45 protein-coding genes and 1 tRNA gene (2 of these 46 cut by a window edge) are annotated in these 57,671 nt (G+C 61.6%); 22 read left to right on the top strand and 24 right to left on the bottom strand.

Features of this window, described 5'->3' with window-relative positions:
- The 6 genes from LJY25_RS09305 to LJY25_RS09280 form a co-directional block, all read right to left on the bottom strand.
- Nucleotides 1-28 carry the beginning of a hypothetical protein gene (locus LJY25_RS09305; protein WP_227608046.1) on the bottom strand. Its footprint begins 566 nt before the window's first position, so only the first 28 of its 594 coding nucleotides appear in the window; its start codon is at nt 26-28; its stop codon lies beyond the left edge, outside the window.
- A gap of 32 nt (nt 29-60) precedes the next feature.
- Nucleotides 61-564, bottom strand: coding sequence for a 1,2-phenylacetyl-CoA epoxidase subunit PaaD (gene paaD / locus LJY25_RS09300; protein ID WP_227608045.1), 504 nt, complete (start codon nt 562-564; stop codon nt 61-63).
- A 57-nt stretch (nt 565-621) separates the two neighbouring features.
- Nucleotides 622-1,386 carry a 1,2-phenylacetyl-CoA epoxidase subunit PaaC gene (gene paaC, locus LJY25_RS09295; RefSeq protein WP_227608044.1) on the bottom strand — a complete coding sequence of 255 codons (765 nt, stop codon included), beginning with the start codon at nt 1,384-1,386 and terminating at the stop codon, nt 622-624.
- Nucleotides 1,383-2,048 carry a phenylacetic acid degradation b gene (locus tag LJY25_RS09290; protein WP_227608043.1) on the bottom strand — a complete coding sequence of 222 codons (666 nt, stop codon included), beginning with the start codon at nt 2,046-2,048 and terminating at the stop codon, nt 1,383-1,385. Before LJY25_RS09290 ends, paaC begins: the two co-directional genes overlap by 4 nt.
- Before the next feature lie 127 nt (nt 2,049-2,175).
- Complete coding sequence (gene paaA / locus LJY25_RS09285; RefSeq protein ID WP_227608042.1) at nt 2,176-3,168, bottom strand: 1,2-phenylacetyl-CoA epoxidase subunit PaaA; 993 nt, start codon at nt 3,166-3,168, stop codon at nt 2,176-2,178.
- Between the two features lie 71 nt (nt 3,169-3,239).
- Nucleotides 3,240-3,845, bottom strand: a complete 606-nt coding sequence (locus tag LJY25_RS09280) for a TetR/AcrR family transcriptional regulator (protein ID WP_227608041.1) — start codon at nt 3,843-3,845, stop codon at nt 3,240-3,242.
- A gap of 272 nt (nt 3,846-4,117) precedes the next feature.
- Here LJY25_RS09280 and LJY25_RS09275 point away from each other — a divergent pair, with 272 nt between their 5' ends.
- Nucleotides 4,118-5,191 (top strand): T9SS type A sorting domain-containing protein, encoded by a 1,074-nt coding sequence (locus LJY25_RS09275; protein ID WP_227608040.1) that lies wholly within the window; start codon nt 4,118-4,120, stop codon nt 5,189-5,191.
- 157 nt (nt 5,192-5,348) lie between these two features.
- On the top strand, nt 5,349-6,377 hold the full coding sequence (gene thiL, locus LJY25_RS09270; protein WP_227608039.1) for a thiamine-phosphate kinase: 1,029 nt from the start codon (nt 5,349-5,351) through the stop codon (nt 6,375-6,377).
- 258 nt (nt 6,378-6,635) lie between these two features.
- Here thiL and LJY25_RS09265 read toward each other — a convergent pair whose 3' ends face one another.
- From LJY25_RS09265 to LJY25_RS21360, 6 genes are all read right to left on the bottom strand, one after another.
- Complete coding sequence (locus tag LJY25_RS09265; protein ID WP_227608038.1) at nt 6,636-7,580, bottom strand: hypothetical protein; 945 nt, start codon at nt 7,578-7,580, stop codon at nt 6,636-6,638.
- A gap of 68 nt (nt 7,581-7,648) precedes the next feature.
- Entirely contained in the window at nt 7,649-8,023 is a 375-nt protein-coding gene (locus LJY25_RS09260; protein ID WP_227608037.1) for a hypothetical protein, read from the bottom strand.
- Nucleotides 8,023-8,418 carry a hypothetical protein gene (locus LJY25_RS09255; protein WP_227608036.1) on the bottom strand — a complete coding sequence of 132 codons (396 nt, stop codon included), beginning with the start codon at nt 8,416-8,418 and terminating at the stop codon, nt 8,023-8,025. The genes LJY25_RS09260 and LJY25_RS09255 overlap by 1 nt, the downstream gene beginning before the upstream one ends.
- Before the next feature lie 164 nt (nt 8,419-8,582).
- On the bottom strand, nt 8,583-9,992 hold the full coding sequence (rlmD, locus tag LJY25_RS09250; protein WP_394799958.1) for a 23S rRNA (uracil(1939)-C(5))-methyltransferase RlmD: 1,410 nt from the start codon (nt 9,990-9,992) through the stop codon (nt 8,583-8,585).
- Between the two features lie 229 nt (nt 9,993-10,221).
- On the bottom strand, nt 10,222-15,900 hold the full coding sequence (locus LJY25_RS09245) for a T9SS type B sorting domain-containing protein (protein ID WP_227608035.1): 5,679 nt from the start codon (nt 15,898-15,900) through the stop codon (nt 10,222-10,224).
- A gap of 67 nt (nt 15,901-15,967) precedes the next feature.
- Nucleotides 15,968-18,211: a GEVED domain-containing protein gene (locus LJY25_RS21360; protein WP_317206587.1), complete on the bottom strand. Its 2,244-nt coding sequence runs from the start codon at nt 18,209-18,211 to the stop codon at nt 15,968-15,970.
- A 574-nt stretch (nt 18,212-18,785) separates the two neighbouring features.
- On the opposite strand from LJY25_RS21360, the gene LJY25_RS09225 reads away from it, so the two are divergent.
- Nucleotides 18,786-19,592 carry an SDR family oxidoreductase gene (locus LJY25_RS09225; protein WP_227608034.1) on the top strand — a complete coding sequence of 269 codons (807 nt, stop codon included), beginning with the start codon at nt 18,786-18,788 and terminating at the stop codon, nt 19,590-19,592.
- Nucleotides 19,593-19,620: 28 nt separating this feature from the next.
- Here LJY25_RS09225 and LJY25_RS09220 read toward each other — a convergent pair whose 3' ends face one another.
- The gene (locus LJY25_RS09220) at nt 19,621-20,145 is read right to left on the bottom strand and encodes a hypothetical protein (protein WP_227608033.1); all 525 of its coding nucleotides are present in this window, start codon (nt 20,143-20,145) and stop codon (nt 19,621-19,623) included.
- Nucleotides 20,146-20,414: 269 nt separating this feature from the next.
- On the opposite strand from LJY25_RS09220, the gene LJY25_RS09215 reads away from it, so the two are divergent.
- Nucleotides 20,415-20,487 (top strand) — tRNA-Lys (locus LJY25_RS09215).
- 122 nt (nt 20,488-20,609) lie between these two features.
- Entirely contained in the window at nt 20,610-21,314 is a 705-nt protein-coding gene (locus LJY25_RS09210; RefSeq protein WP_227608032.1) for a hypothetical protein, read from the top strand.
- 368 nt (nt 21,315-21,682) lie between these two features.
- Here the strand turns inward: LJY25_RS09210 and LJY25_RS09205 are convergent, their stop codons facing one another.
- The gene (locus tag LJY25_RS09205; protein ID WP_227608031.1) at nt 21,683-22,105 is read right to left on the bottom strand and encodes a response regulator; all 423 of its coding nucleotides are present in this window, start codon (nt 22,103-22,105) and stop codon (nt 21,683-21,685) included.
- Nucleotides 22,106-22,165: 60 nt separating this feature from the next.
- Nucleotides 22,166-23,368 (bottom strand): PAS domain-containing sensor histidine kinase, encoded by a 1,203-nt coding sequence (locus LJY25_RS09200; RefSeq protein ID WP_227608030.1) that lies wholly within the window; start codon nt 23,366-23,368, stop codon nt 22,166-22,168.
- Between the two features lie 284 nt (nt 23,369-23,652).
- On the opposite strand from LJY25_RS09200, the gene LJY25_RS09195 reads away from it, so the two are divergent.
- From LJY25_RS09195 to LJY25_RS09185, 3 genes are all read left to right on the top strand, one after another.
- Nucleotides 23,653-23,862, top strand: a complete 210-nt coding sequence (locus LJY25_RS09195) for a hypothetical protein (RefSeq protein ID WP_227608029.1) — start codon at nt 23,653-23,655, stop codon at nt 23,860-23,862.
- A gap of 58 nt (nt 23,863-23,920) precedes the next feature.
- Nucleotides 23,921-24,760, top strand: a complete 840-nt coding sequence (locus LJY25_RS09190) for a metallophosphoesterase (protein WP_227608028.1) — start codon at nt 23,921-23,923, stop codon at nt 24,758-24,760.
- A 462-nt stretch (nt 24,761-25,222) separates the two neighbouring features.
- Nucleotides 25,223-26,329, top strand: a complete 1,107-nt coding sequence (locus LJY25_RS09185) for a pectate lyase family protein (protein WP_227608027.1) — start codon at nt 25,223-25,225, stop codon at nt 26,327-26,329.
- A gap of 188 nt (nt 26,330-26,517) precedes the next feature.
- Here LJY25_RS09185 and LJY25_RS09180 read toward each other — a convergent pair whose 3' ends face one another.
- From LJY25_RS09180 to LJY25_RS09165, 4 genes are all read right to left on the bottom strand, one after another.
- The gene (locus LJY25_RS09180) at nt 26,518-29,598 is read right to left on the bottom strand and encodes a PAS domain S-box protein (RefSeq protein ID WP_227608026.1); all 3,081 of its coding nucleotides are present in this window, start codon (nt 29,596-29,598) and stop codon (nt 26,518-26,520) included.
- A gap of 267 nt (nt 29,599-29,865) precedes the next feature.
- Nucleotides 29,866-30,597: a trypsin-like serine protease gene (locus LJY25_RS09175; RefSeq protein WP_227608025.1), complete on the bottom strand. Its 732-nt coding sequence runs from the start codon at nt 30,595-30,597 to the stop codon at nt 29,866-29,868.
- Nucleotides 30,598-30,827: 230 nt separating this feature from the next.
- The gene (locus LJY25_RS09170; protein WP_227608024.1) at nt 30,828-32,786 is read right to left on the bottom strand and encodes an OmpA family protein; all 1,959 of its coding nucleotides are present in this window, start codon (nt 32,784-32,786) and stop codon (nt 30,828-30,830) included.
- 174 nt (nt 32,787-32,960) lie between these two features.
- Nucleotides 32,961-33,389, bottom strand: a complete 429-nt coding sequence (locus LJY25_RS09165; protein ID WP_227608023.1) for a winged helix-turn-helix transcriptional regulator — start codon at nt 33,387-33,389, stop codon at nt 32,961-32,963.
- A 159-nt stretch (nt 33,390-33,548) separates the two neighbouring features.
- Here LJY25_RS09165 and LJY25_RS09160 point away from each other — a divergent pair, with 159 nt between their 5' ends.
- Complete coding sequence (locus LJY25_RS09160; protein WP_227608022.1) at nt 33,549-33,935, top strand: DoxX family protein; 387 nt, start codon at nt 33,549-33,551, stop codon at nt 33,933-33,935.
- 187 nt (nt 33,936-34,122) lie between these two features.
- Here LJY25_RS09160 and LJY25_RS09155 read toward each other — a convergent pair whose 3' ends face one another.
- Complete coding sequence (locus LJY25_RS09155) at nt 34,123-36,378, bottom strand: N-acetylmuramoyl-L-alanine amidase (RefSeq protein ID WP_227608021.1); 2,256 nt, start codon at nt 36,376-36,378, stop codon at nt 34,123-34,125.
- Nucleotides 36,379-37,231: 853 nt separating this feature from the next.
- Between LJY25_RS09155 and LJY25_RS09150 the strand changes: the two genes are divergently transcribed.
- Complete coding sequence (locus LJY25_RS09150) at nt 37,232-38,314, top strand: hypothetical protein (RefSeq protein WP_227608020.1); 1,083 nt, start codon at nt 37,232-37,234, stop codon at nt 38,312-38,314.
- A gap of 2 nt (nt 38,315-38,316) precedes the next feature.
- Here the strand turns inward: LJY25_RS09150 and LJY25_RS09145 are convergent, their stop codons facing one another.
- Nucleotides 38,317-39,357: a LacI family DNA-binding transcriptional regulator gene (locus LJY25_RS09145; RefSeq protein ID WP_227608019.1), complete on the bottom strand. Its 1,041-nt coding sequence runs from the start codon at nt 39,355-39,357 to the stop codon at nt 38,317-38,319.
- A gap of 454 nt (nt 39,358-39,811) precedes the next feature.
- On the opposite strand from LJY25_RS09145, the gene LJY25_RS09140 reads away from it, so the two are divergent.
- The 8 genes from LJY25_RS09140 (at nt 39,812) to LJY25_RS09105 (ending at nt 49,797) form a co-directional block, all read left to right on the top strand.
- Complete coding sequence (locus LJY25_RS09140; protein WP_227608018.1) at nt 39,812-41,287, top strand: CoA-acylating methylmalonate-semialdehyde dehydrogenase; 1,476 nt, start codon at nt 39,812-39,814, stop codon at nt 41,285-41,287.
- Between the two features lie 117 nt (nt 41,288-41,404).
- Nucleotides 41,405-42,757 carry an aminotransferase class III-fold pyridoxal phosphate-dependent enzyme gene (locus LJY25_RS09135; RefSeq protein ID WP_227608017.1) on the top strand — a complete coding sequence of 451 codons (1,353 nt, stop codon included), beginning with the start codon at nt 41,405-41,407 and terminating at the stop codon, nt 42,755-42,757.
- Nucleotides 42,758-42,799: 42 nt separating this feature from the next.
- Nucleotides 42,800-43,264, top strand: a complete 465-nt coding sequence (locus LJY25_RS09130; protein WP_227608016.1) for a hypothetical protein — start codon at nt 42,800-42,802, stop codon at nt 43,262-43,264.
- Between the two features lie 55 nt (nt 43,265-43,319).
- Complete coding sequence (hydA, locus tag LJY25_RS09125; RefSeq protein WP_227608015.1) at nt 43,320-44,693, top strand: dihydropyrimidinase; 1,374 nt, start codon at nt 43,320-43,322, stop codon at nt 44,691-44,693.
- Between the two features lie 217 nt (nt 44,694-44,910).
- The gene (locus tag LJY25_RS09120) at nt 44,911-45,777 is read left to right on the top strand and encodes a nitrilase-related carbon-nitrogen hydrolase (RefSeq protein ID WP_227608014.1); all 867 of its coding nucleotides are present in this window, start codon (nt 44,911-44,913) and stop codon (nt 45,775-45,777) included.
- 169 nt (nt 45,778-45,946) lie between these two features.
- Nucleotides 45,947-47,272: an FAD-dependent oxidoreductase gene (locus tag LJY25_RS09115; protein WP_227608013.1), complete on the top strand. Its 1,326-nt coding sequence runs from the start codon at nt 45,947-45,949 to the stop codon at nt 47,270-47,272.
- 135 nt (nt 47,273-47,407) lie between these two features.
- A complete protein-coding gene (preA, locus tag LJY25_RS09110) occupies nt 47,408-48,796 on the top strand; it encodes an NAD-dependent dihydropyrimidine dehydrogenase subunit PreA (protein WP_227608012.1) in 1,389 nt (462 codons plus the stop codon).
- A 278-nt stretch (nt 48,797-49,074) separates the two neighbouring features.
- A complete protein-coding gene (locus LJY25_RS09105) occupies nt 49,075-49,797 on the top strand; it encodes a DUF4386 domain-containing protein (protein WP_227608011.1) in 723 nt (240 codons plus the stop codon).
- A gap of 74 nt (nt 49,798-49,871) precedes the next feature.
- Here LJY25_RS09105 and LJY25_RS09100 read toward each other — a convergent pair whose 3' ends face one another.
- Nucleotides 49,872-51,368 (bottom strand): M28 family peptidase, encoded by a 1,497-nt coding sequence (locus tag LJY25_RS09100; protein WP_227608010.1) that lies wholly within the window; start codon nt 51,366-51,368, stop codon nt 49,872-49,874.
- Nucleotides 51,369-51,669: 301 nt separating this feature from the next.
- On the bottom strand, nt 51,670-53,478 hold the full coding sequence (locus LJY25_RS09095; protein ID WP_227608009.1) for a DUF885 domain-containing protein: 1,809 nt from the start codon (nt 53,476-53,478) through the stop codon (nt 51,670-51,672).
- A gap of 200 nt (nt 53,479-53,678) precedes the next feature.
- On the opposite strand from LJY25_RS09095, the gene LJY25_RS09090 reads away from it, so the two are divergent.
- On the top strand, nt 53,679-54,401 hold the full coding sequence (locus LJY25_RS09090) for a PD-(D/E)XK nuclease-like domain-containing protein (RefSeq protein WP_227608008.1): 723 nt from the start codon (nt 53,679-53,681) through the stop codon (nt 54,399-54,401).
- Between the two features lie 216 nt (nt 54,402-54,617).
- Nucleotides 54,618-55,430, top strand: coding sequence for a tetratricopeptide repeat protein (locus LJY25_RS09085; protein ID WP_227608007.1), 813 nt, complete (start codon nt 54,618-54,620; stop codon nt 55,428-55,430).
- A 68-nt stretch (nt 55,431-55,498) separates the two neighbouring features.
- On the opposite strand, the gene LJY25_RS09080 is transcribed toward LJY25_RS09085, so the two are convergent.
- Nucleotides 55,499-56,017: a GreA/GreB family elongation factor gene (locus LJY25_RS09080; protein WP_227608006.1), complete on the bottom strand. Its 519-nt coding sequence runs from the start codon at nt 56,015-56,017 to the stop codon at nt 55,499-55,501.
- 163 nt (nt 56,018-56,180) lie between these two features.
- Between LJY25_RS09080 and LJY25_RS09075 the strand changes: the two genes are divergently transcribed.
- Together LJY25_RS09075 and LJY25_RS09070 are read left to right on the top strand one after the other, a co-directional pair.
- Nucleotides 56,181-56,915 (top strand): DUF6252 family protein, encoded by a 735-nt coding sequence (locus LJY25_RS09075; RefSeq protein WP_227608005.1) that lies wholly within the window; start codon nt 56,181-56,183, stop codon nt 56,913-56,915.
- 131 nt (nt 56,916-57,046) lie between these two features.
- On the top strand, nt 57,047-57,671 hold the 5' portion of the coding sequence (locus LJY25_RS09070; RefSeq protein WP_227608004.1) for a hypothetical protein. The gene runs 119 nt beyond the window's last position; only the first 625 of its 744 coding nucleotides appear in the window; it begins with the start codon at nt 57,047-57,049; its stop codon lies off the right edge, out of view.

The raw sequence follows: 57,671 nt of genomic DNA, 5'->3' as shown, positions 1-57,671 counted from the left end.
GCAAAACCAGGGAAAAAATCTTCTTCATCAAAAGGCTAACGCCAAACGGCGGCGAAATATTCACAGCGGCTTGAATTGTTCAAACATCTGCCGGCAGTCGTTGCAGTAGTGCATGGAGCGGCAGAGCGTGGCCCCGAACGGACTGCGCATGGTGGTATTGGTACCGTTGCAGCGCGGGCACTGGGCGTATTCCAGAATGTCGAGGTCGAGCACCTGCTGGTAAGCCGGCGGCGGTGCCAGGCCAAACTCTTTGAGCGCCAGGCGCCCCGCCTCGGTCATCAGGTTGGTGCTCCAGGGCTCGTCAAAGCTCATCCGCACCACCACGTCGGCCACGCCGTGCGCGTGCAGGGTTTGCTCTACGTCGCGCTGCATGTAGTCCATGGCCGGGCAGCCCGAGAAAGTAGGCGTCATCGTCACGGTAACCTGCCCGGTTTCGGCAATGCTGACGCCGCGAATCACGCCCAGGTCAATCAGGGAAAGCACCGGGATTTCCGGGTCCTTCACTACTTCGAGCCAGGTCAGAATCTGACTTTCGGTTATCGGGGCGGAGGGGTTGGGTTCCATAGCGGTGCGTTTTAGAAGCTAATAGCTAGTAGCTGACAGCCAATAGCACAGGAGAGGCTACCACTCCGCGGTAGGGTCGACACGGAATACCTCAGCCATTTCGTCGAGCAGCGGCTGCAGGTGCTCGGTGTGCTGACCGGCGCGGCCGCCGTACACGGGCGTGAGGGTCGTCAGGTCGGGCAACTCCAGGCTGGTCTGGGCCAGGATGACGGTTATTTTCTCAATCCAGCCGGCCTTGAGCTCGTCCTCGCCCACAAAGATGCCTTCAGCAATCAGCGCCTCCTCATAGCCGGTCTTCTCGAACAGACCCAGGGCGTAGGGCATTGCGAAATTAAGGGAGCCCTGCAGCCGGTCGATGGCCTCTTCGGTGGAGGAGCCGAGCTGTTTGATCCAGGTATTGGCGTGCAGCACGTGGTACTTCAGCTCGCCTTTGAGCTTGCGGGCTACCTGAGCCAGGGGCTCGTAGGAGCTCTGGCTTAGCAACTCAAAGCGCAGCAGCTCGGCCGTATCGAACAGAAAGTGGCGGATCAGGCTGAAGTCGTACTCACCGATGGGCAGCTCCACCAGCTGGGCGCAATGAAACTGGGGCGCGTTGCGGGTGAATGCTACCGTGTCGGGCTCGGCCTCGCCCAAACCCTGGAGCAGCAGGTAGAGCTGGAGGCTGTGGCCGAGCTTGTCCTGGGCCATCGACGAAAAGGCAATGTCTTCCTCCAGAATCGGACCCAGGCCGTTCCACTCAGAGTTGCGGTGACCCAGAATCAGCTGGTCGTCGGCGAGGCGGTAGAGAAGATCTTTCAGCGCGTCGGAGTTGGCAGCACTCATACCTGGGGGGCGTTTTTTTGTTCCTGTTTAAACCGCTCGATCTTGTCCTGAACCCGGTAGGCCATGGCGTCGCGGTACTTCTTTTCGGGCGTGGTAAGCCAGATGTCACGGTCCTCGTCGTCGGAGCGCAGCACGTCGGCGGAGCGCACTACCCACACGTTTACCACCGGGCGCTGGTCCCCGAACACGGCTTTGGCCACCTGCAGGGCCGCGGCCGGGCTGGTTGCCCGCACCCTGCCGACGTGTACGTGCGCCTTGCCCCGCTTCTTCAGGTGAAAGATGTCATAGTCCTCATCACCAGCTGTATACAGTGCTTCCTCCTGCTGCTCGGCTGTAGAGGCATTGCCCGTCTGCTCCGCGGCCGGCAGTTCATCGTACACCGAAGCGTTGTCGTCGGCGTAGGGCGAGAGGTGGACCGAGGTGGTCGGGACTACCCACATGCCGGTGCAGGCAAAGCGGCGGCTGTACTGCTCTTTGGCAAACAGGAATGCCACGTCGGCCGAAGGGGCGTGCACGGGGCCCACGTAGGCGTAGGCGGTGCCTTCCTTTTTCTGGTGAAAGGCCTCGTAGGTTTCAAACTGGTCCAGGGCCAACTTGTCCGGCGGGGGTGGGGGCGCATCGGGCAGGCCCAGGCGGGTAATGCGCGGATCTAAGGAGTTCATCCGGGAAGGTGAATGAGAAGAAGGGGGAAGAAGTGAAAAAGGCGCCTGCGGGAAAAGGAAACGTACTGACCGGGCAATACCGCGGCAGCTGGCTTTTCCTCACTTTCCCGGAGGCGCTACCTCACCATTAAGCCAGGGGGCGTACGTACTGAGCTTTGGGGGAGAGCAGGGCGCGGCGCACCCAGGCACCGTTTTCCTCGGCGGCCCGGCGCACGGCCAGGCGCTCCGCGTTGCAGGGCCCGTCGCCGTTGATGACGCGCTTGAAGTCTTCCCAGTCGGGCTCGGTGAATTCCCACTGTCCGGTTTCCTCGTTTTTGCGCAGGTTCGGGTCGGGCAGGGTCAGGCCCACTTCCCAGATCTTGGGCACGTACATGTCGAGGAACTGCTGGCGGCAATGGTCGTTCGAGGCCATTTTCACTTTCCAGCGCATCAGAATCTCGGTGTGCACGCTCATCTTGTCGGACGGGCCGAAGAACGTCATGATGGGCGCCCACCACCGGTTCAGTGCTTCCTGAATCATGCGGCGCTGGGTGGGCGTACCGGTTGCCAGATGCACCACGGCGTCGTGCCCGTACTTCAGGTGGAAGGCCTCTTCGGCGCAGATCCGGTCCAGGGCCCGGCAGTAAGGGCCGTAGGAGCCCTTGGCGTTGGCCATCTGGTTGACAATGGCACCGGCGTCGATCAGCCAGGAAATAACGTTGGAGTCGGCCCAGGTATAGGCCGGGTAGTTGAACACGTTGGAGTACTTGCTCTTGCCGTTGATCAGGTCGGACAGCATCTGCTCCCGGGTTTTGCCCAGGGTTTCGGCGGCCGAGTACAGCAGCTGGGCGTGGCCTACCTCGTCCTGCACCTTGGCCATCTGAGCCATCTTGCGACGGAAGCCGGGAGCCCGGGTGATCCAAGTGCCCTCGGGCAGGGAGCCGATGATTTCGGAGTGGGCGTGCTGCTCGATCATGCGGATGAGCTGCTTGCGGTAAAGCGCCGGCATCCAGTCGTTGGGCTCGATCTTCTCACCGCGGGCAATGCGGGCCTCAAACTCGGCCAGCAGGATGGGGTCTTCGTTTTCCAGGCCGGTCGGGGCGTTGGTCGGCAGGTGGTCGGTGCTGGCGGATCCGTACATGGTGGTGGGCGTTTTGAAGTGGTGGGTTTAGGTAGTGGCAGGTGGCCAAAAAAGGCGGACGAGCGGCCTGCTCAGTTACTGGGTTGCTCTTTCGCCGCCAGCCCGCGCAGAAGCTGCTCGGCGAGGCGGTGACCAATTTCGTCGGGGGTAAGCGTACCGTCGGGGCGGTACCAGGTGGGCAGCCAGTTCAGGCTGGCAAGCAGGGTAAGCGTAGCGAAAGCGGGGTCGGGTGTCGTCAGCTCGCCGGTGGCCGTGCCTTGCTGCACCAGCCGCCGGAATCCGGCTTCGTACTGCTCGCGCAAGGCCAGGAACTCGGTGCGGGCCGGCTCGCTCAGGTGGCGCCACTCGTGCAGAAATACTGCCGAAGCAGCTACGTCGCGCGTCAGGACCCGCACGTGGCTTTCAATGGCCAGGCGAAGCTGGAAGGAAACCGGCCGCCCGGCCTCCTGGGTGGCGGCGCTGAAGCCGGCGAAAAAAAGCTCGGCCAGCTCAAAGCAGATGCGGTGCAGCAGCTCTTCCTTGGAGCGGATGTGGGAATAGAGGCTGCCGGCTTCCATACCCAGCTCGGTGGCCAGCTCGCGCATGCTCGTGCCCGCGAAGCCCCGGGTCCGGAACAGGGCCGTGGCTTTCTGCTCGATCTGAGCCTTGCGGGAGCGGACGGGCGACTTGGTGGGCATGAGAGGAAATGCAGCAGAACAAGTGAAACGCTGCCATAGCAGCAGCTATTCAGGCAAACAAAGATATGTTTCCTAACGTTCGTTAGCAAATTTTGTTTTTGGCCAAGCCTTGCCGGCAGCCGATTGGCTATCAGGCCACTACGCCCGCCCTGATTTTAGAGGGAACCGAATAATTTGATGTTGCGGTAATCACCTAAGTGCGGGCAAACACGTATCTTTGACTTCAGATTGCGTGTCATACCTGTTGCCTCTACCACTTTCTTCCCGCTTTTATGAAAAAACACTACTTACTGGCTTCTGCGCTGCTGTTCGCCTCAGCTTCCTCGTTTGCCCAGGGCACTGAGCTTTTCCTGTCCGAGTACATTGAGGGAGCCCACCAATCGGGCGTGAGCTACAACGGCGGCGTTTCCAACTCCACCGGCAATGAGCGGGCTATTGAAGTATTCAACCCGACTACCTCCACGGTTAACCTGAATCCCTACTCGCTGCGGCGCTACTCTAACGGCAGCACGACCGTAACCGAAGAAGAGCGCCTGGTGCGGAAAAACGGGGCCCCTAACACGCTGAACTCGGCGGCAGCTTTCGTGTACGCCAACGGGGAGGCGACGCTGCCCGCCCTGCTGAACAGCGCCAACCAGCTGGGCGCTCTTTACCAGACACCCGGACCGAACACCGTCCGTACCGGTGGCATTGCCTATTTCAACGGAAATGACGCCATGGCTCTGGTGCGCTATACCGGCGCCACGGCCGGCACCGGCACCGGCGTTATCATCGACATCTTCGGCGTAATCGGTCAGGACCCCGGCACGTCGTGGTCGGCCACCGATGCCAGCGGCACGCTCGTGACCTCGGCCAACCAGTCGCTGATTCGTCGCCCCACCGTTTCGAGCGGTGTGCGTGTAAACCCCCAGCCCCAGGGGACGCCTACCAACCCCAACCCGGCCGGCTACAACATCTCCACCGAGTGGGAGTCGTACTCCACGGCTTTCCCCGGCGGCGTGCAGAATCCCGGTGCCCAAAGCTATGCCCGCCTGGGTGAGCACAACGACTACAACGGTCCCTTTGGCCTGTACGGCCCTTTGAAGACGCTTGAGCAGTTCAACGCCGGCATCAGCGTGTACCCCAACCCCGCTTCGGGCACTGCTACCGTAGAGCTGACCGACGTAAAAGTGAGCACCATCACCGTGATCAACAACCTGGGCCAGACCATCATGGCCAAGCCCCAGGGTCTGTCGACCGAGAAAGTGTCGCTCGACGTGTCAAACCTGAAGGCCGGCCTGTACTTCGTGCAGTTCATCAGCGCCGATGGTCAGACCAAGATCTACAAGGAGCTGGTGGTTCAGTAAGCCCCACTACCTTGTGCGTATGGAAAGGAGGGAAGCAATTCCCTCCTTTTTGCTTTTATACCCCGCTCCAAAGCGGCGCCCGGGCTTTGCAAACCGTATAGGCCGGTCCTGACATCTGCTTTCTACCTTTGTCTTTTCCTTTAGATCCTCGATTAGCATGAGCGAAATAACTCCCCTCGACCAGGTCGGCGAATTTGGTTTGATCCGGCGGCTGCAGAAATCCGTGACGCTAAGCCAGCCCAGCACCGTGCTTGGTATCGGCGACGACGCGGCCATCCTGAGCCCGGACCCCGGCCACGACCTGGTCGTCAGCACCGACCTGCTGGTGGAAGGCGTGCACTTCGACCTCACCTTCTGTCCGCTCAAGCACGTGGGCTACAAGGCCGTGGCCGTGAACGTGTCAGATATTGCCGCCATGAACGGGGTGCCCACCCAGATTGTGGTGGGACTGGCCGTGGGTGCCCGCTACTCGGTGGAAGCCCTGGAGGAGCTGTACGAAGGCATGCGTCTGGCCTGTGAAAGCTATAAAGTGGACCTGGTAGGGGGCGACACCACCGCCAGTCGGGGCGGGCTGACCATCAGCATCACGGCCCTGGGCCACGTGCCGAAAGGCATGGGCGTGCGCCGCAGCGGAGCCCAGGCCAACGACCTGATCTGCGTAACCGGCGACCTGGGCGGAGCCTTTTTGGGCTTGCAGGTGCTGGAGCGCGAAAAGCAGGCCTTCCTGGCCGACCCGGAGATGCAGCCGGAGCTGGATAAGTACACCTACGTGGTGCAGCGGCAGCTGCGGCCCGAAGCGCGCATGGACGTCATTCACGAGCTGCGCGACCTGGGCGTGATGCCGACCAGCATGATTGATATTTCCGACGGCCTGGCCTCCGAGGTGCTGCACCTGTGCAAGGCTTCCGGCACCGGGGCCCGCATCTTCTCCGAAAACCTGCCCGCCGCCAACCCCATGCTGGAAGTAGCCGCCGAGTTCAACCTTGACCCCATCATGTGCATGCTCAACGGGGGCGAAGACTACGAGCTGCTGTTCACCGTGCCCCTGGCCGACCATGCCAAGCTTAAAAACCACCCCGACATCACCATCGTCGGCCATATGGTCGCGCAGAGCGAGGGCGTGAACCTGATTACCAAAGCCGGCCAGCCGGTGCCGCTGAAAGCCCAGGGCTGGGAGCATTTTTAGCCACAAGCTTTAAGATTCAGGCTGCAAGCTTTTTATCGTTCTGTCATTCTGAGCGGCGCTAAGCATCGGCCTATAATACGCGCCGAACCGGAATCTATGAAAAAAAGCCCTCTGCCAGCAAAGGTAGAGGGCTTTTTCGTCAGGGGAGCTTGTAGGCAAGTGAGGAACGCCCTTCGGCTTTGCCGGACGACAAATCAAGTATGACAAACGACCAAAAAGCTTGCAGCCTGAAGCTTGCGGCTTGCAGCTTATAAAACATCACCGTCCCAAACCCAGGGAGTCGCGCCAGCGCAGGTCGGCGTTGGCGTGGGTGCGCCAGTAGTCGAGCTGGATGGTTTTGCGGCGGGTGGCCCGGGTGGTGAGGCGGATGGGCTGGGCGGCAATCCGGTCGAGGTAGGTTTCTTCCCAGCCCAGAATTACGTGTGGAAAGGCTTTCTGGAAGTAGATGACCACCTCATGCTCGGTGCCGGAGTAGGCAATCCGGTACGCTGAAGCCGGCATGGAGCCAAAACGCCCGACCGGTGCGTCGCTTAGGCTTAGTTCGGCGGGTACGGGCTGCAGGGGCTGGTGCTGGAGGCGGCTGTACACGGTGCCCGGCACCAGCTGCACCTTGCCGCGGGGCAGGCCGGCCGGGTTCAGGCGAATACGGTTCCAGAGCTCATCTTCCAGCAGGGTGGCGTCTATCGTCGTTTCCGTGTCGCCTTCGCTTTCGAAGTAGGACTTTTGCGAAACCGCGTACTTCTTGCCCCGCAGGTTGAGCTGGGTAAAGATGTGCCCGCACCATTCCTGCACCGAGGTACTCACTTTCAGGCTGCGCGGGTCGGTGGCCTGGTTTAGGGGCGTGTAGGACGAGGTCATGATGGAGTACGGGTACACTCCAGTCAGGAACTTCTTCGACGTGTTGAGCTTGAGCACCGGCACTTTGTCGCCGGGCGGGGCCTTGGCCGGGTCGTCGAGCTTGACCTGCTTGCGGCGCGAGAGGTCCTCGGTCACGAACACCAGCACCGCTTCACCCTTGCGCAGCTCCCCGTACCGACCCTGCTCCAGGTCGTAGCTGGTAAGCTCGGCCTTGCCCTGAAACCAGTAAGCCCCAAACCCGTCGGGCAGGGCAGCAGCTTTAGCAGGGGCCTCGGCGGGGGCGGAGGAGCACTGGGCACCGGCGAGTAAGAGGGCAGCGGCGGAGAGAAGGAGCAGGTTTTTCACGCGAGGTTTCGCAAGGTTAGGCGCAGGTTTCGCGGAGTTGCTTCGCGCGGAGTGTGTACGAGACAGGGCTAGTCTTCCGGATACGGCACGAACACGAACTTGGTAAACTCCTCGTCCAGCACGAACAGGCAGCAGAACTCGTTGGGGTCCTTGTAGGTCTGCTGAAAGGCTTCGATGCCCTCCTGACCCACAATGCCCTGCTGCACGAACAGCTCCAGGTAGGACGCAAATACGTGCCATTCCAGGTTGGCGTCGTCGGCATTCACGAGTAGGCCGCCCAGGGGCACTTCCTGGCGGGCAAACACAAAGATGGGATACTCGGAGATGTCGCGCTTGCGGATCTGGGAAGAAGCTTCCATCAGCGTGTCGGACACCATGGCGAAGTCCTTGGTGATAGTGCCGAGGTACTTGCCATTCAGCTCGGGGTCGTTGGAGTAGTCCATTAGTTATCTTGGTTATTCGTGATAGAGGGCATAATCTCACTAATCGTTCTGATTAGCTGAGTTAGCTTTTTGCCGTTGAAGCCATACGAAAACGGCGACCTTCCTTTGGAAGCACTGTGGTGGAGGATATTCAAATGAACCGCCTTCTCCTGGATTAGTGCGGTTGCTGTCTGCCCCACGAACCCATACCACTTATGAGGCACGTCTGCCCGCACTACATACTGGGTGTTTTGCGTGATGCCCCAACCTAGCTTCTGAAAAGTGAAGACAATTAATTGTCTGTTTTCCGCCGCACTTAGGTCGGTGTCGACAGTTGCCAGATCACGCTCATGCACCAAGCAATACACGGCATAGCAGAATAAAGCCCCCGTTGCTACGAAGAGTGGAATCTGCATTCTGGCTAAGTCAGAAGTTTTAAAGAATACTATTGCACTAAAAACCCAAAGTGAGAAGATAGGAAAAAGCCCAGCAAGGTCAGCAAACCATTCACGGGGGACAAAAAGCTTGTTCTCCCGAATTGATATGCCCGCATCCTGCCGGCTCATCCGGTGGCCAAAGCTCACCGCAGCTCCAGCAGCACCACGTTCTCTACGTGGTGGGTATGCGGGAACATATCGACTGGCTGCACGCGCGTCACTTTGTAGGCCGGGTCGAGCAGCTCCAGGTCCCGGGCCTGGGTAGCCGGGTTGCAGCTCACGTACACGATGCGCGGGGCGCGCATTTCCAGCAGGCGGGCAATAACGTCCTCGTGCATGCCGGCCCGGGGCGGGTCGGTGATGACCACGTCGGGGCGGCCGTGCTTTTCGATAAACTCGGCGTTTAGCACGTCCTTCATGTCGCCGGCGTAGAACTCGGTGTTGGTGATGTTGTTGATTTCCGAGTTCACGTAGGCGTCCTGCACGGCCTGCTCCACGTACTCCACGCCCACCACGTGCCGGGCCTGCCGGGCCACGAAGTTGGCAATGGTGCCGGCTCCGGTGTAGAGGTCGTACACCAGCTCGGAGCCGGTAAGGCCGGCAAACTCCCGGGCCAGTTTATACAGCGTGTAGGCCCCTGCGGAGTTGGTCTGGTAAAACGACTTCGGCCCCACCCGGAACCGCAGCCCCTCCATTTCCTCGTGGATGTAGGGCTCGCCCTTGTAGCACACCACCTCCAGGTCGTGGAAGGTTTCGTTGCCCTTGTCGTTGAGCACGTAGTTGAGCGAGGTGATTTCGGGGAACTTCTCGGCCAGGTGGTCCAGAATCACCGGAATCATGTGGTGCTGGCGGTAGCACTGCAGAATCACCATCAGGTCGCCGGTGTTGGCCGTGCGGATGATCAGGTTGCGCAGCAGGCCGGTCTGCTTCACGATGTTGCCAAAGCGCAGCATGTTTTCCCGGGCGAAGTCGCGCAAAGCCAGGCGGATCTGGTTTGAGGGGTTGGGCTGCAGCCAGCAGTGCTGCACGTCGATGATCTTGTCGAACCGCCCCGGGGTATGGAAGCCCAGCACCCGCCGGTCGTAGTCTTCCCCGCTTTTGATCTGCTCGTTGGTCAGCCAGCCCATAAAGCTGAAGGTGTACTCGAGCTTATTGCGATAGTACGTGCGGGCCGGGGAGTGCACGATGGGCTGCACCTCGGGAATCTCCACCTTGCCGATGCGCTGCAGGGTGTCTTCCACCTGCTGCTGCTTGTAGTGCAGCTGGGTGTCGTAGCCCAGATGCTGCCACTTGCAGCCCCCGCAGGTGCCGAAGTGCTGGCAGAAGGGCTCTACCCGCAGGTCGGAGTATTTATGAAAGTGCGTCGGGGCGGCCTCCAGAAAGCTTTTCTTGGAGCGGGTAATGCGCAGGTCGACCACGTCGCCGGGAGCGACGCCGGTTACGAAGATGACCAGGTTGTCGCGGCGCACGAGGCACTTGCCCTCGGCTACCATGTCGGTGATTTCGACTTCGCGGAGCAGCTCCGCCGGGATGTTTTTCGATTTTGCAGTCACGAGGCAAAGGTAGCCACGGATTTGGAGCCGTGGGTGCCGGCAGTTGATTTTCCGGAGCCAGCCGAAATCCGTCGGTATCAGATAAGCGGGACGACCGGCAAACGGTCCACACCGGGTAAAAGGCGGTCTGCATAGACGTTTAATTATATAAAGCCTGGCAGCCAGCTGCCGGCCAACAAAAAAGGCGCCCCGTGCGGAGCGCCTTTTTTCAGATTAATCCAGGTGCGGTCTACTTCACCACTTCCACCCAGCCCTTGTACGAGCTGCCGTTCGACTGCTTGAACAGGTAGTAGTACACGCCGGCCGGCTGACCATCGGCCTGCCAGTTATTGTTGTAGTTGGTGGCGTTGAATACCTCCTTGCCCCAGCGGTTGAAGATGGTCAGGGTGTTGCCGGGGTACAGGGCCACGTTGTCGATGAACAGGGCGTCGTTCAGTCCGTCCCCGTTCGGGGTGATGACGTTGTAGAACTGCAGCTTGTTGTCGAACGTGATGCTGGCCCCGTTGGAGAAGGAGCTCAGTGGGCTGGTGCCGGTGCTGATAGCCTTCACCCGGAACTCCTGGTTGAAGCCAGCGCTGGTAGTCGCCAGCTCGGTTTCAAGCGGCCCCGTCGTTACCGTGGCAACCAGCTCGGGCGTGCCGCCGTCGGCGGTGCGGTACACCTCGTACTTGCTGACCGTGAAGCCCTGGTAGGCGTTCCAGCGCACCTTCACTTTGCCCTCGTTGCGGCCCTGCTGGGTTTCAGTAACGACAGCCTCGGCCCGCATGGTGGTGTGCTCGGTGCTGTTGAGCACCGTACCGCAGGAGTTGGTAAGCTCGATGCGGTAGGTGTAGGCCTGCGCATCGGCGTCTACCGAGTTGTCGGTAAACGAGGTAGTCGTGTTGGGTACATTCGTCACGGCGGTGAATGGTCCGGTTGACCCGGCGTTTTTCCGCAGAATGTTCACGCGGTTGGTGTTGCCGGTGTTGTTGGCGGCGGCCAGGTTCAGGGTCACCTTCCGGTCGTCCTGCTCCACTGACGTAGCGTTCAGCGCCAGGCTCACGTTGTCGGTGCTGACTACGCGGGTCACCGCCGCGCCGCCGCAGCCGAAGCTCGACGTTTCCGTTACGGCCACCGATTTCGCGCCGGTACCAGCCGCAAAGGTAACGGTGATGGTGTTCGTGCCCTGGCCCGTGGCGATGGTGCCGCCGGTTACCGTCCAGGCAAAGGTAGAGCCGGGCTGGCCCGTCACCGAGTACGTCAGCGGACCGCTTTCGGGGCACACGCTGGCCGGACCGGTCACCGTCAGTGCCAGCGGCGTGGGGTCTACGAGGAACTGCCGGGTGTAGACCGTGCCTACGCAGCCGCTGGCATTGGTTTCCCGGGCCGTTAGCGTATAGGCTACCGGCGCCGTGCTGCCCGCGGGCAGGGTGGGAGCCGGGAAGCTGGCCGTGTTGCCGGTGGCCGTTACCGGTGCACCGTTCAGGGTGAACTGGTAAGCAGAGCCAGTGGCGCCGGGCAGCGAGAAGCTAACCGGGCCGCTGCCCGAGCACACCCGGGCCGGGCCGGCAATGGCCAGGTTGGCGGCCGGCGACGGCAGCACGTTCACGTAGAGCGTATCCGAGCGGCCAAAGCAGCGCACCACGCCTCCGGCGGGGTTGCTGGTTTCCGTTACCACGAGCTTGGCGATGCCGGGGCGGGTGAAGTTCACGACAACCGACGACTGGTTGGTACTGACCTGCGTAGCGCCCACCAGCTCCCAGGCGTAGACCGAGCCGTTGGTGAACGTCGTCTGGTAGGTGAACGGGCCGTCCGCCTGACAAACCCGCAGCGGGCCGGTCGGGGTGGCGGTGTTCAGCAGCTGGTTGATGCGAACCGGCAGGGTAATCGTGTCGGAAGAGCAACCCTGCGCATTCAGGCGGAAGGCGGAGATGCTGGCGTTGGCATTGGCCGCGCCCCAGTTTACCGTAACGGCGCTGGTGCCCTGTCCGCTGGCAATGGTGCCGCCCGAAATCAGCCAGGTGTAGGCCGAGCCCCGGGGCGAGCGGATGGAGTAAGCTACGCCCTGCACCGTGGGGCAAACCGAGCGGGTGCCCTGGATGCTGTCGGCGGCCGGCCGGGGATTCACCACTACCTGCACCGTGGAGGTGCTGGTGCAGTTCAGCGCCGTGCGGGCCGTCAGGGTGTAGGTAAGGGTAATGGGGTTGGCGGTGGTGTTCACCCCGGTCAGCACCGGCTGGGCAGCAGTGGTGCTACTCAGGTTGGTGGCCGGGCTCCAGCTGTAGGTCTGACCGGCCAGGGCCGGCGTACCCAGCGTCACCTGTTTGGCATCGCAGACGGCGGTGTTGGGGCCGGCGTTGGCAATGGCGGCCGGGTTCACCGTGATGGTGACGGTGCTGGTGGCTGTGCAGCCCTGGGCCGTGGTAGCAGTCAGGGTGTAGGTCTGGACGATAGGCGCCGGGCCGGTATTGGTCAGCAGGAACGTAGGCTGGGCGGCAGTGGCGCTACTCAGGCCGGTGGCGGGGCTCCACGAGTAGGTCTGGCCGGCAACGGCCGCCGAACCCAGCGTAGTCGTCTCGCCCGAGCAAACAGCCCGGCTCGTGCCGGCAACAGCCTGGGCGGCCTGGTTCACCGTTACGGTTACCGTGCTGGTGGCCACGCAGCCCTGGGCCGTCGTAGCCGTGACGGTGTACGTGAACGTCTGCGGGCCCGAGGTCATGTTGATGGCCTGGAACACCGGTTGGGCGGACGTGGCGCTGCTCAGATTCGCGGCCGGGCTCCACTGGTAGGTCTGGCCGGCGACGGCAGCTGAGCCGAGCGTAGTAGACTCTCCGGAGCAAACTGCCCGGTTGGTACCGGCATTGGCCTGAGCCGCCTGGTTCACGGTAACGGTTACCGCGCTGGTAGCTGTGCAGCCCTGGGCCGTGGTGGCGGTCAGGGTGTAGGTGAAGGTCTGCGGCGCGGAGGTTGTATTCGTAACCTCAAACACGGGCTGGGCAGCAGTGCTGCTGCTCAGGCCGGTGGCGGGGCTCCACTGGTAGGTCTGACCAGCAACAGCGGCTGAGCCCAGCGTGGTCGTCTCGCCCGAGCAAACTGCCCGGTTAGTACCGGCGTTAGCTACGGCGGCCTGGTTCACGGTCACCGTTACCGTGCTCGTCGCGGTGCAGCCGGCGTCGGTTGTGGTCGTCAGCGTGTAGGTCTGGGTGATGGGCGCCGGGCCGGTGTTGGTGAGCGTGACGCTGGGCGTGGCCGAGGTGGCGCTGCTCAGGCCCGTGGCCGGGCTCCACGCATAGGTGGTGCCGGCGACCACGCTGGCCGCGTTGCCCAGCGACGCCGTGCCGCCGGAGCAGAACGTGCGGGCCGGGCCCGCATCAGCCACCGCAGCCGGGTTCACCGTGACCGTTACCGTGCTCGTCGCCGTGCAGCCCTGGGCCGTGGTAGCGGTCAGGGTATAAGTCTGGACGATAGGCGCCGAGGTCGTGTTGTTGAGCAGGAACGTAGGCTGGGCGGCAGTGGCGCTGCTCAACCCCGTTGCCGGGCTCCACGAGTAGGTCTGACCGGCAACAGCTGCCGAACCCAGCGTAGTAGACTCTCCGGAGCACACGGCCCGGTTAATACCGGCAACTGCTACGGCGGCCTGGTTCACGGTAACCGTTACCGTGCTCGTCGCGGTGCAGCCGGCGTCGGTTGTGGTCGTCAGCGTGTAGGTGTACGTCTGCGGCGCCGAGGTCGTGTTGGTGAGCAGGAACGTAGGCTGGGCGGCAGTGGCGCTGCTTAGCCCCGTCGCCGGGCTCCACGAGTAGGTCTGGGGTAGGGCAGAAGCCGCGGTTCCCAATACGGTCGACTCACCCGAGCAAACCGCGCGGTTTGGTCCGGCGTCGGCAGTAGCGGCCGGGTTCACCGTGATGGTGACGGTGCTGGTAGCTGTGCAGCCCTGGGTCGTGGTAGCGGTTACCATGTAGGTCTGGACGATGGGCGCCGGACCGGTGTTGGTCATGCTGAACGTAGGCTGAGCAGCAGTGCTGCTGCTCAGGCCGGTGGCGGGGCTCCACTGGTAGGTCTGACCAGCAACAGCGGCTGAGCCCAGCGTGGTCGTCTCGCCCGAGCAGACAGTCCGGTTGGCACCGGCATTCACGACGGGCAGCGGATTCACCGTTACGGTCACCTGCCGGGTAGCAGTGCAGACCCCATCCGTGGAGGTTACGGTGTAGGTAGTCGTCTGGGTAGGGCTGACCGTGATGCTGGGGCCGGTGAAGGTCTGGTTGCCCCCGGTCCAGGTAAAGTTCTGGCCGCCGGTTGCCGTCAGCGTAGTCGAGGACCCGAGGCAGATGTTGGTGCTGGGGCTGACGGCCAGCGAGCTGGAGGGGCGGATGTCCACGTTGCGGGTGGCCGAGTCGGAAAGGCAGCCGAAGGACGAAACGCCCTTCGCTACGACGCGGCCGGCACCGGTGCCGTTCCAGATCACCTGAACGGTGTTGCCCGTGGCCGGACCCTGAACCGTGCCGCCGAGTACCGTCCACCGGTAGCTGTTGGCGGCCGGGCCCAGGGCCGAGTAGGTCCGAACCTGATTCCGGTCGCAGATGACGCTGTCCCCGTCTACCTTGGTAGGCGAGGGGCCCTTGTTAACCAGAATCTGAAACACCTCCGAGCGGCTTTTGCTGCCGCAGACGTTGTCCGTGATGGTAACCACCACGTCGTAGGGCGTGCGGCGGGCAGTGCCGCAGGTGGAGTTAAAGCGGAACAGGCCGCTCACGGTCCCGGTAGCCGTCACGTTGGCCGTGCCGGTGGGGTTGCCGGGCAGCACCGTGCCCGGGTTGTTGTTGAATGTTGCGTCGAAGCCCCCCGATCCATCGAGCAGGGCACTGTTCACGCGGATAGAAATCGATTGGTTTCCGTCCGGGTCCGTGGCAGCCAGGTTGAAGCTCAGGCTCTGGCCTTCCTCAATGGTGAAGTTGCGGAGCGGGGTGGAGGTGCTTGAGAAAACCGGGGCATTGTTCGCAAGGCAGGTCCTCGCCACGAGCTGGATATCTCGTCGGGTGGACCCAACCAGAATTTCCTGCCCGTTGATTGTTCGGTATTCCTTGACATCCACGGCGACGGCGAAGTTACCCGGGGCCGGGGCTGCGTACTGGCCTAGTCCCGTACTGGCATTCAGGGCCGCATAGTTTCCCGGGCCGCTGCCGAAGGGGCGGGTCACGCTGTACGTGTTGTTGAAATACGTGATGGGCGCCGGGGGCGGGTTGAACACCCCGCCGGGGCTGCCCTGGTACGGTACCCCAAACGAGTAGATCAGCCGGTCCCCGTCGGCGTCGAAGGCGTTATTGAGGATAATGCTCGTGTCGCCGGCACAGATGACGGCTACGGCCGTGTCGGAAAAGGAGGGCGACGAGTTCGGAATCAGCGGGGGCGCCATGTCCACAAACAGCGTCATGTTGGTGTTGCCCGGATTCAGAATGTTGGTTACGTCGTTGTTGCGGGCAATATCGGTGAAGGTGGCGTAGTAGCCGGAAAAGGATACCGGCAGGTTCACCACCTGGATGTACTTGACCAGCGTCAGGGGTGGGGAGCCCCCGGCGGGTGGGCAGCCGCCCGGGCTGGGGGGCACGATGTAGGCGTAGCTGGTGCGCGGAATATTGATCGTGAAAATCAGTGAGTTGTTCTGCGACTTGTTGTAAAAGTTAACTGGGGCCGACACTTTTCCGATGTGCTTACTCGGGTCCAGCGGGTCGGGTGGGGTGGCCGGGCTGGCCGTGTTCACGTAGATAAACACCGATATCTCGTAGCGAAACGGGGCATTGGCCGGGCCGTTGGACCCGAGGTAGCGGTACTTCATCTCCCCTCCGAAGAGGTGGGAAGCCGAAGCCGGCAGGGCCCGGAATCCGAGAAGCAGTACCAGCAGCAAAAAGCTGCGCAGTAAAAGTGTGCGCATAGAAGTTGGGTAAGGAGTAAGCCCCGGGCAGGGCCAAGTAGAATGAAAACAGGGAAGGGGACGGTGCTTACTCGCGCACAATCCGGCGCAGGGCCGTCTGGCCGTCGGCTCCCAGCAGACGCAGCACGTAGATGCCCTGGGGCAGTGCCGACAGGTCCAGCGTGGCATCGGCGGCGGGCTTGAGTTGCAGGCTGGTGCTGAGTGCCTTGGCGCCCAGCAGGTTCTCAACTGTAGCGGTGTAGGCTCCGGCCGCGTTGCCGTCCGTCAGCCGCAGGTGCAGCTGCCCCGTAGTGGTAGGGTTCGGAAATACGCTCAGCGAAGGCATGGTGTGGGCCTCCAGGGTGGCCAGAGGGTTAACCACCTGCACCAGATAATCCTCGGTTTCGGAGTTGGGCTGCCCTACCACGCAGGGGTTGGCCACGTTGCCGTTCAGGCGCACCACCACCCGCATGCGGGTCAGGCCTGCGAAGGCGGTGCTGGTAGGCACGACGAACTGACCGGTGAACGTGACCTGGTTGTTTGACACCGCATTCATGACCAGCTCCGACGGGGAAAACGTTCCGTCCTGGTTCCAGTCGATCCAGACGGTGTTGGTTCGGCCAAAGTTGGCGTTGGTAGTGATGCTCAGGGTGCGCGTGGTTCCCAGGCGCACTACCAGGCGCCGGTCCAGGTAGGAGCCGTAGCCATTGCGCTCAGCGCCGGTAAAGCTGCTGAAGGCCGGGTCAGGGGCCACCACGTTGGCTGTCACGCTGGTCATCCAGACGTTGTTATTCACGCCCGAAGAGGCGCAGTAGTTCACGCACGGAATCTGCACGGTTACGACCTGACTTGTCTGATTCGAGCCATACGGGCTGGTGACGGTCAGCGTCACGGTGTACGTGCCCGACGTAGTGTACGTGTGCGAAGGATTCTGCTGGGTGCTGGTGGTGTTGTCGCCGAAGTTCCACAGCCAGCCCGTCACCACATTTCGCGACTGGTCGGTGAACTGGATCGGGTTCTGGCAGCCACCAGGGACATAGTTCGACGTGAAAGTCGCTACGGGCGGGGCCGTGTTGGCTAGTACCGTCACCGTATAGTCCTCGACCTGGCCCAGCTGCGGGGCGTCGCAGGGGCCGGCGGCTCCGCCCACAAAGTCAGCCATTACCCGCAGGCGCAGGGGTACGTTCTTCAGCGCCGAGCTTGGAATCGTGATGCTGCCGGTGGGGTTCGTGGCGTTCAGCGCGACGAAGAGCTGCTCGGTAGTCGGATTGAAGACGCCGTTGTTGTCGAGGTCCAGCCACACGCGCACGTCCTGGGGATTGGTGCCCGTGGTGATGCTGATGGGGTAGGGCGTGGTTTCCGTGAGCTGAACCCGGCCTGCACAGGTAAAGTCCTCGTAGCCGGCCATGCCGTTCACCGAAGCCTGGTTGAGCGTGCCCAGCGTCAGCCGGGTAATGCCGTAGCCGCAGCAGTAGGCGGTAGTGGCGGGCGTACAGCTGGCGGCTACCGGCACCTGGTTGTTGTAGGTAATGTAGTTGGTGCGGGTCCGTGGGGCGCTGGTGCCGGCCGCATTCGTCACGGTCAGCGTCACGGTGTAGGTGCCGGGGGTAGTGTAGCAGTGACGCGGGTTCTGCTGGGTGCTGGTGGTATTATCGCCAAAGTTCCAAAGCCAAGAGGCGGGGGCGTTCTGGCTCTGGTCAGTGAACTGGATGCAGCCCGAGCAGGTCACGGTCTGGTCGGCAATAAACTCGGCCACCGGAGGCGTGGTGTTGGCAGCCAGGGTCACGGAGTAGTCCTCGGTCTGGGAATACTGCGGGGTGGAGCAGGGCGTGGGAATAGGCGCATTCACATAGTCAGCCGCCACGCGCATGCGGAGCCGCACGCCCAGGGTTGCGGTAGCCGGAAACCGCACCACGCCACTGTGCTGGCCCTGCACCGACGAGCTGAATACCAGCTCGCTCGTGGGGTTGAGCGTGCCGTTGTTGTCGAGGTCCACCCATACGCGCACGTTTTCGGCGGCATTGGCATTGGTTCGGATGCGGATGGCATGGTCCGTGCCCACGGTGAGGTTGGCGTTGAGCGTGCAGGAGTAGTCCCGGAACCCTTCCGTCACTCCGCCGGTGGTGTTGTTGATGGTCCCGAGGTTCACGTTCAGGATTCCCATGCCAAACGGAAAGCTCGACGAGGGCGCCGCACCGGGCGTGCAGGTGCTGGTAGCCGCCGGGCACTGGGCCTGGGCCCATCCCGCGCGGAAAACCAGCAGCAAGGCAAGCAGGCAGCAACGGCCCAGGCGCTTGGAAGTAAGGCGAAGTGCGGGTAGATTTTTATTCATAGGTGATGCTCGTTAATTCCGGGGGGGAAGAGTGCCATAAATGTAGCCACTAAATCCAACTCTTTAACACGACTCTCCAGATATACTATAGGTTGCGTACGGGGTGCTTTTCCTTTATCCGGAGCCTGGAAAACGTTGTTTTAAGGAGCGGCGTTGACTGCCGACGCCGCTCAGGGTTTACTTTCGCCGCCTCAGTAATTCGTGCCCGTCGACGATAAGCCAGCGGCTCATACAAAGTAGGGCTGGTTACCGGTGGCCCGTTAGAAAAAGGTAGGCTGGGCAGCTGGTTTGACTGGCAGCAGGAGCCCGGGAGAGGGGTGGGGTAAGCCCGGAAATTGCTTTCAGGGGCTAACTGGCCGGGTAAGCCAAGGACGTGAGCGGACGGCCCCCTGGGTTTTTGGGAAGGTAAACCCGTAGTTTTGCCCGGCAAGGCGCAGGTACTACCACCGGCCGGACCGGACTCAGGCTGCCCGCTGGGGTGAAACAAGCCCGCAATTTCGGGCGAGGCGGTACTTCTACCATGGGTATTCCTTTTTGAATTTCTTGCTTATCTACCAGGTTAACAGCTGACTACATGAAAGATAAAGTAGTGCTTATCACCGGCGGAACCTCGGGCATTGGCCGGGCCTGTGCTCTGGCCTTTGGCCGGGCCGGCGCCCGGGTCGTCATCACCGGCCGCGACGAAGCCCGTCTGGCGGCCACCAGCCGGGAGCTTACCCAGGCCGGTATCGACAACCGGGCGGTCCGGGCCGATGTCGGCGTGGAGGCCGATGCCGAACGGGCCATTTCCACCACGGTAGCGGCCTTTGGCAAGCTCGACGTGCTGATCAACAATGCCGGCATCTCCATGCGGGCCACGTTTCAGGATGCCTCGCTCGACGTTATCCGGCAGCTAATGCAAACCAACTTCTTTGGCACGGTTTACACGACCAAGTTCGCTTTGCCTCACATCGTAGCCAGCAAGGGCTCGATTGTGGGCGTCTCCAGCATTGCCGGGTACCGGGGGCTGCCGGGCCGCACGGGCTACTCAGCTTCTAAATTTGCCATGCAGGGCTTTCTGGAAGCCCTCCGCACCGAGCTGCTGCCCCAGGGCGTCCACGTGCTGGTTGCCTGCCCGGGTTTCACAGCCTCCAACATCCGCCAGACGGCCCTGGCCGCCGATGGCAGTGCCCAGGGCGAGTCGCCCCGCGACGAGGGCGCTATGATGAGCAGCGAGGAGGTGGCCGAACACATGCTCAAGGCCGTACAGCAGCGGCGCCGCGACATGGTGCTTACCGGTCAGGGCAAGCTCACCGTATTCCTGAATAAATGGCTGCCCTCCCTTACCGACAAGTTGGTGCTCAACCACTTCCGTAAGGAAGAAAACTCTCCCCTGAAGTAGCCTGCCGGCATTTCCAACGCCTCTTGGTTTACTGCACCATAATCAGGTCGTGCTGGCGGATGTAGGCATCCTTACCCCGCCATAGTACCCGATACCAGATGTCCTGCCGGTCCTGCACCACCAGCCGGTCGCCGGCGGCGGCGGTGCTCAGCCAGTCGGCCCCGGCGCTGGGTCCACCCATCAGCGCCGCGCGGGGGCGGGTCACGATGCCTGCCCGCCCCGGGGCCAGCAGGTTCAGGTAGAGACCCACTGCCACGAGGTAGAAGCAGTAGAATGCCCACCAGCCCCAGTTAGTGTTACGGCGGCGCATCAGCAGGAGCAGCCCACCCACCACTGCGCCAATCAGCAGGAACTGCAGCAGGCGGTAGTAATACTGCCGGAAGGTAATCAGCAGGCGTTGCCGCCAGGTATCGGGGTAGCCCGTAAGCCGGTGATTTTGCGCCAGCTCCGCCATTTTCTGCCAGGTGGCTTTGCGCGGCTGCCGGGCCTGGGCTAAGCTCAGGTAGTACAGCGCTGCCGGGGAGTGGCCCAGGCTTTCCTGCACAAAGGCCATCCGAAGCAGTAGGCGGGGGGAGGCTTGCTGCTCCTGCCGTAGTACCTGCCGGTAGAGTGGATAAGCCGCCTCAAAACGCCCCCGGTCAAACAGCGAATCTGCTTTCGCAAGGTTTGGGCTATCATTTTGTCCCAGAACCGGTTGGGTGAGAATAGTCCAAAACAGGAAAAATAATTGCGCTTTTTTTAGCAAAACATTTGGTGAATTAGAGGGGGGCTTCTACTTTTGCATCCGCAATCAGGGAACACAATTCCCGGCTGCAAATAAACGATTCTGTAGCTCAGCTGGTAGAGCAGTACACTTTTAATGTACGGGTCCTGGGTTCGAATCCCAGCGGGATCACTAAAACACCGCCTCTGATTCAGAGGCGGTGTTTTTGTTTTTAGGGTGCGAATTGGTGTGCGAGGATAAGGCGAGCCCCTATCATTTTGGATTGTGGTGGCACACTAGGCTGCACTAACAAGTTGGCCGAGCAGCTCTACGCTAAGATTCTCGGCAAGACCATTGCCGAGGACATTGGCTGGGTATTGGGCTCAGTGCGAAAGTACCCCCTCGATATCGGACTGGAACGTAGCCCAGGCGGCCCCAGTATCAGTGGCCACGATGACGGCACCCGCAAGCGGGGCTACCGCACCGGCGGTAAGCTCCAACGACGCAACCGCTTGTTGCTGGCGGTGGATCTGGTACTGCTTCTGTTGTTGGCTGGGGTAAGCCGGTGCACGATGGAGTGGCAAAATAAGTCATCTGCCGCGCCGGGGCTCTTTTCCCAAGCATTCTTTACTTTGCTCAGCATACCTTCCAACCTGTATTCCACTTCCACCATGAGTGACAGCGACAACATGACTACCCGCTTTACGAAAGGCAACGTCCATGAGCGGCAGTATGAACTGGAGTTGCCAAGCGGCGTGGTCCAGGTCGGCGTTCAGTGCAAAAACATCCCCACGGACGGTTTTATTGAAGCCAGCATGCCAGGGCGGAACGGCGAGTTGGTGTTCAATGTGCCGAAGATGTCGGTTCATCACCCGAATCTGCTGGTGATCTATTCCATTACCTTCGCCGAACCATGTCGGGCTACCATGACCATTCGCTACTATGTAGGCAGTCAGTCTCCCGGGTATATGGCTTCCGTAGATCCTGTTGTCTTCTTCCCATCTGAGAACAGACGTTGAAGGCCGTCAGACCAGCCGATGCACTGGCCTAGGCTTTCCAGCTTCACATACACCGCATAGTCGGGCAGGCACTTCCGGCAGGTGAACGTGCGGGTGCGCAGCGGCCGGTTGGTATCCGAGTCGTAATACACCTCAGCGCAGAAGGTGCCTAGGTGAAGTTCAATAGGTCCTCATTCAGGGTGCGATAGTTCTGCGTATGCCTTCACTTTTCGGCGCGTTGTGGCATAAGGCAGCAAACCCCTTGCCGTCATGGCATGGCCTCCATAAACATGTATCCTGCTGAAAGAAAAGCCAGAATACCACCCGGGCCTCATCCTGAAACAGCGGAAGGTTAGAAGCTTCACGCTTACAAAAACAAAAGGAAATCCTTACGCTTCCGGAAACTGGCGCTGGTAATGAAGCTTAAGGATGGTGTCGAGCTTCTCTTTGTTAAGCGGCTTGCTGACCAGGCCGGCAACGGGCAGCGCATCGATACGTCCCAGGTCAATTGACGTCATGGAGGCGGTATGCATAACGATGACCACGGCCTGCTGCTGGGCTGGTGGCAGCCGCTGGTAGGCGTCGAGGAAAGCCATGCCATCCATCCCGGGCATCTTGACATCAAGCAGGATGAGCACCGGCCGTAGTGGGTCGGCGGTGGCGACGAGGTCATTCAGCGCCAGAAGCGCCTGGGCGCCGTCGTTGGCCGAAAGGTACTGGTCGGCTACCCCCAGGCTTTGCAGGAGTCGTTCGTTCAGGTGGTTGGTCAGAGGGTCGTCGTCGACCAGCAGAACGCTGGAAAGTTTTATCATCGGGTAGAAAAGGCAGAAGGCTGCGCGGGGCGGCAGTGGGTAGGAGTTTGCAGGGCGTAGCTACGGCAGCTCGATAAAGAAGCTGGAACCAGCCTGTTCGCGGCTTTCAAGCCAGATGTCGCCGCCGTGGAGCTCCACGATCTGCTTAGCAATAAACAGGCCCAAGCCGGTGGTGGTTTCGCCCTGCAGGCCGGCGCGACGGGTAGGGTTGAATTTATCGAACAGGTGGTTGTGCAGCTTGCCGGGGATGCCAATGCCGGTATCCTGCACCGTGAACCGAACTTTGCCGTTGTGCGCGGCCACGCGCAGCGTGACGGTTCCGCCGGCCGGGGTGAATTTTAGCGCGTTGCCGAGCAGGTTGTCGAGCACGCGGCTGAACTTCTCGGGATGAAGCCGGGCGTGGAGTCCTTCGGCGGGCAGATCCAGGGCCAGGGTCACGCCGGCTGCCCGCGCGGCCAGCTGGTGCACCGCCAGCCGCGTGGTTACAAAGGCGGGCAGGTCAGTAGGCGTCTTTTGCAGGCCGTGCTCGTCGAGGTCACCGATATAGAGCACATCTTCAAGCAGGGTGGTGGCGTGGGCACAGGCGGTGTGAATCAGGGTCAGGTAGTGCACCATCTCCGGGGGCGGCGGCCCCTGCCCACTGCGGCTGGCTACCTCGCGCTGGAGCAGGTCAGTGAGCAGCTGGATGTGGGCAATCGGGCTTTTAAGATCGTGCGTAGCAAGCTGCAGAATCGTTTCCTGCGCGTCGTAGACGCGCTTGAGCGAGGTTTCAAGCTTTTTGCGCTCAGAAATATCCTCCAGGATCGTGTAACCCAGCTCAGCTCCCTCGTCGGGAAAAAGCACCGAGGTGATCTGGCACCAGAACGAGGAGCCATCCTTCCGGATCAGACACGTTTCCAAGGCAAAATGAGGCAGCTTGTGCGCCCACAGGCGCTGCTGCAGCTCCCGCCAGTCGGCACGGTGGTCGGGATGGGTGAACTCAAGGATTTTACGGCCGAGCAGGTCCTCCGGGCTCGTGTAGCCGAGCATGTCGACAACAGCCTGGTTGACCTGGCGGATGCAAAGGTCGGGGTCGATGATTTTCTGGCCCAGGGGCGAATTCTCGAACACCGTGCGGAAGCGGGCCTGGCTTTGCGCGTAGGCATCCTGGTGCTTGGCGATATCGCCCTGCTGTTGGCGAAGCAGGCGGACTTCCTCAAGCAGAGCGGCATTTTCGGCGGCCAGAGAGTCGGCGTTGGCATTGGGTTCGGGCGCTGAATGCATGCGGAATAGAAATTAACTGAACCGGCACGCGGATACGGGCAGGGATACCTACTGGTGAAGGTAGTGACTGGCGAGCCGAAAGTTCTGGCCGTGCGGTTTACGCGGAGTCTCCCATCGGAGCCGCGAGGATAGTAAGCGGCCAAAGGCCCGGTGCGGAAAGCAAAGGATTCCTGCTGCTCCGCTCTGCTGGAGCTTATCGAAGGGGAAGGGCCCGGCGGTGCAAATCAATTATCCAGGCCATTTCCCGTATCTTGGCTATGAAACAGGATTAACCAGAATTTTCCATGACGTATGATCCTCGGTTTGGGCCGGATGCCCAAACACCTGAGCAGCGCGCCCTCGTGCTGAAGAGGCTGCTGGCCTCGCTTCCGCGCCTGGAATCGAATGCTACAACCTACGCTCACCAGCTATATGACCGTTACGTAGCCGGGGAACTCACCTGGACCGAGGTGCGCGAAGCCCTGGACAAGACGACCGGCCTGACCCAGCTCTAGCGGCTAGCGCCGGAAAATGCAGCGGCCCTGCTCGGGTTAAGCAAAGCAAGGGCGGCTCATGAAAAGACGCACGTTTATAAAGTGGGGCCTGACGGGCTTGACGGGAGCTGCCTGCGGGCTGTATTCCTGGCAGATCGAGCCGTTCTGGCTGGAGTTTGTGCACCTAAAAATGCCGGTCAGGAATCTGCCACCGGCACTGGCCGGGAAGACGTTGATGCAGATCAGCGACATCCACGTCGGGAAAAGATTCGACTACCATTTTCTGATCGAGTCATTTAAGAAGGCGCAGGAAGTAAACCCTGATTTCGTGGTCTACACCGGCGACTTCGTAAGCGCTGACAAGGAGCAGGTCGAGTTTAGCGCGCTGCAGGAAGTTCTGGCCAGCTGCGTGAAGGGCCGGCTGGGAACGGTCGGCATCCTGGGCAACCACGACTACGGCCGCAACTGGACCCGGCACGCCGTGGCCGATACCGTGGCGGCAATGCTGGAAAAGCACGGGGTAACCATGCTGAGAAATGAGCAGGTCGGGCGGCACGGGCTCAGCTTTATCGGGCTGGACGACTACTGGGGCCTCGATTTTAATCCGGAAAAGGCACTGAGTACATATCGGCCTGACCAGGCGGCCATTGTGCTTTGTCACAATCCGGACGTGTGTGATTTAGACGTCTGGAATAACTACCAGGGCTGGATTCTGGCCGGGCACACCCACGGCGGTCAATGCAAGCCACCCTTTCTGCCCCCACCGCTTTTGCCCGTCAGGAACAAGCGCTACACGGCTGGGAAATTTGACCTCTCCGGTAACCGGACGCTGTACATCAACCGCGCCCTGGGCCACCTGTGGCAGGTCCGGTTTAATGTAAGACCGGAAATAACGGTCTTCGAGCTGGTGCGTGGGTGAGACATCTGCCTGGCAGCGGCCGGCAGTGAACGAGCAGGGCCTGAGCCAGCAGCTATCCACCGAGCACCTGGCGGCTATGGAGCGGGAACTCCGCTGGTACTATTTCTTACCAGCTGCTGCCAACAGGCACACCGCTTCGGGTTACGGAAGCGGCCCGCCGGCACGCCCGGAAGGGAGGCGGCAGAGCACCGCTTAGTGCCAGTAGCCCGCTCTGCAATCGTTCCCGGCATCGTTTGCATTGATTTATCGGCTGATTCAGCTTTTGGAGTAAGGCCAAAGGTGTACGTTAACGGCACTTTCACAGGGTATTGGAGCTGAGCTGGTAGTATTGCTCTGCTTTCCGGCCGGACAGATCAGAACCGCCAACCTGCGGCGTCAGTCCCGGTGAAAGGCCTATTGCCCCGCTCTGAGTACCTGCCCCGTCCGAGGCCGGCTTTCTGCCATCACCAAAACCCAATCCTCATGAAGACGAATACTTTTCTGCTGACCGCGCTAGTGTCCTTTTCGGGCCTGCTGACGGGCTGCGACACGAGCAATCCGGTCCCGGCTACTGCCGGTCCCCAGGCCTCGGCTACCGCTGATGTGGAGTCTACCTGCGCCGCGCAGGGCTGGGCTTCCCAGGGCGGCGTCACCAACGGCGGGGGCACGGCCACGCCCACCGTGGTCACCACCTACGACCAACTCAAGGCCGCCATTACCAACACGGCTGTCAAGGTAGTGCAGGTCAATGGCACCATCACCATTCCCTCCGGCGGGCGCATCTCGTTTCAGGACCAAAGCAACAAAACGCTGTTCGGCACGGCCGGGGCCAAGCTGGTTTCCGCCGACCAGGGCCAGTCTACATCGGGTATTATCAACGTGAAGCGCTGCTCGAACATCGTCATCCGCAACCTGATCTTCGAAGGCCCGGGCGCCTACGACGTGGACGGCTGGGACAATGCCACCATTGATGCCTGCACCCGCGTCTGGATCGACCACTGCGAGTTCCGCGACGGCGTCGACGGCAATCTGGACTTCAAGAATGCCTCCGACTTTATCACCGTCTCCTGGACCAAGTTCGCTTATCTGAAGGCACCCCGCGCCGGTGGCCCCGGCGGCTCCAACGACCACCGCTTCTCCAACCTGATCGGCTCGTCGGATACCTCTACCGGTGACCGGGGCAAGCTCAGCGTCACGTTTGCCCGCTGCTGGTGGGCCCAGGGCTGCGTGGCCCGCATGCCGCGGGTGCGCTTCGGCAAAGTACACGTGGTGAACAACCTGTTCGGCTCTTCGGTGAGCACCTCCGGGGTGATGGGCGGCTTCGAAGCCAACCTGCTGGTTCAGAACAACGTGTTCGAGAACATGAACCGTCCTATTGACCTGATGGACAACCGCTCGACGGCCGTCCAGGTCACGGGCAACATCTTTACCAACGTGACCGGCAACACCGCCGGCAACGGCAAGACGGCCTTCACGCCACCCTACACGCTGTCGGTGCTGATCGCCTCGAGCGTGAAAGCTGCGGTGACGGCCTCCACCGGGGCCGGCGCCACGCTGGCCGGCAACACCTGCGCCAGCAGCGGAATCTAACCGCGGTCAGGCGGCTCCGGTAGCCGGCCTCAATACAAAAGCCCGGGCCGCCTGCGAAGTGATTCGCAGGCGGCCCGGGTCGTTTTTTCAGCAATGCCGGAACGACGGTTTAGCTGAACGGAGTCAGCCGAGTCAGGCCGGAGCCGCACTGCTTTGCCCTCTGGGCCCCAGCACCGCCTTTTCCCCGGCTACGCCGCTTTCGAGAGCGTCAGCAGCTTTTCCTCCAGCTCCCGGGCGGCCACCGCGCAGGCGGCTTCGATGCCGGAAAACAGGGTGAGCAGCGTAGTCATGTTTTCCGGGCTGGCCCCGCCTCCGGCATCGGTAGGAATGAGGTTCACGGCCAGGCCCTGGATGGCTTTGGCCATGTCCTCGTACTCCGGGTTCATGCCCATCGTGGCAAACGTGGGAATAATGGAGTGCGTGGCCTGCTTGAGCGCCTTCCACTTCTTTTCCGCAATGGCCCGCTTCATCGTCTGCACCAGCTGCGGAATTTCCTGGAGGTAGAGTTGGATCATCTCGGCCATGCGCGCGTCGCTTTTGGTGATGCGCTGCAGGTAGTCGAAGTTGACGCAGGACGGTGCCTTTGGCGGTTCCGGCCCCTGGTCGGCTGCTTTTTTAGCGTAGTCCGAGCTTTTCAGGTACTTGATGATCTTGCTGTACAGCAGCTTGTCGTCGATGGGCTTGGAGATGTAGTCGTTCATGCCCACGGCCTTGCACTTCTCCACGTCCACGGTGGTCACGTCGGCGGTCAGGGCAATGATGGGCACCGTCAGGTTTAGCTGGTTGCGGATGTACTCGGTGGCGTCGAAGCCGTTCATCTCGGGCATCTGCAAGTCCATCAGCACAATGTCGTAGCTGGTCGTGCGCAGCTTCTCGACGGCTATTTTCCCGTTGCCGGCCACGTCCATGGCAAAGCCGAAGTCTTCGAGCAGGGTTTTCATCAGCAGCTGGTTCAGGGCAATGTCTTCCACGACCAGGATCCGCACGTCCTTGAAGCCGGCTTCGAGCTCGATGCTGAGGCCCAGCTCGGCGTCGGCCTTCTCGGTGGTTTTATTGAAGCTTAAAATAAAGCTGAACGTGGAGCCGACGCCCACCTTGCTTTTCACGTTGATGGTGCCGCCCTGGGGTTCCACCAGGTTTTTGACGATGGCCAGCCCCAGCCCCGTGCCCCCGTACAGCCGGCTCGTGCCGCTGGTGGCCTGCTGAAAGTCGTCGAACACCGTGCCCAGCTTGTCTTCCTCGATGCCGATGCCGGTGTCGGTGACGGAGAACTCCAGAATCACCTTTTCGCTGTCCTGCACCAGCATCCGCACGCCCACCGTGATGGTGCCCTCGCCCGTGAACTTGACCGCGTTGCTGACCAGGTTCAGAATGATCTGGTGCAGCCGCACCGGGTCACCCACCAGCACTTCCGGAATCCTGGCGTCGTACTCCATCACCAACGCCAGGTTTTTCTCCTGGATCTTGGTTTCAAACAGGTGCACCATGGCCGAAACGGAGGCCGACAGCTTGAACGGAATTTTCTCGAACGTCATCTTGCCCGCGTCCACCTTGGCCAGGTCCAGAATGTCGTTGATAAGCACGATGAGCGTGTCGCCGCTGAGTTTGATGGCGGTCAGGTACTCTTTCTGCTTGTCGGTCAGCTCGGTTTTCAGCACCACCTTCGTAAACCCGATGATGGCGTTCATGGGCGTCCGGATTTCGTGGCTCATGTTGCTGAGAAACTGCTGCTTGGCCTTCACCGCGTTTTCAGCAATTTCAGTGGCCGTTTCGGCCTTGGCCTGGGCTTCCTCGGCCAGCACCGTGGCCCGCTCGGCTGCAATCTTGGCTTCGGTCAGCTCGGTGGCTACCCGTTTCTGGTCGGTCACGTCCCGGGCCACAATCACCACGCCCAGCACCTGGCCTTCGTCGTTTTTGTACACCGAGCCGTTGAACAGCACGTCGGTAAGCTTGCCGTCCTTGTGGCGCAGCGTCAGGGGCGAGTCGGCCACCGTGCCCTTGGCAAACACTTCCTGGTACACTTCCCGCGCCATCTGCGGGTCGGTGAAGTAGGCAAAGAAGTCCGAGCCCAGCAGCAGCTCCCGGTCGATGCCGGTGATGTAGACCGTGGCCTGGTTCATGTCGGTAATCTTGCCTTCCGGACTGATGGTTACCAGCGGGTCGCGGCTGGCTTCGATCAGGCTGCGGGCGTAGTTGGCAATGCGCAGCTCGGCGGCCCGCTTAACCTTTTCATCGTTCTGAAAGGCAAGCTCCTTGTTGGCAATAACCAGCTCGGCCGCGCGCTTTTCCTTTTCGTCGTTCTGAAAGGCCAGCTCGATGTTCGCAATGCTCAGCTCGGCCGCCCGCTTCTCTTTCTCGTCATTCTGAAACGCCAGCTCCTTGTTGGCGACGCTCAGCTCCTGGGCGCGCTTCTCTTTCTCGTCGTTCTGAAAGGCGAGTTCTTTATTGGCAATGCCCAGCTCGGCAGCCCGCTTCTCTTTCTCGTCGTTCTGAAAAGCCAGTTCGGTATTGGCGACGCTTAATTCCTGGGCCCGCTTTTCCTTTTCATCATTTTGAAAGGCAAGCTCTTCGTTGGCCACGCTCAGCTCCTGAGCCCGCTTCTCCTTTTCATCGTTTTGAAACGCCAGCTCCTTGTTGGCTATGCTCAGTTCCTGGGCGCGTTTCTCTTTCTCGTCGTTCTGAAAGGCGAGTTCTTTATTGGCAATGCCCAGCTCGGCAGCCCGTTTTTCCTTTTCGTCATTCTGAAAGGCCAGTTCGGTATTGGCGACACTCAACTCCTGAGCGCGCTTTTCCTTTTCATCATTCTGGAACGCCAGCTCTTCGTTGGCGATGCTGAGCTCGTCGGCCCGCTTTTCCTTTTCGTGGTGCTGAAAGGCCAGCTCCTTGTTGGCAATGCCCAGCTCCGTCGCCCACTTCTTTTCGGCAATTTCCCGGGCCACGATGACGGCGCCCAGCAGCTCCCCGTTGTCGTCCTTGTACACCGAGCCGTCGAACAGCACTTCCGTGTGCATGCCGTTGGTATGGCGCAGGGTGAACGGCACGTTGGCGACGGCGCCGTGGGCAATTACCTCCCGGTACGCCTTCCGCACCGCTTCCGGGTCGGTGAAGTAGGTGAAGAAGTCGGACCCGGCCAGCACGTCGCGGGACACGCCGGTGATTTTCACGGCCGCTTCGTTGGTGTCGATGATAGCACCCTGCAGGTTCACCGTAACCAGTAGGTCCTGGCTGGCCTCGATCAAACGCCGATATCTTTTTTCGCTCTCTTTCATGGGGTGGGGTAACGGCCCTTGGGAGGCGGAATGGGAGTCTGGACGGCGGTAGTAAAATCAACCGAAAGCGGTTCGCAACGTCCGAAAGGCCAAAGCACAGGCCGGAGTGGATTGCCGGAAAACCGGGAACCATGTAAGATACCTCCTTTTCGCTTAGCAGGCCCGCCCGGCAGCGGGCGTCCCACTCAGACGGGCCGTTACGCGGCCGGCCTGTTGGCGCTCCTGCCCGGGCTCAGCTGCCCTCCCGTCCGCTTCGCCCGGACCCGACTACTTCGCCAACTGATTTTTCTCCAGAAAGGCGGCTAACCCGGTTACGGAGCAGGGCGAAAAATACTTTTTGCCGCCGTCTTCCGTGCCATTGGACACGATGCCCACGACGAGGCCCTGCTCGTCGACCAGGGGCGCCCCACTGAGGCCGCCGAACTGTTCGGGAACGAGAAGGTCCTTGAGCAAGATCCGGTTGCCGACCGTCTTGTAGTAGCTGAACTCGTACACCCGCTGGGGGCCGCTTTCCATGTGGCGGGTCCAGCCTACCACGTACAGCTTCTCACCGGGCACGAGCGGAGTCGTGCGAATTTCCAGGGGCTTGATGGTGGAATGATTCGAGCGGATTGAAAACACCAGCCAGTCCTCGCCGAAGGTGGCTTTGTCCTTCAGCACCTGGGTTTTGCTTTCATTCAGCAGCTTGTCGGCCACGACCACCTGCTGCGGATTGCTCAGCGAAAAAAGCGACCAGCCCGTGATGCTGCGGCCAAAGGAAACAGTATTCATTTCCTTGGTTTTAATGACTTTCAGCAGGTGCTTGGCCGTGACGGCGAAGGTGTCGTTGCGGTGCCGGAGCAGGAAGCCGCAGCTAAACCGGGGCTGGTTGTTTTGCGGGTCAGCGAATTCAATCCGGTTGGTGAGGGTGATTTCGGGAAACGTCTTTTGGGAAATCCGCTCCTGGGCTGAGCAGTCGGCAGCCAGCAGGACAAGCGTTAACAGTAGAAGTAGCCGCATCGAATTTTGGATAAGGTGGTCAGCAATAGCTAGGCGCCTAAGCTACGGGATTTGGGGCATGCTATGCAAAGCGCCTGATCCGCAGCCGGGTACTGGTAAAATCGAGCCGCCGCTTTTTTTCGGTAGCCTCACTCTGCCGGGCTGATCTGCTTCCGACGTGCGGCCCGCCTCATTGGCTCCACGAACTTCCTGACCCGCGGCAGCGCCCGTACGGGTGCCCTTCCCGCCGGCTACTGCACGCCCGTCACCCGAAACTCCACCCGGCGGTTGAGCCGGCGCGTTGCTTCCCGGACGTTGCTGGCCGACGGCTGGGCACCGCCGAGGCCTACGCCGGTAATCCGGCTTTCCGCAATACCCCGGCTCACGAGGTAGGCCTTCACGGCCGACACCCGCTGCTGGCTGAGCACTACGTTTTTCTGCGGGTCGCCCACATTGTCGGTATGGCCGCGCAGCTCGATGCTGATGCCGGGGTTGCCGGCCAGCAACGCCACGAGCTGATTGAGGGCGGGGTAGGAGGAAGGCAGCAGCGCCGCCCGGCCCTGCTCAAACTGCACGTTGTTGAGCGGCATCGTGGTGCCCACGGCCAGGGGCTGGAGCAGAATGTCGCGCACGTAGGGTCCCGGCGCGGGCGTAATGGTGCTGTCGGCCGCCAGGTAGCCGCCGAGCTGCACCCGGGCCGCGTAGCTCCGGCCAGGCTCGGCCGGTACCGAGAACGAGCCGTCGGGGCTGAGCGTCACCGGCGTGTCGCCCAGCTGTAGCCGGGCCTGGGGCAGGGGCTGGAAGGTAATGGCATCCAGCACCCGGCCTTTCCACTGGGCGGTGTTGGGTGGGGGCGGTGCCGGGGCCGGCCGGGTCATGACGCGAAACAGGTTGCAGCCGGCCAGGTCGGTATAGGTGCCGCCGCGCACCCGCCGGGCTTGGCGCCGGGCCATGTCAACCTGGTACATAGCTTTGGGGCCGGCCAGGTAAAGCCGCCGCCGGCCCTGAGCATCGTTCTGAAACAGCAGGTCGCTGTAGCCGCCCTTCCGGGGCAGGCCGGTCAGGGGAGTCAGCTCCGGGGCCGGCTTCCCGGTGGTGAGGTCCACGCGCAGCAGGGCCCCGTCGGAGCTGTAGACCTGGTAGAGCGTGGTGCCGTCGTCGAGGCAGAAGTTGCCGTGGGAGCCAGCCCCGGGAAAGCCGATGGTCGGGTAGTAGGGCGCCTGCCGCATGGGGTCGGTGCTCCAGACGACGGTTACCGAATCCGTCTGGGGACTCACTTTCACCAGCATATTCGCGTCGGAGGTCAGAAAGAACAGGTCGCCCTGCTCATCGGTAGCGGCCGAAATCCAGACGTTTTCGGGGCCCTGGGCCGGCAGTTGCCAACGGGTGTAGCGGCCCTTCCGGATGGCCGGGTCGTAGCGGTACACGTACTCCGGCGCGTCGGTCGGGGATTTGGTGACCGAGTACAGGCAGTTGTCGAAGCCCTTGGTAAGGGCGTAGGACTGGAAGGGCAGCACCCGGCGGTGCACGATGGGCTCGTCGGTAAGGTCGGAGGTGGAAAACTCGTGGATGGTGCGGCAGTCGTCTTCCCACCGGTCGTTGTCGAAGCGCAGGGCCGCAATGCCGTACATTTTGTTGTCGCACTGCTGGTCGGCGTAGCGGCGGCTGACGGGGTTGCCGGTCAGGGTGAACGACTCCAGCAGCTGTTCCCCCGGCCGGCGGTAGCGTCTGTCCTGACTTACTGCGGCCCGGTACTCAATCTGGTACTCGTAGCCGGCCCGCCACAGCCGCCGCCCGATGATGTGAATACGGGCGCTGCCGCCCAGGTCATAGGAGTAGTCGTAGCGTATCTCCTCGTAGGCGCCGGCGTCGCGTTGGCTGAGCCCAAGAACCTGGGCCCGGGGCAGGCGCAGGATGCTGCGTTCCACCGAATCCAGCTGACCACGGCTCAGCAGCTTGGTCAGGTTTTTCTGACTTTCGGGCAGTGGGCGGTACAACACGGTTACCGTGGCCGGAGCGTTGCGCCAGGTTTCACCGGCGTAAAACATGACCTCCGGGCGGTCCTCATCCACGTGGCGGTGCCAGGCGCGGGGGTAGGTGAGCCGGTAGCGCGCCGAAGCGTTGGTGTAGTCAACGGTTGGAGCCGGGGGCCCCTGGGCAAACAGCTTCAGCCAGCATAGCGCCAGTACCAGCGTCAGCAATACCTTCATAAGCAAAACAAGCGGGAGGGAACAGACCGCAAAAGTAAGCAAGCTTGGCCAGCAAGGTTCCAAAACAGTCCGCAACGCCTTGCTGCCAGGCCAGGTTCCCAACGAATGGTCTGTGATTTTCTTGCCGCGGCGGGGTGCTTCGACCTTCCTGCCTCCGCGCCGCTGGGTGCCGGGCTAAACGGCTACGCTCAGGTGGCCGGGCTCGGTCGTCCACTGGTCAGGTCCGGCATTGATGCTCGCGGCATCCGTGTGCATGATGCGGGTCCGGTGCTGCTGTCCCCAGTCGCGCAGGGCTTCCACCACCGGAAACAGCGTGCCGCCGTACTCGGCCAGCGTATAGGTAACCGCTACCGGCACGGCGTGGGCTTCCACGTGGCGGGTTATCAGGCCATTGGTTTCCAGCTCCTTCAGTTCCTTGCTCAGCATCTTGGCCGTGATGCCTGTGACTTCGCGCTGCAGGTGCTTGAAGCGTTTCGGGCCGGTGGACAACCCCACGATGATGGGTAGCTTCCACTTGCCGCCGAGCAGGTCGAGGGCGTCGCGCACGGAGCGCATCGACGCATTACACGCATGGGCAGCGGCGGGGGGAGGAGGAAAAGACATGGCGCAAAGGTCGTTGGAAATGAAGTGAGTAGCATCGGGGGTACCGGTATCCTTTTGTAAACCATTATCCCAGGTAAACCCTTGATGGGCTCACCTTTGCCCAAGTCAGGCCGCCACCGACGGGGCCTGCTACTACCCCAACTGCAAACTGCCAATCCAATGACATTCAACAAGAAAAAGGTGCTTACCGGCGTGCTGACCGCCATTCCGGTCCTGATGATACTGGCCAGTGGAATCATGAAGCTGCTGGGCGGAGCCGAGATTCGCACGGCCCTCGCCGGGGCGGGCGTGGCCGACTACCGCCTGCTGCTGGGGGCTATGGAACTGCTGTTCGCGGCCCTGTTTCTGTACCCGCGCGCCATGAAGCTGGGCTTGCTGCTGCTTACCAGTTACTTCGCCGGGGCCATGGCCACCGACCTCTCGCACGGCCGCAGCCTCCTGGCCCCGGCCCTTATCCTGACGCTGGTCTGGATTGCTGCCTTTGTGCGCGACCGGTCGGCGTTTCTGCCGGCCCGGTCCGCAACGGAACCGGTTTCGCGGGGGTAAGCCACCAGGCTTTGGGCCAGCCCGGTGCCGTGCTCACCAGCGGGGTGTAGTCTCCGGCCTGGGGAAATTGATAACCGGCTTGGCGGCTCCCACCGCTCCCAACGCAGACACCCTGCTTTCCGCCGGCCAACGTGGCACGGGGAAGCAGGGTGTCTGGTTGTCGGTTTACCCGACGGGCGCGCGGGGGCTACCGGATCAGTAGCTTCAGGCGCTGAACGTGGGTGCTCAGCTGCACCGTCACGATGTAGACGCCAGGCGTCAGGCCAGCCGGTACGCGGTAGCCGAGGGCTGAACCAGTCAACTCGGCGTGCACGGCTTCGGCTACTACCTTGCCCTGAGGGTCACGCAGCTGGATGTCGGCCGGACCTTCGTAGTCGCTCACCTTCAGCCAGGACATGCCGCCGGCTTCCACGGGGTTGGTCATCGTTACCTGGGGCCGCTCGGTGGCGCCGGAGGTAGCCCGCGCGGCCGACGAACTGCCCGAAGCAGGAGCCGTCAGCCAGGCCGTCGACTGGGTGGAAACCCGCAGCGTATAGGTCAGGCTATTGCTGGTGGCGCCGTTGTAGCCGTATACCCGCACGTAATAGGTTGCGGCCGGGGCCCCGTTGTAAATAATGGTTTCGGGGTTGGTGCTGGCGGCCGTCGACGAGTACAGCATAGTGCCGCTGCTGTTGTACAGCTCGAGCTCATAGTCGGCGGGCAGGTTGGTGAGCGTCAGCTTGAGGTTGTTGTTGGTCGTGGAGCTCGAGAACTTGTACCAGTCGATATCCGTGCTGGGGCAGATGTAGGCCGAGTTGTTCACGTTCACGCCCACGGCCGCACTGGCCGACAGGGTGCCGTTGGCTTCGAAGTTGTCGGTGGGGCAGCTGGTGGAAGTAGGAATGGTAGCAGTCCAGTTGGCCGCGAAGCCCGGACGGGTGGTGGCGCAGTCGCTGCGGAACTCCAGGTACATCTTGCCCGAAGAGGCCGTCAGCGTGCCGGGGTTGGTGGTGCCCGAATACTTGCCGATCAGCGGAGCCCGGTTGTTGTCGCCGTTGAACACGAGCAGGTGGTCGTAGCTGCTTTCCAGGTCGAAGCTCGAAAACGCCAGGCTTACGCTCGTGGCTCCGGTAGGAGCAATCAGCTGACTTTGCCGTGCGTCGTTGGTGTAGTTGGCCGCGCTGCCGCCGTTGTCATACACGGTGCCCGAGGCAGCCGACAGCGTGGTTACCGCCGGGTTGTTGTTTATGAGCGTGTAGAAGTACTCCCAGTTCCAGTTTACGCCCGGGTCGGTATGCGTCTGGTTGGGATAGTGCTGGTGGCCTTTGATTTTCACGCAGCCGCCGGTGCTGAGCGTGCCCGTGGTGGCCGTTCCGTAAAAGGTGCGCAGCCCGCTGATGCCGTACCCGCTCACGGTGATGTCGCGGGCCAGGGCCGCCGAGCTGGTGTACATGGCCGTCGTGTACCACGAGGCGTCGTTGACGTAGCCTTCGTGTTCGGTGCCGATGGTGTAGGGATTCTCGGAGCCCACGTGCCAGGCCTTGTTGGCCTCGCTCACCATCTGCGTTACCTGTCCGTCGCTGCTGCGGATTACGTAGTGTGCCGAGGCATTGGCCGAGCAGTTCTTAAACCACGAGATGCAGCCGGCGTAGGTGCCCTGGACCGTGTGCACGGCGTAGTGCGTCACGGCTACTCCGTTGCGGGAGCTGTAGTTGCAGGTGGTGAAGTCAGAGAGGGCCGGGCCATAGTCCGTGGAGTTTACCCGCGTCTGGGTGGAGGAGCCCGGGTCGTAGCGCTGGCCTTCGGCTTGCACTGAGGTAGGCGACACCTGGGTAGTGGCGGCGCTCAGAACGGAGTAGTTGGCGCCGAAGATGGCGCTCAGGTCGAGGCGATGATCCGGAAAGTTGAACCGTGCCTGGTTGTCGGCCTTGGCCAAAAACGACAGCACGCTGTAAAGGTGCGCATCCAGGGCGTAGTTGTTGACGGCATCTTTCAGCAGGGGCAGCTCGCTCAGGTCCATCAGCACGGGCAGGTGGTCTGCCGGGTTGCTGCTCGTGAGCCGGCGCTCCGCTACGAGGCGGGAGTAGGCGGCGGCGTAGGCGAGGATGTTGCTGCGCGGGTCGTCCTTGATCTGGGCTTCGCTGATGCCTGAAAGCGCAGCCACCCGGTCCAGGTTTTCACGGAAGTAGCCTTGTCCGTCGGCAAACAAGCCCATGACGCCCGAAGGCAGGGGCATGCCGGTGCAGGAAGGCTGCTCGCTGCGGCCGATGTGGCGGATGTGCGTCTGGGTGTAGGCCACGGCCTCCAGCACGCCGCGCGGAACCGCCGGATTGCGGCGGTAGGCTTCGGCGAAGTCGGCGGCGTACCGCGTGTCGGCAGGGGCAACGCGGCTGGCGACGCTCTGGGCGGGCAGCAGCTCAGGCAGGCCAAGGGTTAAGGCCAAAAGCAGTAAGGTTTTTTTCATACGCGGCTGCCGGAGGTAGTTTAGGTTAGGGTGAGGTTGAAGATTGCTCCGGCCCGGGTAATGTAGGCAGGATTCGGCAAGCTCCCTGCCCTTGGTCGCCGGCCAAAGTCCGAATGGGTGAGTGCAGACTCACCCGCGCTGACCGGAGAATCAAAGGTTTATGCCGGATTACCTTGAATACCGCTTAAATCAGCACCTACGGGCGTAAATAGCGGGATTTTAATATACTGAACGGAAGATGGTCAGGCCAAAATGTTACACTCCGATGTCCGGTTCTTGAGTCGGCTTTCTGCCATGGACCTGCGGCTTGCGAAGTCCGCGGCGTACAAAGTTTCCCGGGCTAGCTTGCCGGCGGCCAAACCAGGTCACCACCGTATGACTTCGTTTCTACCCGGGCTGCGGGGTCCTGTCAAAACCTGATTCCCCTGCTGCTGGCCGGTGGTTGTCTGTATACCGTCGGAATCGTGGTATTCGAGCCGGTGTACATCGGCAGTGAGCCCTACGAACGAACATTTACGGTACGTCACTACCTGGGCTTTGCCGGAGTCGTCAGCAGCCTGCTCTGCTTTTTCCGGGCCCGGCGGTATTTCCGGTTTGTTCTGACCGGAACCCTGCTGCTGGGGCTGGTGCACCTGATCAACTTTCTGCCCGGCATAATAGCCGTGGGCATCCGGCTGCCGCCCGGCAGCTGCTGCAGGAGCGGGGGTAGCTGCCGACCAGCCAAACCAGGCACGGGCACTGTCCCCGGTAGAGTAGGCTGCCAAAGCGGTTTAGCTCTGAGCAAGCTGGTTAAGCGGAGCAGTGGGGTTGGAGCCGGTACAGTATATTGACGCCAGCTAACTATCGTTACCCGATGCGTCTTATCCTGATTTCTACCGCGCTGGTGCTGGCAGCACTGCTCCCACCTTTTACTTCCGCTGCGCAGGTTCCATCCGAAGCTGCGGCAGCTGAGCCGGGCGGGCCGATTCCGCTGGAGCCCGATTCGGTTACGCGCCACCTGTTTTCCAGCAACCGGGTCCGGGCCGTGCTGAAGGTGCGGCTGGATGCGGAAGGGGAAGTGCGCGACACCGTCGCTTTCCAGGAGGTCGATGCCCGGGGGCGCTTTACGGAAGTTCGCTACCGCCAGGCGCCCCGCCTGCACCGGCAGTGGAGCTACGATGCCAAAGGCCGCTGCACGGCCCAGGTTACGCAGCCCAGCACCACTGCGCCTTACACGTTCATTCACACCTATAACCCGGCGCTGCGGCTGGGCTCCCAGCAGGTGCTCCGGCCCAACGGCAACACCACCACGCTCTGCGAGGAATCTGTAATCCAGCAGGGCGACTCCCTGGTAATCGAGACCCGGATTCAGGCTATGCTGATGGGTACCGGCATCAGCAACCGCAAAAGCCGGCAGGTCAGCATCCGTTACGCGCCCCACCCCGATACCATTCTGACCCTGCACTACGGCTACTCAGCCCAGGAGCAGCTGGTGTCGGCCACGGCCAGCTATGGGTTCAGCCGCGAAGGGCATTTACTGGAAGTTGGTCAGCTCGATCTGCAGCAGGCGGCCCGGGCGCAGAAAGTCAAAACGGCGGCCGGACAGCTGGCTCCCCGGTTCACTGTGCGCCAGGCCCTGCACGGGCTGCGGCGGGGCCGGTTTCTTTACCCCCGGCAGCGCTGGGTCTACAACCACCAGGGCCGCGTGGTAGAGCAGAGCATCATGACCCGGCTAAGCCGGGACGGGCAGGTTGCCACTACCCTTATCAAGTACTCCTACAATTCGCTTGGTCAGCTCATTGGCCGGGAGCAAAGCACGTCGTCGGTGTACAGCCCGCCGAAAGCGGCCTACTACGTGTTTTCCTATGCTCCCAACGGCCTGCTGCTGGGCGAAACCTCGGATGCCCGCAGCGAAAAACCCATGTTCTACCGCTACCTGTATCAGTACTACGAGTAAGCCTACTGCGGCTTGCGCGACGACGATTCGCGGATCAGCAGCTTGGGCTTGAGCACGATGTTCTGGGGTGGGGCCGCCGTTTCGGAGGTGGCATTCAGCATTTTCAGCAGCAGGCGCACCGCCGTCTGGCCCATCTGCTCGCACCGCTGGTCCACGGAGGTGATGGTGGGCTCAGTCAGGGAGGTGAACTTCTCGTTGCTGAAGCCCACAATGGCAATGTCCTGGGGAACCCGCAGGCCCTTTTCCTTGACCAGCTGCAAAGCTCCCACCGCGGCCAGATCGTTCGAGGAGAATACCGCGTCGGGTGGGGCAGCAAGCCTGAGCAGCTTCTGCATGCCCTGCCGGCCGCCCTTCTGATCCATGCTGCAAAACACGGTCAGCGGCTCTTCCACGGGCAGGCCGTGGGCTTGCAGCGCGTCGAGGTAGCCTTGGTGCCGGTTTTTGTGGATGTTCAGGTGCAGCGGCCCGGTGAAGTGCGCAATGCGGGTGCAGCCCTGCTCCACGAGGTGCGAAACCACCTCGTAGGCGCCCTGGTAGTCGTCGAGCGACACGGCGGCTACCTTCTGGCCTTCCATGCCTTCGATGATCCGGTCGAAGAACACGAGCGGTACGGTTTGCTTCTGCACGGCCTCGAAATGCTCGAAGTGCTGGGTGGTGTTGGCCAGGGAAACCAGAATGCCTTCCACCTGGGCGTTCATCAGCAGGTCGATGTTCTTGCGCTCCTGCTGCTCGTCCTCGTTCGACTGAAAGATCATCACGTTGAAGCCGGCCTTGCTGGCTTCGGTGGCAATGCCGTGAACGACCAGCGGAAAGAAGTGCCCGGTGATATGGGGCACGAGTACGCCCAGCGTGTTGCTGCGTCCTTTGCGCAGGGCCGCCGCCAGCTGGTTGGGCTGGTAGTTCAGCTCGGCCGCCAGGGCCCGCACCCGCTGCTTGGTGGCCTCACTAACGTCATCATGATTGGCCAGGGCCCGGGAAATAGTGGAGGCCGACAGTTTCAGCTCTTTCGCCAGATCAGTTATTGATGCCCTACGGTTTGCCATTCTCTATCAGTTGCTGCGAGCCAGACTTAAAGGCCGGGCTCAGTCGGGGAGGAAGGACAGTTGGTGCCGTTGCGCCTGCGCAACCCTGTCCCCAACCGGCAAAGTAGTATTGGATAGGTTAAGTTGCTTACTAAATTTAGCAGGGGCCGTCCGGCTCAGCTCGCAAACAGCTCTTCAAAGCCCGTTTTTCCGCCTTTTCACGCCGGCGGCCGGCTGGCCGGATCCGAAAGGTGGCGTTTACGCCGGCTTAGTCCAGCGTAGCGTACCTTGGCAGTGGCGTGAAACCAACGCTGCCAGACAACGCGCGCCCGTCAGCTGCCGCACGTCGACCTGCCGGGTTCAGACTAGGGCAGGATTTTACCGGCGTACTGAAGCTTATTTACTAAAAGTGAGTACTCACATTTGGTACTCTACCGGAAACCCATTACTTGCATGCCCTTAACATTAACGTAACATGGAAGTCGAAACCACATTCAAGTATCCGGCAATCAAGAACTACATCGCCGGTCAGTTTTCCGAACCCGCTTCCAGCTCCACTCTGGATGTATTCAGCCCGCTTACCGGAGCCGTTATTTCTACCGTGCCCCTGTCGGGCATGACCGAGCTCGATCAGGCCGTAAAGGCCGCCGAGGCCGCTTTCCCGGCCTGGTCGGCCATGCCGATCAAGGAGCGGGTTCAGATTTTCTACCGCTACAAAACCCTGCTCGAGCGCGACATGAAGGCCCTGGCCGACCTCGTGCGGGAAGAAAACGGCAAAACCTACGATGAGGCCCGGGCCGAAGTCGAGAAAGCTATTGAGCTGACCGAGTTTGCCTGCTCCATGCCCCAGCTGATTCAGGGCGAGTTTCTGGAGGTTAGCCGCGGCGTTGAGGCCCGCGCCGAGCGTAAGCCCCTTGGCGTGGTGGCCTCTATTGCCCCATTTAACTTCCCCAACATGGTGCCGCACTGGACCATTCCGAACGCCATCGTGCTGGGCAACACCATGATTCTGAAGCCCTCCGAGCAGGTGCCGCTGAGCGCGGTTAAAATCGGTGAACTGCTCAAGGAAGCCGGCCTGCCCGACGGCGTGCTCAACATCGTGAACGGCGACAAGGGCATCGTGGAAGCCATCTGCGACCATCCCGACATCAAAGCCGTGAGCTTCGTGGGCTCGACCAGGATTGCCAAGGTCGTGTACATCCGCGCCAGCGCCAACCTGAAGCGCTGTGTCGCCCTGGGGGGAGCCAAAAACCACCTGATGGTACTGCCCGACGCCCACCCCGACATGACGGCCTCCAACGTGGCGGCTTCGATGTCGGGCTGCGCCGGTCAACGCTGCATGGCCGGCTCCACCATGGTAGGAGTAGGCGCCGTTGACCATATCGTGGCCAAGCTGGTGGAAGAGGCGCGCAAGATTACGGTGGGCCAGAACCTGGGCTCGGTTATCAGCCGCGAAGCCAAGGAGCGGATCGAGCAGCACATCAACGAAGCCGAAGCCGCCGGCGCCAAAGTCCTGCTCGACGGCCGGGGCGTGGTTGTGCCCGGCCACGAGGACGGCTACTACGTGGGCGCTACCGTCATCGACTACGTGACGCCCGGCATGCGCATCGCCCAGGAAGAAGTGTTTGGCCCGGTGCTGGCCATCATGCGGACCAACACGCTCGACGAGGCTTTGGCCATCGAAAATGCGAATCCCTACGGCAACGCGGCCGCCGTCTTTACCCAGAGCGGCAGCAACGCCCGCTACGTGATGGACAACGCCAACGCCGGCATGATTGGCGTGAACATCGGCGTGCCGGTGCCCCGGGAGCCGTTCTCCTTCGGCGGCTGGAATGAGTCGAAGTTCGGTGCCTGCGACATCACCGGCAAAAGCTCGATCGAGTTCTGGACCCAGCTCAAGAAAACCACCACCAAGTGGAACCCTGAGTCGCGCACCAACTGGATGAGCTAGGGCTTTCTTAAGCTGTTGGCTATTGGCTGATAGCTGGTAGCCCCGCAGAAGTATTTTAACACCCAGAATCAGAACCAAACGCTAATAGCCAACCGCTATCAGCAAACAGCTTAGAAAATGGAAACCTATACCGACACCGACCAGGAGCAGATCCTGCGCGACAACCTGGACCATACCCTGTTTTCCTGGTCGAAGCAGGCGGGCCTGAACCCGATCAGTATCGAGCGCGCCGAGGGCGTGTACCTGTGGGACCGCGACGGCAAGCGCTACATCGACTTCTCGTCCCAGCTGATGAACGTGAACATCGGGCACGGCAATCAGAAAGTAACCGAGGCCGTGGCCGCGCAGATGCGCGAGGTCAGCTACGTGTACCCCGGCATGATTACCAAGGCCCGGGGCGACCTCGGCCGCAAGCTCGCCGAAATTACCGCGCCTAACCTGACCAAGGCCTTCTTCACCCTGGGCGGGGCCGAGGCCATTGAAAACGCCATCAAGCTGGCCCGCGTGTACACCGGCCGCCACAAGATCGTGACCCTGTACCAGTCGTTTCACGGTGCCTCGTACGGAGCCATAAGCGCCGGCGGCGACCCCCGCCGCTTTGCCGTCGACAGCCAGGCCATGCCGGGCGTGGTGCATGTCGAGAACCCGTACTTCTACCGCTGCCCCTGGCACAGCACCACCCCCGAAGAGTGCGGGGAGCGGGCTGCGGCCGCCATGGAGCGCATCATCCAGTATGAAAACCCCGGCAGCGTGGCCGCCATCATCATGGAAGGCGAGTCGGGCACGTCGGGCTGCATCAAGTACCCGCCAAACTACTGGAAGCTGGTGCGGCAGATCTGCGACAAGTACGGCATCCTGCTCGTGGCCGACGAGGTGATGTCGGGCTTCGGACGCACCGGCAAGTGGTTCGGCTCCGACCACCACGGCGTGAAGGTGGACCTGATGTGCATGGCCAAGGGCATCACCGCCGGCTACCTGCCCTTGGGCGCGGTAATGGTGGACGAGCAGATTGCCCGCTTCTTCGACGACAAGGCCATGCCCCTGGGTTTGACCTACTCGGCTCACCCGGTTTCCTGCGCTGCCGCCGTGGCCGTGCTCGACATCTACGAAGAGGAAAACCTGCTTGAAAACACGGTGGAGATGGGCAAGCACCTCGACCAGCGCATGGCCGAGCTGATTGCCAAACACCCCAGCATCGGCGACTGGCGCAACACCGGTTTGTTTGGCTGCATCGAGCTGGTGAAAAACCGCGCCACTAAGGAGCCCATGGCGCCCTGGAACGCTACGCCCGACCAGATGGGCATCATGAACCAGGTAGCTGCCAAGATCAAGGAGCTGGGCATGTACACCTTCGTGCGCTGGAACTACATCTTCATCGCCCCCCCGCTCACCATCACCCGGGACGAGCTGGACGAGGGCCTGGCTATTATCAGCGAAGCCATTCGCGTGGCCGACCAGCACGTCAACTAACTCCGGAAAGGCCGGCCTCAGCGGCTGTTGTTTTGCGAATCGATGGGTAAGAAGTTTCAAGCCAGCCTCCTTCTGCTCCTGCTTGTAAGCGGGGCGGGCTGGTTTGTGCCCGGCGCCTGGGCGCAGAAGGCGCCGCCTTTGCTGGTAAACGGGAAACCGTTCGACGAGAAGGGCTGCCTGAAGCTGTCCGAGCTCCGGTCCATCACGATTCCCCACACGAAGCAGGACTCGCTGGGCGTCGCCATTCATCTGGCGCACGGATTTACTGGTCTGGGGGCCAAAGGCTTCACCTCCATCAAGGCCTTCAACACCTTCGACTTGGTTTCCTGGCTGCAGGCGGAGAGGCCGGTCGCCAATCCGACCTATCATAACATCGAGATGGACGCTAACGGGGACAGCTTTACGAAGGCCAGAGCGCGGGATGGCAGCCGGATCATTATTCGCGTGTTCAGCTACAAGAAGGTTCAGGCGCCGGGAGCTACTTATAAGCTGGGCTTCTGCCGGTAGCACTGCGGCCGGGGCCCCGGCTTTCATTTCTCAGATTTTCTTTTTTGACTAGCTCATGTCTCTGCTTTTGAAAAACGGCCGCGTCGTCACGGCTGACTCCGACGCCGTGTGCGACATTCTGATTGACGGTGAAACCATCGTCTCCATCGGCCGCAGCCTGTCGGCGGAAGGAGCGGAGGTTATCGACTGCACCGGCAAGATCATCGTGCCCGGCGGCATCGACCCGCACGTGCACCTGGAGATGCCTTTCATGGGCACGTTCAGCTCCGACACGTACGAAACCGGCACCCGCGCCGCGCTGCACGGCGGCACCACCACCGTCATCGATTTTATTCTGCAGAAGCAGGGCAGTTCGCTGCGCTCGGCATTTGAGGAGTGGAGCGGCCGCGCGACCGGCAATGCCGTGGGCGACTACAGCTTTCACATGGCGGTTACCGACTTCAACCCCAGCACGAAAGAGGAAATCAAGGACATGGTGGCCGAGGGCATCACTTCGTTCAAGACCTTTATGGCCTACAAGGGTGCGCTCATGATTGACGACGCGCAGATGGTGGGGCTGATGCAGGAAGTGAAAACGCACGGCGGCCTCGTCACGGCCCACGCTACCAACGGCGACATGATTGACACCCTGATTGCCCAGCACCGGGCCCAGGGCAAGCTCACGCCGCTCTACCACTACCTCAGCCAGCCCGAAGTCACGGAGGCCGAAGCCTCGGGGCGCTTTGCCGACATTGCCAACTACACCGACGTCAACGCCTACATCGTACACCTTACCTGCGAGGGCGCGCTCAACCAGGTGCGCCGCGCTACGGAGCGCAACCAGCGGGTGTTCGTGGAAACCTGCATTCAGTACCTCGTGCTGGATGCTTCCCTGTATGAGGACGAAGCCAACGGCGCCAAGGTGGTGATGTCGCCGCCGCTGCGGGAGAAGAAAGACCAGGCTACGCTCTGGGCCGGCATCAACCAGGGGCTGGTGCAGGTGGTAGGCACCGACCACTGCCCGTTTATGCTCGAGCAGAAGCGGATGGGCAAGGACGACTTCTCCAAGATTCCAAACGGCCACCCGGCCGTGGAGCACCGCATGGAGCTGCTGTTTTCAGAGGGCGTCAGCCAGGGCCGGATCAGTTTGCAGAAGTTCGTGGAAGTCACCAGCACCAACGCGGCGAAGATCTTCGGTATGTTTCCGCGCAAAGGCACCATCAGCATCGGCGCCGATGCCGACCTGGTGGTTTTCGACCCGGCGAAAAAGCACTCGATTTCGGCCGCCACCCACCACATGAACTGCGACTACTCGGCCTACGAAGGCTGGGAGCTGACCGGCAAAATTGACACCGTGCTGCTGCGCGGCAAGGTCGCTGTGGACGGGGGCGAGACGAAAGTCGGCCGGGGCTACGGGCAGTTCGTCCGGCGCGGCAAAACGGCCTTCTAGCCGCAAAGCTTGGCGGCGTTAGAACAGGTTTTGCAGGGGTAGCTCAACGCCGTTTTTGCCGGTGGCTAAATGCTCCAAAAAAATCTTGTGCGCGGTTCCGGAAGGTTTCACTAAATTTAGAAGATGCGACTCCGCGTAACCGCTTTCAAACGCGCGTGGCCCGGCGCTCAGGCATCTACCAACTCAACTCAAACACCCTTAAAATTCCCTCTTCCCAATGCCACGAATTATCAAATCCGGCCTGATTCAGATGAGCCTGCCCATGACCGAGGGCGAAGGCACGATCCAGGAAATCATGAAGGCCATGGTGGACAAGCACATTCCCCTCATCGAAGAAGCCGGCCGCCAGGGCGTGCAGATTCTGTGCCTTCAGGAAATCTTCAACACCCCGTATTTCTGTCCCGGCCAGGACAAGGCCTGGTATGCTTCTGCCGAGGCCGTGCCCGGCCCGACGACCGACCTGATGGCCGAGTACGCCAAGAAGTATAACATGGTCATCATCGTGCCCATCTATGAGCGTGAGTCGGCCGGCTTCCTGTACAACACCGCCGCCGTTATCGACGCCGACGGCACCTACCTGGGCAAGTACCGCAAGAACCACATCCCGCACACGTCGGGCTTCTGGGAAAAGTACTTCTTCAAGCCGGGCAACCTGGGCTACCCCGTGTTCCAAACCAAGTACGCCAAAGTAGGCGTGTACATCTGCTACGACCGTCACTTCCCCGACGGTGCCCGGGTGCTGGGCCTGAACGGCGCCGAAATCGTGTACAACCCCTCCGCTACCGTAGCCGGTCTGTCGCAGTACCTCTGGAAGCTGGAGCAGCCCGCGCACGCGGCGGCCAACGGCTACTTCATGGGCTGCATCAACCGCGTCGGCGAGGAGAAGCCCTGGAACCTGGGCAAATTCTACGGCACCAGCTACTTCGTTGACCCCCGGGGCCAGATCATCGCCCAGGCTTCGGAGGACCAGGATGAGCTGCTGATTTCGGAGTTCGACCTCGACATGATTGACGAAGTGCGCTCCACCTGGCAGTTCTTCCGCGACCGTCGGCCCGAGACCTACGAGAAGCTGGTTGAGTTGTAGGCCCCCATTCCACCTGTCATCCTGAGCTTGCGAAGGACCTTAGCACCGCAGAACGAGTCGTTGTTGCGTCAGACGTTCCAACGCTAGTCGTTCAAACCTGATAAGGTCCTTCGCTCTGCTCAGGATGACAGTTTATTTACCTCCCTTTCCCACTACCGACCACTGCCGCATGGCTGAATTTTCTACTCCTACCACTGAGCACGAATTTGCCGAGAACTTCGCGCAGCTGAAGCCCCTGATGAACAACACGGAGGCGCTGTACGAAAGCTCCCGCTGCCTGTTCTGCTTTGACGCGCCCTGCATCAAGGCCTGCCCGTCGGGCATCGACATTCCGCTTTTCATCCGGCAGATCAACTCCGGCAACACCACCGGCGCGGCCCGCACCATCTACGACGCCAACTACTTCGGCAACGCCTGCGGCAAGGTGTGCCCCACCGAAGTGCTGTGCGAAGGCGCTTGCGTGTACAACCTGCAGGACATGAAGCCCATCGAAATCGGCCGCCTGCAAAGCCATGCCACCCGGTCGGTAATCGACGCCAACAAGCATCTCTACAAGGCCGGCGCGCCCAACGGCCGCAAGGTCGCCATCATCGGCGCCGGTCCGGCTGGTATTTCTGCCGCCTGTGAGCTGCGGGCCCTGGGCTACGTGGTCGACGTGTTTGAGGCGAAGAGCCACCCTTCGGGCCTTACACTGTACGGCGTGGCACCCTACAAAATCACCAACGAGGAGACGCTGGCCGAAATGAACTACCTGCAGGAGCAGTTCGGCTACAGCGTGTTCTACAACCACCCGATCAGCTCGCGCCAGGACCTGGAAAACCTGGAGAAAACCTACGACGCCATTTTCCTGGGCATCGGCCTGGGCCAGACCAACGCCCTGCGCCTGCCGGGCGAAGAGCGCGACAACGTGGTGGGCGCGGTGGAGTTCATCGAGCAGCTGCGGATGCGCAAGCAGGGCACGCCGGTGGGCCGCAAAGTGGTAGTCCTCGGTGGGGGCAACACGGCCATGGATGCCGCTTCCGAATCGTCGCGGCTGGGGGCTGAGCACGTGGTGCTGGCGTACCGCCGGGGCAAAGAGGAAATGGGCGCGTACGAGTTTGAGTACGACCTCGCCAAGGGCGTGGGCGTGCAGGGCTTGTTTAACGTGGCGCCGGTTGAAATCCTGGGCAACGGCAAGGTCGAAGGCGTGCGGTTCGTGCGCACCGTCACGACCGGCGACAAAGTGTCGACCGTGCCCGGCAGCGAGTTTGTGGAGCCCTGCGACATGGTGATTAAAGCCACGGGGCAAGCCAAGCAGGCCGGGTTCCTGAGCATGATTCCCGGGCTGAAGCTGGACGACAAGGGCCGCATCATCACCAACGCGGAAACCGGCCAGACGACTAACCCGCAGTACTTCGCCTCCGGCGACGCCCGCAACGGTGGGGCTGAAGTGGTAAACGCTGCCGCCGAAGCCAAAGCCACCGCCCGCGCCATCCATGCCTTTTTGAGCAAGTAAACCAGTCAAGGAACTGTCATCCTGAGGCGTAAGCCGAAGGACCTTGTCACAGCAGAACGAGTCGTTGTTACGACTGTCGTTCAAACCTGATAAGGTCCTTCGCAAAGCTCAGGATGACATTACGATAGAACGACAATGCCAGACCTCTCCATAAATTTTGCCGGGATTAAGTCGCCGAATCCCTTCTGGCTGGCTTCGGCCCCGCCGACCAACTCCGGCTACCAGATCATGAAAGCCTTCGACGCGGGCTGGGGCGGCGCCGTCTGGAAAACCCTGGGCGTGCCGGTCGTGAACGTGTCGAGCCGCTACGGGGGCGTCAACTACCGCGACAAGCGCCTGGTGGGCTTCAACAACATCGAGCTGATTTCGGACCGGCCCCTGGCCGACAACCTGCGCGAGATTGAGGAAGTGAAAAAGCGGTTCCCGAACCACGCCGTCATTGCCTCCCTCATGGTGCAGAGCCGGCAGGAGTGGCACGACATCGTGCGCCAAAGCCAGGACGCCGGCGCCGACGGCTTCGAGCTGAACTTCGGCTGCCCCCACGGCATGTGCGAGCGGGGCATGGGCTCGGCCGTCGGGCAGGAGCCCAAGGTGCTGCAGATGATTGTGGAATGGGTGATGGAAGTGGCCCAGAAGCCCGTCATCGTGAAGCTCACGCCCAACATCTCGGACATTACCGAGCCGGCCCGTGCCGCCCGCCGTGCCGGAGCCGACGCCATCTCGCTGATCAACACCATCCAGAGCATCGTGGGCGTCGACCTCGACAACTTCGCGGCTTACCCGATTGTAGACGGCAAGAGCACCAATGGGGGCTACTGCGGCCCGGCCGTGAAGCCCATTGCCCTGAACATGGTGAAAAACTGCGCCCAGCATCCCGACGTGCGCCTGCCCATCTCGGGCATCGGCGGCATTGAGACGTGGCGCGACGCGGTGGAGCACATCCTACTCGGCGCTTCCTCGGTGCAGGTGTGCACGGCGGCCATGCACTACGGCTTCGGCATCATCCGCGAAATGACGTCCGGCCTCGAGCAGTACATGGTTGACAAGGGCTTCAACACCATCTACGACTTCGTCGGCAAGGCCCTGCCCAACGTCACGCACTGGGAAGACCTGAACATGAAGTACAAGGTTACGGCCAACATCCACGAGGAGAAGTGCATCGGCTGCCAGCTGTGCTACACCGCCTGCGAGGATGGCGCCCACCAGGCCATCCGCCTGAATGCCGGCACCCGCGTACCCGAAATCATCGAGGAAAACTGTGTAGGCTGCAACCTCTGCTCGCTCGTGTGCCCGGTGGAGCAGTGCATCACGATGGACCGCACTGACCCCGGCACCGAGCACCTCACCTGGAAGGAGCGGGTCGAGGCCGGCACCGCGCCCACGGAGTTCAACGACGAAAAAGCCGGTGGCCGCCACCACTGGGTGCCCGAGCCCTCGGCCGCCCTGGGCAAGGAAAGGCACAAAACCCTGCCCGGCAAAGCCCGGGTCCTGAATGGTGAAACCGAAATTCCGGCCGAAGCCTAACCTCAGCTACCAAGTTTTTGAAAAGCCTTTCTGCATGCTGTAGGAAGGCTTTTTTAATGCTGCATGACCAGCAAAAGGGCGGCTGCCGGCCGGTCAGCGGAGCCGTTATGCCCATCCGGGAGCAATAGATGACACGGAGGAGCTTAGGAGTGTTACATTCGCCCAGCGCTATTCTTGCGAAACGGATACTTACCCCGGTAGGCGCTTCCGGTCGCACTGCCTGGCAGTCAGATTAGGCGGATCATCACCGGCCCACACCTACCCCACAAAGGAAATCAATGACCGTTCGCCCTATTGAAGCTTCGCCCCAGTCCTATGCCCGGCTGGGCGGTGCCCTATACCTGGTCATCATTGTGTTCGGGGCTTTTGCGGAAGGATTTATTACCAGCAAGCTGGTGGTGTCGGGCAACGCGGCGGCTACGGGCCGGAATATCCTGGCCGCGCCCCTGCTGTGGCAGCTCGGGGTAGCGGCCAACCTGCTACTCGTGTTTTGCGCGGTGCCGCTGCTCTGGATTGAATACCTGCTGCTGCGGCCCGTAAGCAAAAGTCTGGTGCTGCTGGCCGTGCTGCTGAACGTGGTCTCCCTGGCAGTTGAAGCAATGAGCAAGGTGTTTATGCTGCTGGTCATGCGGATCCTGAAGATGGGTGGGCTTGAAGCCCTCCAGCAAATGAATCTGGCCAACCTGGCGCTAAAGGCCCACGACGTTTCCTTTAACGTCGCCCTGCTGTTTTTTGGCCTCACCTGCCTGCTGAACGGCTACTTGATTTACCAATCCGGCTACTTCCCCCGCGTTATCGGCACCCTGATGCAGGTAGCCGGAGCGTGCTACCTGGTGTCCTGCACGGCGGCTCTGTTTGCCCCGGCCCTGGCCGATCTGCTGATTCCCGCCATTCTGCTGCCCTGCCTGGTGGGCGAGTCGTCGCTGTGTCTGTGGCTACTGATAAAGGGGGTTAACCGGGCCAGGTGGGACGAAGCGGTCAGCCGTGGCCCCGGGGTCTAAGCCGGGTTTCGTGAATTGAAAAAAGCCTCTTCCTAGCTAGTAAGAGGCTTTTTTGGATGGCCTGCCTGCCGGCGCTACCGCTCCAGCTTGAAGCCGGGCTCCCGGGCGGGCGGCGCTGTTCGGTTGGCTACGGCCCAGCCGGTGAGGTACATCCAGCGCGTCATGCCCAGCAGCTTGGCGTAGTTGATGCGGCCCGGCTCGTCGCGGGGCGTGTGGTAGTCGGGGTGGAGCAGGGAGGTATACATGATGGCCGGGATGCCCAGGCGGGCGTAGGGCAGGTGGTCGGAGCGGAAGTACCAACCCTCGGGGTGGGTGGCCTTGTCCCACTCGGTGTCCAGCTTAAACTTCGGACCCGCCTGATTGGCGGCCAGGGCCGTTTTTACCAGGTCAGACGAGTTGAGGTGGGGCGGGGTGGAGCCTAGCAGCGCGGCGCTGTCGGGGGCGTTGCGGCCCATCATTTCGGCGTTCAGCACGGCCACGATGGAGGCCTGCGGCACCGTCGGGGTAGCGGAGAAGTAGCGGGAGCCCAGCAGGCCGCGTTCCTCGGCTCCATGGTAGACGAACAGGGCTGAGCGGCGGGCGGGCTGCTGCTTGAACGCCCGCATCAGGGCCAGCAAAGCCGCGCAGCCGGTGCCGTTGTCGTCGGCTCCGTTCCAGATGGAGTCGCCCGCCACCGCGTGCCGCACGCCGTCGTGGTCCTGGTGGGTGCTGAACAGCACGTGCTCGTTTTTCAGCTGGGCATCGGTACCGGGCGTTTTGGCCACGATGTTCACGGAAGGATAGGCAAAGCTTTCCACCCGCAGGTCGGCCACGAACTGCTGCCCGCTTTGCTGCACCCAGCCCAGGGCCGAGGCCGGCAGCAGCAGCACCGGTGGGGAGGAAACAACCTTCACGCTGGCATCGGCGGGCAGGCCGTAGCGGCCGCGCTCATAGGTGTGGCCCCAGTGCTCATAGATGTCCTGGGCCCGAGCATCGGATACGAACACCACGGCCACCGCTCCGGCCTTTAGCAGCTCGGCCGACTTGTCGCGCAGCGTGGCGCTCAAAAACCGGCGGAAGCTCACGTCGGGGGTAGGATTGCCGGAAAACAGCAGGGCTACGGCTTTGCCCTTGATGTCGGCTTTCGCCAGCTCGGCGGGCGTGCCGGTGCCCACGTACACTAGCGGGGCCGTTACGGCGGCGTTGATGGGCGCAAACACCAGCGCGTCGCGGTTGGGCTGCAGCTGATGGGTGCCAATGCTCAGGCGGCTGGCTTTGGTGAGGCGGGTGCGCTGGATGTGAAAGAACTGAAAGTAGGTGCCATCGTCGCCGGCGGGCTGCATGCCGATGGCGCGCATCTGCTCGGCCAGCCACATCGACGCCCGCAGCTCATCAAGCGTGCCGCCTTCCCGTCCCCGGTACGTGTCGCCGGCCAGGGCCAGCAGGTCGCGCCGGAGGTCGGCTTCACGAATGGCATTGATGGCGCCGGACTTGCTGGCCGGAGCGCTGGTTTTGACCTTTGGTTTCGTCTGGGCTGCCAGACCAGCCGGCAGGCAAAGCGCGGCCAGCAGCAGGAGGGAAGCGGGTTTCATAGGAGGGCTTAGGGCCTTAGGTCTTAGTTACGGGAGGGTTTTGATCGAGCCCGGGACTTCAGGGCTTGGTTTTCGGGGTTAGCAGATAGTCCTTTTTGCCGGTGTAGGTTACAATGCAAAGCAAAAATGCCCGTCATCCTGACGAAAAAAGGACCTTATCCCGACTGAACGAGTCGTTGCTACGAGTATCGTTCAAACTGGATAAGGTCCTTCGTCGCCGCCTGAGGCGCGGAATGCTCAGGATGTTAAGGACAGATTTAGGAACCTAAGACCTAACGCCTAAGTCCCTAAGCCCTAAAACCTACTTCTGCTTTTCGGCCCAGGCGTCCATCTTGCGCTCCAGCACAGCCAGGGGCATCACGCCATCCTTGAGCAGCTCGTCGTGGAAGTTGCTCAGGTTGAACTTGCTGCCCAGCTGCTGGGTGTACTTCTGGCGCAGCTCCTGAATCTTGAGCGCCCCGGTCTTGTAGCTCAGCGCCTGACCCGGAATGGCCATGTACCGCTCGATTTCCGCAATGGCGCCTTCCTCGCTGATGGCTTCGTTGTCGAGCATGTACTTGATGGCATCTTCCCGACTCATGTTGCGGGTGTGCAGGCCGGTATCGACTACTAGGCGCACGGCGCGGTGCATCTCGTCGCCGAGGGCACCCATGTACTGGTAGGGGTCGGTGTAGAGGCCCAGCTCCTTGCCCAGGCTTTCGGTGTAGAGCGCCCAGCCCTCACCCATGGCGCCGTACCAGGCAAACTGCCGGAACTTGGGCAGGTCTTTGTTTTCCTGCTGGAGCGAAATCTGGTAGTGGTGGCCGGGAATGGCTTCGTGCAGAAACAGCGACTCCATGCCCGAGGTCACGTTGAAGGTGGTGGCGTCCACAATCGGAATGTAGAAGATGCCGGGGCGGGAACCGTCGGGGGAGCCCTGGTTGTACTCGGCCGAAGCCGAGGCAGCCCGGAAGGCTTCGGTCTGCCGAATTTCGAACGGCGTCTTGGGCGTGCGCCCGAACATCTTTTTCAGGTTCGGGTCTATCTTGGCCTGAATGGCATGGAAGGCGTCGAGCACCTGCTGGGGCGTCTTGTAGGGCATCAGCCTGGGGTCCTTTTTCAGGGCCGCGAAAAAGCCGGGCAGGTCGCCCTGATAGCCGACCTGGGCTTTCACCTTCTCCATTTCACCGCGGATGCGGGCCACTTCGGCCAGGCCGGTCTTGTAGATTTCCTCCGGCGTCTTGTCGGTAGTCGTCCAGTTCTTGACGTAGTAGGTGTACATTTCCGCCCCGCCGGGCACGCCCGAGATACCGCTCGTGGCCCGGGCCTTGGGCAGGTACTCCTTTTCCAGGAAGTCGGCCAGCTTGCGGTAGGTGGGCACCAACTGGGTGCTGATGGCCTTCTGATAGTCGGCCGTCAGGCGCTGGCGGTCGGCGGCGCTGATGGATTCCGGAAACCGGTTGATGGGGCCGTAGAACAGTGACTTGGTGGGGTCCGCGACGAGGATGTCCTTGCCGCGGAGCTGGGGAATCATCTTCACGACCAGGGCCCGGGGCAGCACGATGCCGGCCTTCATGCCCTGGCGGAAGTTGGCAATGGCCGAGTCGGCCCACACCGTGAAGCCCTGCACGCGGCCCAACCAGTTTTCGTAGTCCTTGGCGGTCTTGAACGGCTGGGCGCCCTCACCCGAGCCGTACTGGCCCAGCGTGAGCGGCAGGCCCCAGAACTGGTTGGCGGGAATCATCCAGGTGTTGAGCCGCAGTCCCGCCAGGCGCTGCTCCAGGTCGTACTTGAAGATGTCGTAGCTGATCTTGTCGTTGTCCGACAGCTTTTCCCGGTCAAACTTCTGAATCCGGGTCAGGTAGTCCTGGTAGAAGGTCTGCAGCGTGTCGCGGAACGCCTTGGTCTGGTCGTTGGGCAGCAGGTGGTTGTAGCGGTTGTCGCCCTGGCTCGTGGCCGACAGCGGATCGAGGCGGGACTGGGTTTCCCAGAAGCTGGAGAACAAAGTCGGCAGGTCCTGCTGCTGGCCGTTTTCGCCCTGGCCGGTGGCGTTGTCGGCGGTTTTGTTCTGGTTGCAGGCCGTAGCCAGGAGAGCGGCTGCGAGGCCGGCGCTGAGCGCAAGTTTTTTCATCGGGAAATTGGTCGGAGAAAAGAAAATCAGGGCTTAAAGCTAAGCAGTTCGCCGGGCTTTGCGCCAACGGACGCGGCCCCCGCCGGAAGGCTGCAAGCCCGGCTAGCGGCGGGCGTCGTACTATTGCGCAGCGTTGTCGGCTTTTTCGACAAATTTGCCGTATCCGGAGCCAATAGCCCCGTTTTGCTGTTGTCCGTATTATGCACGATCCTGCCCCCGAGCCCTACCGCCGTCCTGATTTACTGCGGCTTTCCTACGACGATTACCGGGCGCTGCCCGCCATTGCCAACTCCGACCTTTCCCGCCTGCGCGACGCCCTCAACGGTCGCGTAAATACCCGCCTGCCTTCCACCCACGCGGCCGCCAGCCTGGGCACCGCCTTTCACACGGCCCTGCTCGAGCCCACGCTCTACGAACCCGGCCTGCCCGGCATTAACGACACGCTGATCTGGTGGATGGTGGAGGGCGTACGCCTGCACGAGGATTTACAGGAGCTGCTCACCAACGGCATTGCCGAGCCCAGCTGCGTGTTTACCGAGCCCGTCACGGGCACCATGTGCAAGCTGCGCGCCGACTTGGTAGTGGACGGCGGGCCCGGCAACTACACCATTATTGACTTCAAGACCACGGCCGCCCGCGACTACAGCCATTTCGTGTCGCAGTGCTACGGCTACGACTACGACCGGCAGGCGGCCTTTTACACCGATGCCCTGCAGGCCGACCGGTTTCTGCTCGTGGGCGTGCAGAAGCTCGAGCCTTTTCATGTGTTCACGGTGGAGGTGACCCCGCAGATGCTTACCGAGGGGCGGGCCAAGTACCAGCGCCTGCTGGCCATGCTCAAGCCCGAGGCCAACCTGCCGCCCTACCTGTCGGAGGTGGTCAGGGAAGTGGTGAACGGGTTCGGACAGTCGGCGGAAGAGTAAAGCGATGATTCAGCTGGCTTTCACTGCAATAGGTTGCGTCCGCAGCAAGAAGGCCGCTGGTACGGCTGAGCATACGTCGGGCACGACGCATTCAGCACCGGCTGACAAAAGGAGAGGGGAGCTCGCTGTGGTGCGCGGCGACCTGCCTGCCCCGCCCGGGCGTTGATTGGCCGCAGGGTTTGTAATATCTTCGGGATTCAACCTGGTGCCATCTTCATGAACCGCCTGCCGCTTGCCCTCGTGGTGCTCAGCCTGCTGAGTGCCTGCGCTGCTTCCCGAACCACTGCTCCTGCCGGTAAGGGCAGCTCGGCCAATGCCCCGGGCGACAACAATGTTATAGCCCATAGCAGTGAGAACGTGTATTCCGGCGTGGGTGGGGGCAAGACGATTTTCGAAGGGTCCGGCAACCTGTTTGAGGTCGTCCAGCAGAATGCCGCCTACTTCGACCAGCCGCACGACGTGGTTATTATCAAGGGCAGCAACAACCTTATCCGGGCCTACAACATCAACCTGGTTACGCTGGGCGGCAAGGGCGCCGATACGCTCGTCATCGTAGGCAACAACGTGAAGTACGTGGTGGACGTGAGCAACTCCCTGCGCCTGAAAAAGCAAGGTTACCGGGTAGATACGGTGCAGCTGAAAACCACGCCCGCTGACGTGCAGCGTCTGGCCGGCAGCCTCTCGCCCGACGCGTACTTCAATGCCCGCGACGAGGACGGCAACGTCGAAACCCAGTCCGCCATCGACTACTTCACCCGGGAGCTGGCGTTCGGTAACGCCCAGGCGTATTACGAGCTGGCCGACATCTACCACTTCGGCAAGGGCGTGCCGGAGTCGACGCCCCGGGCGTTGGAGCTCTACGAGTACGCGGCCGTGCAGAATCACATTGAGTCGATCCGGAAGCTGGGCAACATCTACCGCAATGGCACCTTCGACTTCAAGCCCGACCGGGTAAAGGCGCGCTACTACTACACCCTGGGCCGGCAGCTCGGCGACGCGTACTGCGCCGACATGCTCCGGCAGCTGTAGCTGAACCGGGTGGATTGGGTGTGCTTTGTTAAGCGCTTTTTCACCGCAGCGCCCAACATCCCAGCCCGCTATTCATAGGCTACTGCCGTTACTTCCACCACTTCCTCTTTGGGCCCCAGGTGCAGCGTGACCTGTCCACCCAGCCGGGCGCCCTGCACGGCCCGGGCAATGGGAGAAACGAAGGCCACCTTGCCCGCACCCACGTCGGCCTCGTCGACGCCGACGATGGTAAACCGGCGCACCAGGCCCGGCTTTCCCCCGCTAAGGCTCGTAAGCGTCACGGTGGCGCCAAAGCGCACTTCCCTGGTTGGCTGACTGCGCGGGTCCACTACCCGGGCACTGGTAAGGCGGGCGGTGAGGGCGCTGATGCGGCCGTTGACCAGTAGCAGCCGCCGGGTGCGGTCGGCCTCGTTTTCACGGTTTGCCTCTGCCTGGGCCCGCTCGGCTTCCAGCGCCGTGAGCTCGGCCCGCAGCTGCTCCAGGCCGCCGGGCGTCACGTAGTTCGGCGTGTTGGGCGGCAGAGCCGGCCGGGGCGGGATGATTGGCGGCTGCTGGGAATCGTCTTCTTTGGTAAACGCTCGGCTCATAGCCAAAAAACGTAGGGTCGGGCGCGGGGTTACGGCCCCGCCCCCGGCCCAAGCCAGACAACGGACAGCCGGGACCCGATTGATTGAGCTTTAGCGAGAAAAGTCCTACCGAAACTGAGAAATTTTTCTTTATTTCGGTTTCTGTTTTTCACTAACCTGCCGCATGCTGCCCACTTTTCGCTCATATTCGGTGATGGCCCTGACGGGTCTGCTGCTGACTTTCTCCACCTCTTCCTGCATTTTCAACTTTGACCGGGAATACAGCGACACTCCGGTCACGATCGGGAGCGTCGAGGGGAATATTTCGCCGGTTTCCGCCGTGGCCGGAATCGGAATCAATGCCGTGAGTACGCCCTTCATGGAAACCGTTTATCCTAATCAGGCCGGTCTGTACAGCCGCACGGGCCTGGAGCAGGGCGAGTACATCTTTATCTACACCGTAACCAACAGCTACCGGGAGCCGGTGGCGCAGCGCGTTACCATCAAAGCCAAGGAAACCGTAACGGTGCCCGCCATTACCGTGACGCCCCGGCCCAGCAGTACCTTTGGTGGTACGGGCACCTACGTCGTGGGCGGGTCCACCTATGCTGCCTCGTCGTTACGGGGGACGTATCAGGCGGGCAAGCTGTCGGTGTACATGCTGGGGCCCTCCGGCACCAGCAGCGCCATCGACCTGCGTTTGCCCATCACCACGGGGCCTGCCAACTTTACCCTGGACAACACCTCCTACTACTTGCTGAACAGCACCGTCTACTACGTCACGACCGGAACGGTCAACCTGTCGACGCTCAATCAAAGCACCCGCCTGTGCTCGGGCACCTTCAGCTTCACGGGCCGCGCCAGCAGTGGCGCCACCATCACGGTGAGCAACGGCACGTTCAACAACGTGCCGTACTAACGCCGGCCCGTCCGGACTTGATTGTTGGCGGTACTGCCGCCAGGAGCAAACCGGGAGCTGCGACTACTGCAAAAGAAACCATCACCTGAATAGTACCGCTAGTACGGGCTTTCATCTATCTCATCCCGCGTATGTTTCAAAGATTACCGCTTCTGTGGCTGTTGAACTTCCTGTGTCTGCTGGGGGTAGCAGCCACTTCTTCGTGCTTTTTGCTTTCCCGTGAGCCCGAACCCGAACCCTATGGCAGCATTAGTGGCTCAGTGAGCCCGGCTCAGGCAGTGTACTCCGTTTCAGCCAAAGGAATGGATGGGCAGTTGGTTGACTTTACGCTGCCCAATGCCAACGGACTGTACAAGCTAGATGGTTTGGCGGCAGGAAATTATATCATCGTGTACAACGAAAATCAGGGCTTCAACGCTCCTTTCCCACTGCGGGCAACCATCAAGGGTGGTAGCGACACGTCTTTGCCCCTGGCCGTGGCTACCGTTAGAAACGGCAGTACCGGTGGCGGTAGCGGCTCGTTTTCGGTCGATAATACTGCCTACGCAGTTAGTCAGACGTCGGGTTCCTTTTTTAGCGGGTCGCTGATTGTACGACTCACCGGGCCTACTTCTCCCGTGAGCCGCCGGGTTGAGGTTACGTTTTTTCCGGCAATGGAAACCGGCAGCTATACCGATGGCTCGGTGCCCGGCCGCAAGTGCACGCTTGTATACACGCAGGGCTCCGTCGACTACAACAGCGTGAACGGCACGGCGC

The sequence above is a fragment of the Hymenobacter translucens genome (assembly GCF_020685205.1).
GTDB lineage: Bacteria > Bacteroidota > Bacteroidia > Cytophagales > Hymenobacteraceae > Hymenobacter > Hymenobacter translucens.
This window is presented reverse-complemented; position numbering and strand designations above follow the sequence as displayed.

What these genes read in the sequence shown, in the direction of transcription:
- LJY25_RS09245 (WP_227608035.1), bottom strand. Translation starts at nt 15,900, where the DNA reads ATGCGCACACTTTTACTGCGCAGCTTTTTGCTGCTGGTACTGCTTCTC.
- LJY25_RS09100 (WP_227608010.1), bottom strand. Translation starts at nt 51,368, where the DNA reads ATGAAACCCGCTTCCCTCCTGCTGCTGGCCGCGCTTTGCCTGCCGGCT.
- LJY25_RS09140 (WP_227608018.1), top strand. Translation starts at nt 39,812, where the DNA reads ATGGAAGTCGAAACCACATTCAAGTATCCGGCAATCAAGAACTACATC.
- LJY25_RS09260 (WP_227608037.1), bottom strand. Translation starts at nt 8,023, where the DNA reads ATGGACTACTCCAACGACCCCGAGCTGAATGGCAAGTACCTCGGCACT.
- LJY25_RS09180 (WP_227608026.1), bottom strand. Translation starts at nt 29,598, where the DNA reads ATGAAAGAGAGCGAAAAAAGATATCGGCGTTTGATCGAGGCCAGCCAG.
- LJY25_RS09085 (WP_227608007.1), top strand. Translation starts at nt 54,618, where the DNA reads ATGAACCGCCTGCCGCTTGCCCTCGTGGTGCTCAGCCTGCTGAGTGCC.
- LJY25_RS09115 (WP_227608013.1), top strand. Translation starts at nt 45,947, where the DNA reads ATGGCTGAATTTTCTACTCCTACCACTGAGCACGAATTTGCCGAGAAC.
- LJY25_RS09165 (WP_227608023.1), bottom strand. Translation starts at nt 33,389, where the DNA reads ATGTCTTTTCCTCCTCCCCCCGCCGCTGCCCATGCGTGTAATGCGTCG.
- LJY25_RS09130 (WP_227608016.1), top strand. Translation starts at nt 42,800, where the DNA reads ATGGGTAAGAAGTTTCAAGCCAGCCTCCTTCTGCTCCTGCTTGTAAGC.
- LJY25_RS09135 (WP_227608017.1), top strand. Translation starts at nt 41,405, where the DNA reads ATGGAAACCTATACCGACACCGACCAGGAGCAGATCCTGCGCGACAAC.
- LJY25_RS09080 (WP_227608006.1), bottom strand. Translation starts at nt 56,017, where the DNA reads ATGAGCCGAGCGTTTACCAAAGAAGACGATTCCCAGCAGCCGCCAATC.
- LJY25_RS09075 (WP_227608005.1), top strand. Translation starts at nt 56,181, where the DNA reads ATGCTGCCCACTTTTCGCTCATATTCGGTGATGGCCCTGACGGGTCTG.
- LJY25_RS09200 (WP_227608030.1), bottom strand. Translation starts at nt 23,368, where the DNA reads ATGCATTCAGCGCCCGAACCCAATGCCAACGCCGACTCTCTGGCCGCC.
- paaA (WP_227608042.1), bottom strand. Translation starts at nt 3,168, where the DNA reads ATGTACGGATCCGCCAGCACCGACCACCTGCCGACCAACGCCCCGACC.
- LJY25_RS09170 (WP_227608024.1), bottom strand. Translation starts at nt 32,786, where the DNA reads ATGAAGGTATTGCTGACGCTGGTACTGGCGCTATGCTGGCTGAAGCTG.
- LJY25_RS09175 (WP_227608025.1), bottom strand. Translation starts at nt 30,597, where the DNA reads ATGCGGCTACTTCTACTGTTAACGCTTGTCCTGCTGGCTGCCGACTGC.
- thiL (WP_227608039.1), top strand. Translation starts at nt 5,349, where the DNA reads ATGAGCGAAATAACTCCCCTCGACCAGGTCGGCGAATTTGGTTTGATC.
- paaD (WP_227608045.1), bottom strand. Translation starts at nt 564, where the DNA reads ATGGAACCCAACCCCTCCGCCCCGATAACCGAAAGTCAGATTCTGACC.
- LJY25_RS09225 (WP_227608034.1), top strand. Translation starts at nt 18,786, where the DNA reads ATGAAAGATAAAGTAGTGCTTATCACCGGCGGAACCTCGGGCATTGGC.
- LJY25_RS21360 (WP_317206587.1), bottom strand. Translation starts at nt 18,211, where the DNA reads ATGAATAAAAATCTACCCGCACTTCGCCTTACTTCCAAGCGCCTGGGC.
- LJY25_RS09145 (WP_227608019.1), bottom strand. Translation starts at nt 39,357, where the DNA reads ATGGCAAACCGTAGGGCATCAATAACTGATCTGGCGAAAGAGCTGAAA.
- LJY25_RS09155 (WP_227608021.1), bottom strand. Translation starts at nt 36,378, where the DNA reads ATGAAAAAAACCTTACTGCTTTTGGCCTTAACCCTTGGCCTGCCTGAG.
- LJY25_RS09090 (WP_227608008.1), top strand. Translation starts at nt 53,679, where the DNA reads ATGCACGATCCTGCCCCCGAGCCCTACCGCCGTCCTGATTTACTGCGG.
- LJY25_RS09205 (WP_227608031.1), bottom strand. Translation starts at nt 22,105, where the DNA reads ATGATAAAACTTTCCAGCGTTCTGCTGGTCGACGACGACCCTCTGACC.
- LJY25_RS09195 (WP_227608029.1), top strand. Translation starts at nt 23,653, where the DNA reads ATGACGTATGATCCTCGGTTTGGGCCGGATGCCCAAACACCTGAGCAG.
- LJY25_RS09105 (WP_227608011.1), top strand. Translation starts at nt 49,075, where the DNA reads ATGACCGTTCGCCCTATTGAAGCTTCGCCCCAGTCCTATGCCCGGCTG.
- preA (WP_227608012.1), top strand. Translation starts at nt 47,408, where the DNA reads ATGCCAGACCTCTCCATAAATTTTGCCGGGATTAAGTCGCCGAATCCC.
- LJY25_RS09255 (WP_227608036.1), bottom strand. Translation starts at nt 8,418, where the DNA reads ATGCAGATTCCACTCTTCGTAGCAACGGGGGCTTTATTCTGCTATGCC.
- LJY25_RS09120 (WP_227608014.1), top strand. Translation starts at nt 44,911, where the DNA reads ATGCCACGAATTATCAAATCCGGCCTGATTCAGATGAGCCTGCCCATG.
- LJY25_RS09275 (WP_227608040.1), top strand. Translation starts at nt 4,118, where the DNA reads ATGAAAAAACACTACTTACTGGCTTCTGCGCTGCTGTTCGCCTCAGCT.
- LJY25_RS09185 (WP_227608027.1), top strand. Translation starts at nt 25,223, where the DNA reads ATGAAGACGAATACTTTTCTGCTGACCGCGCTAGTGTCCTTTTCGGGC.
- paaC (WP_227608044.1), bottom strand. Translation starts at nt 1,386, where the DNA reads ATGAGTGCTGCCAACTCCGACGCGCTGAAAGATCTTCTCTACCGCCTC.
- LJY25_RS09290 (WP_227608043.1), bottom strand. Translation starts at nt 2,048, where the DNA reads ATGAACTCCTTAGATCCGCGCATTACCCGCCTGGGCCTGCCCGATGCG.
- LJY25_RS09150 (WP_227608020.1), top strand. Translation starts at nt 37,232, where the DNA reads ATGCGTCTTATCCTGATTTCTACCGCGCTGGTGCTGGCAGCACTGCTC.
- hydA (WP_227608015.1), top strand. Translation starts at nt 43,320, where the DNA reads ATGTCTCTGCTTTTGAAAAACGGCCGCGTCGTCACGGCTGACTCCGAC.
- LJY25_RS09280 (WP_227608041.1), bottom strand. Translation starts at nt 3,845, where the DNA reads ATGCCCACCAAGTCGCCCGTCCGCTCCCGCAAGGCTCAGATCGAGCAG.
- LJY25_RS09160 (WP_227608022.1), top strand. Translation starts at nt 33,549, where the DNA reads ATGACATTCAACAAGAAAAAGGTGCTTACCGGCGTGCTGACCGCCATT.
- LJY25_RS09095 (WP_227608009.1), bottom strand. Translation starts at nt 53,478, where the DNA reads ATGAAAAAACTTGCGCTCAGCGCCGGCCTCGCAGCCGCTCTCCTGGCT.
- LJY25_RS09190 (WP_227608028.1), top strand. Translation starts at nt 23,921, where the DNA reads ATGAAAAGACGCACGTTTATAAAGTGGGGCCTGACGGGCTTGACGGGA.
- LJY25_RS09220 (WP_227608033.1), bottom strand. Translation starts at nt 20,145, where the DNA reads ATGGCCTTTGTGCAGGAAAGCCTGGGCCACTCCCCGGCAGCGCTGTAC.